The sequence below is a fragment of the Bythopirellula superficialaquae genome, assembly GCF_059632245.1.
Window position 1 is genome coordinate 2,479,352 of sequence record NZ_CP197426.1, and the last position, 57,671, is coordinate 2,537,022.

Below are 57,671 nucleotides of genomic sequence, written 5' to 3' on the forward strand. Positions count from 1 at the left end.
TATTTTCCAGGTACCATGAACATATCCATGCCCGCATTGACGGAGATTTTGATCGCTTCCTTGTAGTCCTTCGAGATTTGATCGATGGCGTTGTAATCCGAAATGAGAAATCCTTCGAAGCCCAATTCGTCTTTCAAGATATCCGTGAGCAGCTCTTTGCTCGCCGAGCATTTCACGCCATTCCAGCTGCTGTAGGAAGGCATGATCGTTCCAACGCCCGCTTCGATGGCAGGTAAATAAGGTGCAAGATGGATTTCTCTTAACGTGATTTCATCGATTTCAACATTACCCTGATCGAGACGTAGTCGCTTTTCATCTCCGAAGCCCTCCCAATCGGCTAGTCTTATTTCGGCCTTTGTTCCTCCATCGGCAACGAAATGCTTGGCGCAGGCAAGTACTCGCGTCGGGTCGCTCAGGTTGTGGCCTTGTAAACCCAATACAGCCGCCTCACCCAACCTGCCAGAAAGTTCGGGATCTTCAGAGAAGCCTTCATAGGTGCGGCCCCAGCGAATATCACGCGGAACGGCGACACAGGGTGCAAAATTCCAATTGATTGTGCTCGCCCGAATTTCGTCGGCAGTGATACGATTTACTTCGCGCACGAGATCAGCACTCCGCGTGCAACCCAAGCCAATGTTATGCGGGAAGATGACTGCATCTAACAAATTACTGTGGCCATGCACGGCATCGATGCCGTAAAGGAGTGGGATCTTGAGTGGCGTTTTGAGTGCGGCGGCCTGACAATCTTCAACGGCCGCTGTCCAAGAGGCGAGGTCGTTGCCCGCCTTGGGGTCGGAACTACCGCCACTTAGGATCGAGCCCAGGAAGAGTTCCGTGATCTCATCGTAACCCTTGAGATGACCTAACTCGGCCTGAGTCATTTGCCCAATCTTCTCGGCGAGCGACATCCTTGCCAGAAACATCCTGGCCTGATCTTGATGAGCAGAAAAGTTTTTTAATTCTGTCCCGGTTTCAGCGAAAACCAAACAAGGTGTTTGTATTAATGTTGTGGCAAGGAGCAAAAACGCAATAAATCGCATATTGGAGATGGGTCAAGGTTGAGAGGGAAATTGGGGATAAGGAGGAGTCACCATTTTGCCTATCTCAACAACAAAAATCCAGGGCAAGCACAGGGCTCAAACCGGTTTTAAGGTTATCCCCCGAAATATCAGCCGAATCTGTTGCCTATCGCTTCTACTTTGAACCGTTACCAATGCACGTTGCCGTCTCATTCCTGCAGACGAACTATTAGAAAAGCATTTTTCCGTACCTTTCCCTAGCTTTGCAGAACGATCGATTCCGCATCCTCGCGCAGTGACGTGAGCGCGTGTTGTCTGCTATTGAAGCGTTGTAAGTCATAATTGGGCTTGTCATTCCAGGCGACCCAGAATCCGTCGGAGTCGATCGTCAAATGCATGTACGATCCCGTTGGCAGAGTAACTATCTCGGTTTGCTCCATCATGTGCCGAGCACTCTTGTAGCCGAGATCGTGAGCCAACTCTTCCTTGGCTGCCGTTGGCAGTGACTCCCGTGCATATTGATCTGCCTCAATTGCTTGCTTGGCAATTTCCGCTGACCGTACCACTTCTACCATGTGCATGGGGTCTTTGGCTGAAATGAATTTATGCTCGTCTGACTCGTGAGGGAGATGATGTTCGGGAGGGAGCATATTGATTCTTCGATTGGAATATGAGTTATTCATAATTCGCCTCTTCGTTCTGTCGAGTAACACTTCCGATTCTGTACTTACTTTTGAATGCATCTGCCGTGCCAAGCAATCATTCCGCTGTAATCTGAACGCAACTAGAAAAATGCTAATTCTTAATGGCATGCGCCTTGCTGATTTACTTTCTAGGAACAAATTCTCTTTTATTAATGCAACATTTCCTTAGCTTAGGCTTCATCACTATGTGTAGAGTCATCTTGTTAACGGTGCTGTTCACACTCCTGCCAATTAGACCGTTTAGCCCCCAATCTATCGCTCAGCCAGCTGCCGAGGAGCCAGCTGCCGAGGAGCAGGATGCCTCTGAAGAGATTGAAGTTCCAAAGATCGAACTGCGTGGCGTAATGATAATGCGGGTTTCCGAGCGTTACCTCGAAGAGCTTTTCGCGCGCGACATCAATAAACGCACTCCTGTAACACGAGTTGTTCTCGGCACCCATGCCACTGGAACCGCCCATACAAAAGGGCGGGCCGACGTTGATACTAAGGCCGATCAAGATAATGCTTCGTTTAACGTGAAAATCTCAGGTTCCACAGATTCTCGGACTGTAGGTCGCAACGGACCAGCGATTATTCATTCCCGATCGATCACGACTTGGACGGCCAAGAAGATTGTCCGATTTGATGGCGAGGAATTTGTCACCACTCCCGGTACGATTGAGAGTACGACCAGAATCATCCCTTTGGGCGCAGACTCGACTTTGCCTGGCTTAAGGGGACGGCTTGTGAGCCGAATTGCCACGCGGCGTGCGATTGAATGCAATGCGACGGCAGAGCGAATCAGCGGCGAGCATACCGACAAACAGGTACTGGCTGACGTTGATCGAATCGTCGATCAACAGATTGCAAAACTCAACAAACGTATCGATAATCGCCCGTTAATGTCGGTGATTTTGCCAAAATTAAACGACGCCGGTGTTCAGTTTTCCACGAGCTCGAATTGCATCAACGTCAGTTTTGCTGGTGGCGATGCATCGCCACTTGCGAAGGTTTGCCCAGTGGAAGGCGTCGACCCGAGTGATACCGAGCTCTGGTTTCAAACTGCACTCATTGCTAGGCCCGAAGGGACAATCCCAGAGGCAATCGATAATGCGGGGGCGTGGCTAGCCGAACAGTTGCCCGATATTGGTATCCCCGGCGTTGATCTAACAGGTAAAGACGGAGTTCTTCCCGTCAATGTTCAGGTCATCGATGGCTGGGTGCTCATTCGCACACAAAACCCTGAAACACAATCAGATGTTCAAGCTGACACAGAGGAACTTCCCGAAGCAAAGAATTGATTTAAAAAGCGGGCATTGATAGCATGCCCCTCTTTAACTGTATTGTCGAAACGAAGTTACATCATTCCTCAGGACCGTGCGAATCGCACGCTTCTCGGTCAGCGGCCTTATAGCGCACGTCGTCAGCTGATCCACAATTTTCACAAGGTGGCAGTTGCTCTTCGGGCCCCAGCAACTGAGCCACATAAGAATGGCATTTGCAGCAGCGATAACAGCCGTTGCCTGGCTGTTCTCCAATAGCAAACTCTGAAGTCGCAAGCATGGATCGTATCCTTTGATAAGATAGTGTTAAGAAACGTTCTCAGAAAAGATAAGTACGCTGTAGGGGGCGATGTTTATGGAACCACTAGCAGGGAGCCCATCGTATGAGATTGCTTCGGCTTGAACATCGCGAGAGTTAAAGTTATCGAATTCTTCACTATAGAACTTCGCATCACTATTGAATCGAAGCTGCCAATGTCCCTCACGCACAAAGCCGATGCGATAGTCTTCCCATGCCTTATTGGAGAAATTGGCGACTATGATTGTGTCGTCGCCCTGCCCTCCGTCTTTCCAGCGTCGGAATGCAATAAGTTTGTCACTATCATTTAGGTGATGGCATTCAATTTTTTGGCCCGTCAGTCCAGAAGTGAAACCCTTTTTATTCAGCCGTAAGCGAATTAGGTCGCGGTACAGGCGAACGATTCCTTCGCAGTCTTTCTCTTCACTCCAGTCGATCCCGCGCGAGTCATCAAACCAACCGCTACGGAGAAATTCTTGGCCTTGAAAGATCATCGGAATTCCCGGGGCCGTGAAGACCATGCAGGCCGCAAGCGTAGACCGTTTCTGTGCGTACCAACCTTTAGGATCTTTGGGATCGATTTCCGATGGGACACGAGCTTTTCCGTTGGCAACTTCGTCGTGCGATTCGCTGTAGATAACTCGCTCGAATGCGGAATAGTTGTAGCGATGGCACAGTGCATCACGGACCGCGAACATTGATCGATATTGGTCTTCCGTTTGTTGCACAACGTTGCGAATCGGATGCACGAAGCCAGCGTCCCATTGACTGGAAAAACCTGCCCCGCCCCAGTCGGCGGGTTTGGTCATCCAGTCGTTGTTTTGCAAGTCCTCAGCGATCGTGATTTTGTGCGGATATTTGAAATGGGTCTCGCGGTTAACCCACTGCGCCAACGACCAACCCTCTGGTAGCTCGCGTGCGCCGTCTACGGATCGCATGAAGAGCGTCATATCATAACGCAAACCGTCCATGTGATAATCTTCGAGCCACATCATGGCGTTATCGTGGATATAGCTACGCACTTCCGCGCGGCCGTAATCGGGGCGCGAATCTCCCCAAGGAGTGCTTGATTTCCAGTCGTTGTAGAAGTAGATACCCCCTTTGCCGTCTTGACTCCAACCATCAAATTGCCAGATATCGAGATCGCTCGGTCCGAAATGGTTGTAAACGACGTCCAAAATGACCGCGATGCCATGTTGATGGGCGCGTTTGACAAGTTCCTTCAAGCCACAGGGACCGCCATAAGCACTCTCGACCGCGTAGATATGGGCAGGATTGTAACCCCAAGAGAGATCCCCAGCAAACTCTGCCGTGGGCATGAGTTGAATGCAATTGACGCCCAAGCGCCGCAAGTAATCCAGCTTATGAGCTACTTGTTCAAAGGTGCCGGGTACATTAGGTCGGGAGCGATTGAATGTTCCGACGTGCATTTCATAGATAATGAGTTCGTTGAAAGCGGCAATCGTAAAATCGTCACTTTCCCAATCGAATTCAGGATCATGCACAACCGAGTTGCCGATCGAATTTGTCACCTCACGGCTGTAGGGGTCAATGCGACTGAGTTTTTGGTCACCATTGATAATGACGTAACGATACTCGTCGCCAATCTTTGCTTCAGGAACATTGATATACCAATGTCCGTTAGCCTCAGCTTCGAGGACATTGGCAGTCTCCTTCCATTCATTGAAAGTGCCAATCACGCTGACGCTCTCAGCGTGTGGAGCCCAAACTCTAAATGCAACACCCTCCTCGTGAAGTATGCATCCCATTCCTTCAACTTTCACGGTCTGAATTTCCTTCGTGGTCTGGCGATTGTTCGGCCCACAAACGGTTGACATTTCGCGTGCCTTTCATTTGGACTTAAGCTAACTGGACGAAGTGGAGAATCTATATACAAATATTGCATTTATTATGCCGACGTTAATATCAACCTGTTTCATGGGATATACCTGGTGATTTACTGAAGTACTGGAACATGATCTCAAAGAAGGTCATCTTTAAACCAATAGTTGGTTTCACGACGACCAGAAACTCTGCAACTTCGAGAAAAAGCCACTGTTTGCTCTCGAATATCTGACGGCATGGCATTTTCATAACAATATGAGTTATGGATAAAAACACACTTGTTATTTGGAATCCGAATGCAGGGTCAATCGAGCAAGCTGTGGCGATTCGCCAAAAATTCATCGATCATCCTGAAGTGACGATTTATGAGCCCACTTCCGCCACCGATGCTCAAGCAAAAGTGAGAATCGCCTGCGAGCAAGGAACCAAGTTGATTATCGCTGCTGGTGGTGATGGCACGGTGAATTCGGTGATCAATGGATTAAGCACAGCGCCGAATGATGTCACTCTCGGCGTCTTACCCCTTGGCACGGCCAACGATTGGTGTGCGTCACTGGCGATTTCGAACGACCCAGAATTAGCCTGGGAAACGCTGCAAAATCGCCGTGTTCAAGCTGTTGACGTGGTTGAACTGGAGACAGAAACGCTGACGACTCGCTTTGCAAACATTGCTACCGGGGGTAATAGCCATCGTGTGACTGAAGCAATCACCGCGGAGATGAAGCAACGCTGGGGAGCACTCTGTTACATCAGGGGGGCAGTGAGTATTCTCAACGATCTGAAGAGCTTTGATACGACGATAAGCATCGACGGTGCCGAGCCGCAGGACTACTCTGTGTGGAATCTCCTTGTCGCCAATGGGAAAACATCCGCTGGTCGCGTGGAAGTCGCTCCCCAGGCGCGGTTAAACGACGGTTTGCTGGACTTGGTAATCATCCAGTCGGGCACAATGATTGACCTTGCAGACTTGTCAGCTCGGTATTTGTTCGACGACTATATTGATTCCAATCAGGTCATTTACCGACAGGCCCGACATATTGCGTTGAAATCACAACCCCCTGTTAAATTCTCTTTGGATGGTGACATTGTCGATGAGCAACCGATTTCATTCCGCTGCTTGCCGGCAGCGTTGAATGTCATCGTGGGCGAGGAATTCCAGAACGGTTAAATTCTCATGCAGAAATTTATTGCTGCCGTCGTGCGCGAACCAGTGATACTGATTCTTTTGATCTTAAGTGCGGGAGGCGTGTGGACCTTTATTGAACTTGCGGATGCCGTGAACGAAGGAGATTCGCGTGAAATCGATGAATGGATCGTTTTGTCATTGCGTGATCCCATCGATAAATCAGACCCGATTGGTCCCCGCTGGTTCGAGGAAGTGATGCGGGATATTACGGCCTTGGGTGGGTATGCAATTCTTACCCCACTCACAATATCCGTCGCGATTTACGAATGGATTCGCAACCGACGTCAAACGGCCATGCTTATCATTGTGGCAACGGTGGGTGGCATTCTGCTAAGCACGGTGTTGAAATCAGCCTTCGACCGCCCACGACCAGATATTGTGCCGCACGGATCGTATGTGTTGACCAAAAGTTTCCCCAGTGGACACGCCATGATGGCCGCAACGACATATCTCACCTTGGGCGCTATCATGGCCCAAGCGGAGAAACTGCGCAGCTTGAAGATGTTTTTTCTAACTCTTGGCGTGTTGCTCACCGTACTCGTTGGCTTAAGCCGTGTGTACTTGGGCGTTCATTGGCCAACCGACGTTTTGGCGGGTTGGGCCGCAGGTGCCACCTGGGCATTACTTTGTTGGTCAGCAGCCCGTGCGATCGATAATTGGGTCGATTACCGCGGACAAAGCATTAGACCAACTGACTAAGTATTAGCCCACCGCATGGACCAATTCGTCATCCCACATCGGTTCTGAGGGATAAGAGTGCGATTCCAGTTCACTCCGCAAAATGCGAATGCCCCGGGGAGCTTCAATCCCAATGGACACAGCTTTGCCACGAATTTTCAGCACGCGGACAACAATGTCCAATTCGGGCAGCAAAATTTCATCACCTTCCTTGCGAGACAAAACTAACATTTTGCAGTTCTCCAAAAAGAGCGGTTTCCCCCTAAGTATGGCTCGGCATTGTGCAAATAGTGCGCCATTGAGATAACTGCCAATTTTTCACCCGCTACTTTTGTCTAATTTGTCTCATTTACCTGTTCCTCCAATAGCTTGTCTTTGTGCCATCCAACTGCATGGTGCCTAAGCTCCCAAAATGCTGTGTCAGAAATCATTATTTCTGATTGGTGTTCCAGTTATGAATTGCTTGTAATAGCAGAGTGCGATCAACAGGTTTTACTAGGTGCAAATCAAAGCCTGCGTCGTGAGCCGCATTTTTGTCCTGTGGCTGTCCGTATCCAGTCACTGCTATCAGAAGGCATCTGCCAAATTTGGCGTCAGAGCGTAGCTGGCGTGCGACTTCGTAACCATCGATCCCGGGCAAGCCAATATCGCAAACCACAACGTCAGGCTGATATTGATGAGCTGTTTGCACTCCACTTGGCCCATCAAAAGCGGTGTGAACGCGATGCCCTTCTTTTTCCAGAAACTTGATGATTGGGTAAGAAGCATCCCGGCGATCATCAATCACCAGCACTGACAATGTGCCAACAGAGGAATCGAAATTTTCATTGGGGCTAGGTGATTTCTGAGCGGGAAGTGTAGCTTCGAGCGGCAACTCAACTTGAAAGGTGCTTCCCTGATTCAGTCCGGCACTTGTGGCTTGGACTCGACCCTCATGAAGTTCAACAAGCCCTTTGACAATCGCTAGACCCAGTCCGAGCCCTCCCCTGCCCCTTTCCAACGAAATGTCAGCTTGAACGAAGGGGTGGAAGATGCTGTTGAGCGTTGTTGGGGACATGCCAATACCGGTATCCACAACTTTTATGACACCGTTGTTTGCGGACTTATCAACGACAACCTCTATTCCGCCCCCCGGCTCGGTGAATTTGCCAGCATTGTGAATTAGATTGGTAAAGACTTGGCGTAAGCGTTCCCGGTCTCCGTTGATTGGTAACGGTTCACTTTCAATCGACAGCGTTATAGTCAGGCCTTTCTCATCCATTTCGCGGCGACAGTCAAAAATCACTTCGCGAATTAACAGCGTGAGATCAAAGGTGCTTTTGTCGAGCGTCACTTTGCCACGAACTATGCGTGAAACGTCGAGCAAATCGTCGATTAAGCGTTGCATAAACCGAGATTGCCGCCCGATGATTCTTTGCGCTTCAATTTGATCTTCTGCATCATGTGTGGGCGACTCAAGGATTTCGATGCCTCCTAAAATGCCAGCGAGCGGATTACGAAGCTCGTGTCCTAGCGTGGCCAGGAATTGATCTTTACGTTGATCAGCCTCGAGCAAAGCATTCTCGAGCTCTCGTAGTTCCGAAATATCCGTGTTGGTTCCAAACCAGCGGACAATTTTGCCGTCCGAGTTGTGAATCGGCCGGGCACGCGAAAGGAACCAGCGATATTGTCCATCTTGGCCACGCAGAGGGAACGTATCCTCCCAGAATTCGCCCGTTACCAGAGCTTGCTTGAATTTTTCGGTGACTCGATCGACATGGTCAGGATGATGGATGGTTTGCCATCCCCAGCCTTTCATGTCCGCGAGTGTCGTTCCCGTATACTCTAACCATTGACGGTTGTACCAGAAGATATAACCTGTCTCATCGGTCATCCAGGCGAGCTGCGAAATATTGTCGGCCAGACTACGGAAGTTTTCCTCGCTCTCACGCACATTGGCTTCGGCCTCTACGCGCGAGGTAATATTTTCATGGGATATAATTGCCCTCGGGCCGTCACCAGACTCGAACCGATTCACCCGCATCAAAAACCAGCGTGAGGCATCCGGACTGTGGCATGGATACTCCATTTCAAAATAAGAGGTTTTCTTTGCAAGGACATCCCGGATGGCTTGTGCGGCGATAGCTCCATCTTGGCAACCTTCGCCATGGCCGTAGCTTTCGCAAGCCTGTAAGTAATTTGTGCCTACACCATAGTCAGCATCAATAGTTTGATTCTGCTTCGCAAACTGTTGCCAGGCATCATTGACCAACAGGATCGTGCCTGCCTTGTCGACCACAGCAATGTGAGCCGGTAACGCATCTAAGGATTCCACAAGAAACTGCCGCGATTCCTGAAGTTCTGTTTCGGCACGCCGACGTTCAGCGACGTCTCGGAAGACCACCACAACTCCCAAGATTTCGCCCTCTACGAGGATCGGAGCGCCGCTATCGTCAATCGGATGTCTCTGGCCATCCTTCGCAACAAGAATAGTGTGGTTCGCAAGACCAACGATGACTCCTTCACGAAGCACCTTGTCAACAGGACTTTCTACAAGTTCGCTGGAAGTCTCGTTAATAATATGGAATACGTGGTTAGCGAGTTGGCCAGCTGCTTCCTCTTGGGTCCACCCGGTCAGTTGTTGCGCAACGCTGTTTAGGAAGGTAACACGCCCTTCGGCATCAGTCGTCATGACTGCATCACCGATACTTGTGAGTGTTACTTCCAGCAACTTGCGATTTTCAGCCAGCAATTGGATCCGTTCAGCGAGTTCGGCTTTCGCCTTCTTTTCCTGAGTTATGTCGCGTAGATAGGCCGTAAATCGAGGCAAGCCCTCGCCTTGAATTCGCGTGATCGCTAGTTCGACGGGAAATTCAGTTCCATCAGCACGTAATGCGGTTAATTCCAATCTTTTGTTGAGAATCGACGATTGGCCTGTTTCAAGATGGCGAATCATACCCTGCTTATGGCGATCGCGCAGGCTGGGCGGGACAATCAGGTCGCCGAGTTCTTTTCCCATGGCGACATCACGTGAATAGCCAAAGATTTGCTCGGCGGCCGGATTGAATTCGATGACGCGGCCTTCATGGTCGCAGGTGATCATGGCGTCCAAAGCCGTATTGAGAATAGCGCTTTTAAGGGCTTCACTTTCTCGCAACGCCTTTTCCGACTGGCGATCTTCGGAAACGTCACGAAAGACCAGCACGGCTCCATGAATTTCTCCGCTTAAACCGCGTATGGGAGAGGCGCTGTCGGCAATCGCGCACCGGCTGCCATCTTTGGCAATCAATTCCGTGTGATTAGCTAAGCCAACGATCGTGCCCTGCTCAAGCGCCCGTAGGGCCGGATTATCAACGACTTCCCCTGTGGTTTCGTTGACGATATTAAAAACGGTGGTCAAATCTTGGCCGGCCGCGTCTTCTTGCGTCCAGCCCGTCAATTCCACGGCAATCGGATTAAGCATCGTCACACGGCCCTGGGGATCGGTAGCAATGACGCCATCGCCAATGCTTGTCAGGGTTATCTCGAGCTGCTCCCGCTCACGGTGAATAATTTCAGCCGCTCGATCACGATCGCTCATACTGCGAGAGACAAAATAAAACAGCATGCCGATGGCAAGAACTCCCAACAGCGAGGAAATAGCACCGCTAGTGACTGCTGTCCGGTAGCTATTGCGACTTTCCTGGGACCGACGGAACAGCAGAGCATGTTCTGCTTCCAGCATCTCGCTAATCTGCATCCGCAGCAGATCCATTTGTTCTTTACCGCGATCTCCCTTGAGATCCTCTTGCGCAGCTTCAAATCCCTCTAAATTGCGCTTGTCGAGCACATCCTTCAGAATTGCGAGACGACCATGGAGCGAAGTGTTGATGTCGGCAACACGCTTTTGTTGCCGCTCATTGTCCGATGTCAGCTTTTCTAGATCCTCCATTCGGTCATGGATCACGGACAAAGCTGAGTGGTAGGGTTCAAGATAGCTTTCCTTGCCAGTAATAATAAATCCGCGTTGGCCGGTTTCAGCATCAACCGCCGAGGCTAGTAGGCTGTCCAAGGCGGCGATTACTTCGTGGGTGTGAGCCACCCACTTAGAATCTTCATGCAGCTGTTTCGTGTTCAAATAACTCACGACGGCACTGACAAGTAACAAAACGACAATCAGTCCAAAGGCCGCAAATAGCCGATTGTCCAAGGGGAGTCGATGCAGCTGCAAGTCACGTAATCCTTCTGCAAAAGAAAAACAGCAGGAATGAACGAATTCAAGCCATTGTGATTTTAGCGAAGTTAATTCTGAGCGATTACAAACCAACCAAATCAATTAGTAACAGTATGTTCACTATGGGTTTGCCGTAGCAAGTGGCTCAGTTTGAGATTTGCCGTAAAACGCACGGCTACTTTTCTCGCCGCCCTATTTTGCTGCTCGCTCGTACGGCGAAATGGTTCGTAAACGTCCAGTAAATTGCCATCCGCTTTTTATTAGGCCCAATCTTTGGTTTAGTTCCTTTAGTGCGTACTAACGACCAATGACCGGCATAGTCTTTGCAACTCAAGATGCTCATCGCTTTCCAGAGAATGTCTGGGAAGAAACACTTCGGACGTTAGTCGCTCTGACGCCGATCTACTCGAATATGGCCTATCAAGGCCGCAATAAAGGAGAAATGAAGATGTCTGTCACGAAACTGTTTGGCGCACTCGCGATTGTGTTCGCCTGCGTCGGGCTTACTCATGCCCAAGAAGTACAAACCATTGACCCAAGTCTACAGAAACCAGCAGACCAGCAGCATTCGGCGAACTATCGTGGCGACGTTAACTCGGCTGCCAGCAAGATTCATCGTGCGAGTGAAGTCCTAGGTCTTAATGTCATGTCTCCGAACAATGAAGACACGATTGGCGAAGTTGATGATCTAGTTCTCGATGCCGAGAACGGAACTATTCGTTATGCGGCAGTCTCTGTCGGCGGCTTCTTGGGCATTGGCGATAAGATGGTTGCCGTTCCCTGGAAGGCTTTTGAATGCCGCAAGGACGAAGATGGCAATTCTTATCTTTCGTTAAACACAACCAAGGAAAAGCTGGAAAAAGCCCCTGGTTTTGATCAAGACCACTGGCCAGATTTTGGCAATGAGAAGTGGTCGACAGACAACGACCGTCATTATGGCGTGAGTGTCAACGTCAATACCAATCGATAATGAGTGAGTAATTGCTCACTCGACGATGCCGTTCCACGGGGCAAGCCGTGGGGCGGCTTTTTTTTATTCAATATCTTATGTGGGAGAATAACAATGAACTGGGATCAAATTCAAGGCAATTGGAAACAGATGAAGGGCAAAGCCAAGCAGCAATGGGGAAAGCTCACCGACGACGATCTGGATCGTGTTGAAGGGAAGCGCGAAGAGCTTGCCGGCCGTATTCAGGAGCGTTATGGCTACGCGAAGGAGAAAGTTGATCAAGAAATGGAACAATTCGCTAAGAGCTGCAATTGCTAATCGAATAATGGTGCACAACGAGCGGCGGTATTGCTCATTGTTCGTGAAACGTATGAGTTTCACAACATCTGTAATACGGCCGCTCTTTTTGTATAATTCGCTTGTTCAATTAATAACATTTCACGTAAGAGTCGATTCGGTATATGCGTACTTTTTCCTGCCAGTGTGGTATCCGCTTATTCTTTGAGAACACTCAATGCTTAGTGTGCGGCCGCAATGTGGGTTGGTGCGAGGCTTGCGGTCAGATTGCTTCTTTTTTGAACGATAACGAGCACTTTGTTTGCGACAACTGCGGCCAAGTCGCACAGAAGTGCCATAACTTTAGCGTTGAGCAAGTTTGCAATCGCTTCGTCGCGGTTGATCCTGAAGTCTCCCAGGATGCACTTTGCACTTCGTGCGTACTCACGGAAACAATTCCTGATCTTGCCATTGAAATCAATCGAGTTAAGTGGCGCCGGTTGGAACAAGCTAAGCGGCGACTTCTCTACCAACTGGATTTGCTCAATCTTCCCTATGGCGGTGTCGTGCCAGCACTGAGTTTTGACTTCAAAGGCAATGTGCTCGCTGACAATTGCGTTTATCGTAAAGGCGAAGAAACAGAGTACGTCTATACAGGACATGCTGACGGAAAAATTACGATCAATATCGACGAGGCCGACGATGTCAAGCGCGAGCAACTTCGTGTTGATATGAACGAAGCCCAGCGAACTTTAATCGGTCATTTTCGTCACGAAGTCGGGCACTACTATTGGCAGCTCCTTGTGCAAGACACGGACGAAGAAGCTTTCACGGCCCTTTTTGGAGACCATAATAATCCCGATTACGGATCGGCACTTACCCAATATTATGCCAACGGTCCACGTCCTGATTGGGCTCTCAATTACGTAAGCGCATATTCGACGGCACATCCTTGGGAAGATTTTGCCGAAACATTCGCACTCTATCTTGATATCCGTTCCGTGCTCGATACTGCGGAACATCTTAAATTGCCCTTGCCAGCTATGAAGATGAACGACGAATGCACCAAGTACATTACTGCTTATCAAAAGCTGGGCATCATCGTGAACGAAATCAATCGATGCCTAGGAATCTTTGATCTTGTGCCCGAGATTATTGCCGATCCGGTCGTCAAGAAACTTACTTACATTCATCAACTGATCCTCAATCCTGCGATTGATGAATCGAGAAAGTTGACCGATACTCCCAAGACAGAACCTCTTTCAGAAGCACTTACGGCGTCACAGGACTCGTAACTGGCGTTTCAGTGGGCGTTGTCGTGACAGGTTCCGTATCTCTGGAGTGGCGTTCTAATTCGGCGGAAGCGGTGCTTGGAGCAACCGGTTGCTCTTGGACTGTATTGTCGTCATTCGAAATGGCACGAGCTCCCGACTTGATCACCTCTTCCGTCTTTTCCAAGGCATCTTCGGTGTCACGCCGGATCTCATCCGTTTCAATAGTGACGCTTGTTTTGCCTGGGGCGCTTCCGAAAGTTAACCAGCCGGCGAATCCCATAAGCAACACAATTAAAGCAAGAACAATGATAGCTCTCATGGTAAAGACCTTAAATCAAGATAAACATTATCGCATAAAAAAACCGCCGCTAGCCTCATGAGTTCTAGCGGCGGAGTTTGCCTGTTCCACTATTTCAGTGTGTGATGTCCGCTATACGGAATTTCGCAACCGTGGAACCACCAAGCTGATCAGAAACAGGACTATAAAGACAAAGAACAATATTTTGGCAATGCCTGTCGCAGCTCCGGCAACACCACCAAAACCGAGAGCAGCTGCGATCAAAGCAACAATCAAAAACGTTAGCGCCCAACTCAACATCTCACACCTCAACTTTCCACAAGTGAATCTAAGATTTCGCCGCTTGACCCAATGTAAGTCGGCTTGAGACGTTCGAGTGAGCTCTTGCGTCTCGACGTCCTAAGTGGATGCAATCACTATGCCAAAACAAAAGCAGGCTTCGTTTTGTAGGCAATTTAATTGTCTCATTAATTTCTGCACTTAAATTTGCCAGAGCAAGGTTGAAGAGTTTGATGAAGTGCTGGTCGTTAAGCGATCACCCTGGACCGGGAGCATGCCGATGCATTTGCTTCATTGCAGTCTAAGAGCCGGCATACAAATTGCGACCGAGTTGGTCAACAAGTTTGCATTTCGATCACTGAGAAAGGGACTGCTATGTTGCAAAATGAAAAAACACAATCTACCAACATGATTGTTGGTGTCTTCTCGACGCTACATGACGCTGAAGCCGCTGTTCGAGGGCTTGAGAATATCGGGCTCACTCAAGAGCAGATTACTGTCATTAGTTCCAGCGACGTGGTTCGACAGCATTTTCCAGAATATCGCCCAGATGTTGATTCTGAAGATTGGAAGGGTGCAGCCGTGCTAGGAGGAACCACAGGTGCTGTACTTGCAAGTTTGACCTCAGTCGCAGCTATAGTGACGGGAGCAGGAGTGCCAATTCTACTTGCAGGTGGTTTAGCAAGCTTTCTGACCGGTGGAGTCGTGGGTGGGCTAGCCGGTGCAATGACCGAGCGTGGCTTCGAAACGGAAGCGGCAGATTACTATGAGCTCGCTGTGGCCGACGGCAAGACTCTGGTAGCTGTTGATTTCTCGAATCTTGAGCACACCGATTCAATGCAAGTTGACGCTGCCGGAGTGCTCGAAGCGTCCGGCGCAGAACCTTTAGAACTCAGCAAGAACCCTGATTTTTCCTCGAAATAGCTGGTCTTGTTGACTCGCCGGTTCGCTAAATGGAAGAATCAATAAATGGGAAAGTTCGATTTTCATCGGAAAAGCGGCCGCACAAATTACGACGTACAATTTCGTTGATTGGCACAACGGTTGCTCCTGTTAATTGCATATGTGCGTCAACCTAATTAAATGATCTTACCTTAATACTCTTACTTAAAGGGAGTCTTACTATGCTTACAAAAGAAGAACTGACCGGCACTTGGAACGATATCAAAGGTCGCGTCAAGCAGGAATGGGGCAACATCAGTGATGATGACCTCAAGCAAGTGGAAGGAAGCATTGACCGTTTGGTCGGTGTCATTCAGAAAAAGACAGGTGTTGCTCGTACAGAAATCGAGAACACTTTGAAATCTCTCTCGGAACAGTCCTCGAGTATGCTCGGCAATGCTTCACAAGCCGTGCAAGGAGCGACCCAGGCTGCACAGGAGTATGCGAATCAAGCATCTGACATGGCCAAGGAACAATATGGTCGTGCTCAGGATATGGTCCGGCAACGCCCTGCGGAATCGGTCATTGTTTCGTTCGGCACGGGTTTGCTTGTGGGGGTTGTCGTCGGTTTGATGTTCCGCTCCAAATAAGGCAATGCCTGCTTTGATATAAGGAGATTAATCATGATTGCTGAAAAATACGAAGATATGGCGAACTGTGCTGACGATTGTTTGTCGTCAGTTAATAATTATGTTCATCGAGGCACGGAGCAAATTTCACAGCTTATACAGGACCGCCCTGCTCGCTCGCTGATGGTGACCTGTCTTGCTGGCTTTGGGGTGGGGCTATTGTTGAGTCGTCTGTTGACCCACGAAGAGCCACGACGTTCGTATGGCGCATTTGATCGCCATACTGCAGAACGATTTGGCCGCAACTTGCTAGAACGGGTCGAACAAGCGATGCCAACCATGTTGCGCGAACGGCTGGGAAAATAAACTAGTTGGTAAAGGTGTTAAGATGCACATTAATGGCCGGCAAAATATCGACGAAGTACTTGCACGGATGGAGGTAGTGCGGGGGCGTCTAGATCGAGATGCGCAGGCTACGAAACAATCTGTCCAAAATATGACAGATTGGCGGTACATTGTCAGAAAGAATCCAATAGCGACTGTAGCAATTGCCGCTGTGGCTGGGTTTCTGCTTGTTCCAAGGAAACGACAACCGTCACCTTCTTTAACTACTGCCGACATCGAGAGGCTTGCAAAGGAACACACGGTTATTGTGACAAAAGAATCGTCGGCTTCGCCCGGTTTAGTAGGTACAGTTGCCGCGATTGCCGGCGCAGCGCTCACTCGGGCCGCCACAAACTTCCTGGCCACTAAGGTGAGTGAGTTTTCTAAGTTTTCAGAGCGGGAGGAGGTTGATCATGCCTAGTCCTGTCTACACAGAGCGTGAAAATGAGACGATCGAATTGCAGGAGCGAGCGCAACATCTCGTGGCAACTTCCGTCGACGCTCTCAAAAAGTCGATCCATAATCACCCGGGAATGGCCCTACTCGTTTCCGCCAGCATAGGAGTGGTCCTAGCATGGTTGACCAAACGCCGATAAACCGTTTTCACGGTTACAGCTGGGAAAAAGTTTCCCACGATAATCAGGATGCAGAGAATCAGCAGATGAGCGGATTTAAACAACTATTGGGTGATGTTGCTGAGTTGGCGGAACTACAAGCTCGCTTGATAGTTAACGATGTACGCAAATCGACAGTGGCAACGATTCAGCCCACAGTGTTTGTGATTGTGTCAACGACTCTGCTATTGGGGGCGATGCCAATTTTGCTCTTTGGCATCTCCTCACTCCTTGTTGAGGAACTGCAGTGGCAGCCACACGTCGCCCAGTTAAGCTGTGCGGGAGGGGCTTTATTGGTTGCCATGGGGCTAGGTGCCCTGGCGATTAAAAAATTTAAGCAATGTACGAATCCCCTGCAGCGATCGCTTAGCGAACTCGAGAAGAACTTTGAAACTTTGCGCGTGATGCTTGGGAAGACCAGCCAACCGTCTGCCGATCACCAGCTCTAGTCCCACACGCTCGAAATACAGAAACCGTCAACCTCAAGGAGTTTTCCATGTCAAACCAAAGTGGCTCTGCCGGAACGGCCTATTCGCAAACAACGACGCCTGCTAACCCATCGAAACTGGGAGCAGATTTGCAGCCCGCCCAGGACGCAATTGATTATCTGAAGGCTTATGCTCGTGAACGGCCCGAAGTCGCGGCCTTGTGGTGTTTTGGCATAGGCTTTGTCCTTGGTTGGAAGCTAAAGCCTTGGTAAACCGACATACTCACTAGTCCGTCGATTGCGCATTAATCGAAAGAGCCGACTCCATGTCGGCTCTTTTCCTTTTGATCCCAAACTCACTAACTACAGTGGCAAAAATCAGCCATACTGATCGTTCTCAGTCCACCCCTATGGGTGGTGTATTTGGGTGGCTATATAAAATGCCTTGTGAACAGAGCTTTTTTTCACGTTGGTTGTTTGGAACGCATGTTGCTTTTGAAGTCTACCACATAGTCTTTCGTTTGACTTGTTCGCGTTTTCGGAATTGAGCAAGCAAATTACGCAACAAAATAACTCACTTTTTGGATATGGCATGAGAAGTATACTAACCATCGATGATGACCGTTCGGTTCACCACATGATCAAGAAGAGCTTGGAATCACTCGATGCCGAAATGATCAGCGCGTTTTCGGCAGAAGAAGGCCTAGCGAAGATCGACGAGTACAAGCCCGATGCCATTTTGCTCGACGTGATGCTGCCTGATATGTCGGGACTCGAAGCATTCGGCATGATCCGCGACAAAGACAGTCGCCTGCCCGTGATTGTTGTTACAGGCTCTGGTTCGAGCGATACAGCGATTCAAGCTATGAAGCTTGGTGCCTTTGATTATGTCAACAAACCCATCGAAGTGGCTCGGCTACAAGAATTAGTCAGTCATGCCTTGGAATCTAGACGGATATCCAATGTTCCCGTAGGTATGCAAGGGATGCTCAAGCCCGACGAAAAGGGTGATGCATTCATCGGCCGTTGCGGGGCAATGGAAGAGGTTTTCAAAGCCATTGGCCGCGTTGCACCGCAGAATGTGACAGTTCTTGTCCGCGGCGAGAGTGGTACAGGCAAGGAATTGGTCGCACGCGCCATCTATCAATACAGCTCTCGAGCAAATGGACCATTTTTGGCCGTGAACTGTGCGGCACTTTCTGAAACATTGTTGGAAAGTGAACTGTTCGGTCACGAAAAAGGAGCTTTCACGGGCGCACACAGTCGACGTATCGGCAAGTTTGAACAGTGTTCCGGCGGTACGATTTTTCTCGACGAAGTGGGCGACATGTCGCCTCTGGTTCAGGGAAAAGTTTTGCGCTTACTACAAGAGCAGAAGTTTGAACGCGTGGGCGGCAACGAAACGATTCAAACGGACGTCAGAATTATTTCGGCGACAAATCGCGACCTTGAGCAAATGGCTGAGGAAGGTACCTTCCGAAGTGATTTATATTACCGACTCAACGGCTACACAATCACACTTCCTCCACTACGCGATCGCGAGGGAGATGTAGTTCTGCTGCTAGAGCATTTTCTGGCACTTCTCAATCGTCAGCTTGGGAAACAAGTCAAGGGAATTGCGCCGGCCGCGCTACAGCGTTTGTTGGATTATGAATGGCCTGGAAACATCCGCGAACTCCAAGGCATTTTACGGCAAGGGATGCTGCAATGTTCGGGCGAAGTTTTGCTTGAATCTTCGCTTCCTACGGAACTAAAGCCATCGTTAGTACAACATGGCCGAGAAAAGACCGTGGAGAGTTCTACCGCAAAATCTGCGGTCGGATTGTCGCAATTTATCAACGAACGACTCGGTTCTCTCTCCAAGGATCTGTATGCTGAGACTTTGGCTCAGATGGAGACTGAATTGCTCACGATGGTCCTGCAACATGCGGGTGGCAATCAGTCCGAGGCATCCAGAATTTTGGGCATTACTCGTGGCAGCTTGCGAAACAAAATTCGTACTCACGGCATTTCTATCGATCAGGTCGTCACCTTGGAAAATTGACCAGATAGCCTAATTGCCAGCTTTTTGGCGATAACGCTCAAGATTTACGGCCAGTTCGCTTGCTGCCGATTTGAGATCATTGATCAAGTTGCTAATGCCATGCAATTCTCTCTGCTTGGCGGCTGTCTCAATTTGCTGCGCAATATCTCGGGCTATGTTTGCATCGAAATTGGCGACCAATCCTTTCATGCTATGTGCAGCACGCTCAAGCGAAGGTGCATCGTTGGCAGTAGCCGACTCTTCCAATTTCACGACGAGAGACGGGTAGTCTTCCAAAAAGAATCCTATGAGATCCACTAGAAGTCCTTCGTCTCCATCGAGCCGACGCAGGGCCCGATCGAGATCCATGATGTCGCTTGAGTCGTTTGGCCGATAGGCCGGCATCGATGCTGATTGGTTATCGTCCATGCTTTGCTCGGATTGAGGTTGATTGTTTTGTCGCTTTTGTCCATGACTTTCCACAATTTCGATGAGCCGACGGATATTGATCGGCTTTGAAATATAGTCATCCATTCCCGCCGCTAGGCAACGATGGCGGTCGCCAACCATGGCGTGCGCTGTCATGGCAATAATCGGAATTCGTTCGCTTAATTCATGCTCTACTTCACATGCTCGAATGGCTTCGGTCGCCTGCAAGCCATCCATACTAGGCATTTGCACGTCCATGAGAATAACGTCATAGGAGTGCTGCCGAAATTGGTCCACGGCTTCCCGTCCATTGACGGCGGAAACGACATTATGACCTCGTTTGTGCAGAACACGTTCGACAACCTTTCGATTGGCGGGCGTGTCTTCGGCCAATAATACATTAAGTGTACGCTCCGGGGGACGACTGTGCTTCAAATCGCCAGGCCGCATGGGATCAATCGTGGCCACTCCCATTGCCGTGACGATAGCGTCAAATAGGTTGGATTGAGAGATCGGTTTTTCGAGTACCCCGTCAAATGACAGTTCTTGACAACGCTCTTTAAATGCGAGCCGATCGGCAGCGGAGAGCATCAGAATCGTTTTTGTGCCAGCTTTGGTTCTCGCCCTTATTTCCTCGACCAACTGAAAACCATCATGCTCTGGCATAATGGCATCTACTACGGCCAAAGGGATTGGCTTGCCGTCTGTAAGTGAGGATTCGATTTTCTCAAGTGCCGTTCGCGCATCAGCCGTTACCACCGGCATCATCTGCCAGTCGGCCAGTAGCCGCGCGATGATTTCGCGATTCGTTTCGTTGTCATCGGCAACCAGCACGGGCAAGTTGCGAAGCTGCGAGATATTAGGGCGTTTTGTTTTTTGCTCGACGACAATTTCGTCAGCTAGAGCGAAGCGAGTTGTGAAGTAAAATCTACTGCCCGAGCCCAATTCACTTTCAACCCAGAATTGACCACGGAAGCAATTGATAAGGTGAGTTGCGATCGCCAAACCGAGTCCCGTTCCCGCGAAACGGCGAGTCGAGGATGCATCGGCTTGGGTGAATGGTGCAAAGATTCGCTGTTGATCTTCCTCGGAGATACCAATGCCGGTATCAGAAACACAAAATCGCAGCACACAGCTCCGCCCCGAGCTGCTATCGACATTAACTTCAACGACGATTTCGCCTTCATCGGTGAACTTAATTGCGTTGCCGACAAGGTTGGTAAGAATTTGGCGTAAGCGTAGCGAGTCACCATGAAGTGCATCAGGAACATCGTTGTTCACGCGGCAGGCAATTTCCAGTCCTTTCCGATAGGCCCTTGAACCGATGCTCCGCAAGGATTCATCAATGAGTTCCCGCAGACTGAAGTTGACCTCCTCAAGAACGAACTTGCCCGATTCAAGTTTTGAAATATCAAGAACGTCGTTAACCAGCGTAAGTAATAAATCGGCCGACTCGCGCGTGGTTTCCAAATAGTCGCGCAGTTCGGGGGAAAGTTCCTCATCCAGGGCCAATTCCGTCATGCCGATAATGGCGTTCATCGGTGTGCGTAGTTCGTGACTCACGTTCGCTAGAAATTCGGACTTGGCTCGGCTTGCGCGTTCCGCTTCCTCCAAGGCATCTCGCAATGCCTCCGCGGCACGCACGCGATCGGAGATATCACGAGCAATTGAAACATAACCCTTCAATTGATCGTTCTTATCACGAATCGGCGACGCAGTAATAGAAACGGAAACGTCTGTACCATCGGCGCGTCTTCGTATCGTGTCGAAGGGAGGAACATCACGGCCCGCTTTCAGCATGGCAATACAGCGGTCGAATTCGAGTTGCCGATCCGGGGGTAAAATCGTGCTGATATGGCTGCCAAGGATACTCGTAGCCTCGTAGCCATAGATATTCTCAGCGCCATGGTTCCAATGCAAAATGATGCCATCAAGAGATAACTCGATGACGGCATCATTGCTGCTATCCAGAAGTCCATTTAGGATTGGGGCACCCTCGCGCTGTTTTTCTTCAAGGTTTCTATAGGAAAGAAAACTCCTTATCGCAGAGACGCTTGCGTCTTGTAATAATTTGGTCAGATTTTGAGTTTCTACGCCAGTCAACTCTCGCGGGAGTTGATCTCGTAGAACATTCATTATGGCATGCAGGAGTAATTGATAGTCGCGGATGACAAGTTCTAGTTCCCATCCTTGCTGCCAACGTTGAATACCGTGTTCTCGCGCGGCGGGTTGTGTCTTTGAGTTTCGACCAGAGCGGCCTGCGATAAGATCCTGCGAAAGCCGAGTTATAAACTGAGGAAGATGATCTCGAAGTTCAACTCGATGAGCTGTGCGACTAGAAGAAGGTAAACGTTGCTCAACTAACCTTTCCCAAAACTCCAGAATCGCCGCAGAATGCGCATTGACAGCCTTCCCCAATTCAGGCAATTGGTCAGGCCATTCGTCAAACGTCATTTCATACATTGCCGATGCATCTCTTAAGTCGGTCGAGCATATGTTCGTTAAGCATCGCTGACTATCAATACGAACGGTAGTTACGAGTTAAAGGGGTAAATTTGAGCTTCCCCCAAAGACTTGGCACATATCGGTTATGGCCAGTTCGTTCGCGACTAACACGAGAAACGAACTTCTAGAATTTGATGGCAATCATCGTGCCACGTTATGATGCGATCGCAATTTGCGTTAAATGGCTCGAAACGAATGCGGATTCGCCAATTTAACGCATCAATTGCCCGATAGATTCGGTTTATCCGAGGCCAGGGTGATTCATTAAAAACCACGCAGTGAACGATTCGTCTATTTCACGCACTCTTCGGATTCAAGACTATGTCTCGCATCTCAAATGACCAATACGCTATTTGGTACAGCCCATGTTGATGTCCCGGAACAAAATCGCTAGTGCCAAACGACTTTGGGCTAAGTTGGCTCTCAACTCCCGCATCTTCTTCTCTGAATCACTCCAGCTTTGGCGGATTTGCTTACACTTTGCCGTCAAACGTGATTCCATGCCGGTTGCTTTTGCTTGTGAAGTCATTTGGTAACTCCTTTCGAATGAAAAATGCTCAATAACGTAACGGCCCTGAAGTTAGCGAATTATATGCCAGAAAGTTTGTTCGCTGACTGGGCTTTCATACGTTAGTATCTTTCCCGAAGTTCATTTCACTTCTTGTCCGCTTCTGGCCGCGAAAAGTTCGAATTGGGCGATTGGTAGCCAGTTGAATCAGGACTCGAACCTTTAACGAGTAGTTTTTGACGATTATTCATTGGCACGTTATTAGCTAAATCGCATTTCGTACTATTTTGAGACTTATCCGGAGGAATGACCGATGAAATGCGAATTTCTAGAAGGCTTGTCGAGTGTGTTGACTTCTTTGCTGTTTTCTCTTGTTTTGATCATGCCGGCGACTTTTGTAGGGTGCGCTGAAAAGGAGAAGGTTCTAGACATCGAAACACCCAACGCGGATATCGAAGTGGAACGAGATGTCGACACAGGTGAAACCGATGTCGAGGTCAATCGTGAAACCCCAGCCCCTTAAAGCGTCAAATTATTTTTCGTGACTTAAGGGCGCAAGGATCTGCCTAGATAGACGCGGCGATTGTTCATCCTAATTTTGAAAGCTTTTAAGAATGACAGAGACTGTTCTTGAGTCTTCAACTTCGGTGGCACCGACCATAGAAGACGTATATGACCATTTCAATTCCAGTCCTTATCCCCATTTAGTAGCTTTTGTAAGCTGTGTAAAAAACTCAGAAGTGATTCTGAGCGGAGTTGCTATTTCCTTCCACTCCAAGCAATTAGCGCAAAACGTTGCTGCGCATTGTCCTGGAAGTACGAAGGTCAATAACTTGATCCGGGTGGATTACGCAAGCAACTATCGGCGAGTCGATACATACTCGAATGCATAAGAAAAGAAGTCGGGCCGACAAGATTTGAACTTGCGACCTTTTGACCCCCAGTCAAACGCGCTACCAGACTGCGCCACGGCCCGATTCGAAGAAAACTCTTTAGAGAGTCGCGAACGATCTGTTCACGACGCGGGGGGAATTGAGAAACAGCCAGTATTTCAGATTCACCCGCCCTTTGCAACGCCTGAATTTTTGGCCCATTGAGCCCTACTTAACCCTGCTATTATCATGCGGCTATGAAATTGGTCGCTATTGTTAGTTCGGGAGTAAGGCGTTGAAGCAATTTGGAGATCTGTTGGCGGAGGCCATTCGGCGTCGGGGCAATCCTGTAGTGGTAGGACTTGATCCGCGGTGGGAACAATTGCCAGCCGGTCTTCGGCAGGTTTCGATTGATAACTCAACGGCCCGCGCTCAAGCTTACGAGCGGTTCTGTTGCGATATTGTCGATACGGTTGCATCGCTTGTTCCCGCGGTCAAACCGCAGGCGGCGTTTTTTGAGGAACTTGGGCCTGCGGGATTGGTTGCGTTGGGGAATATCGTTACGTACGCCCGCCAACAAGGCCTGCTCGTGATCATGGATGGCAAGCGGAACGACATTGGTTCGACAGCCGAAGCCTATGCCCGTGGGTATTTGGGACGCGAATGGAGCGGTTGGGGTTGCGATGCTCTCACGATCAGTCCTTATCTTGGTGCCGATAGTTTGGAACCCTTTATCAATGTTGCCCATGAACGTGGCGCCGGGTTGTTCGTGCTTGTGAAGACCTCTAACCCTGGTAGCGGGATGCTACAGGATCGCCTAATTGACGGCGAACCGCTGTATCGGGTTGTCGCCAAATATGTCGAAGAGCAATCCGCGGCACATGTTGGCGAATCTGGTTATGGCAGTGTTGGTGCGGTGGTTGGTGCGACTTATCCTGAACAACTGGTCGAACTGCGTGCCGCGATGCCGCACACTTGGTTTCTGGTCCCGGGCTACGGCAGTCAAGGCGGCACAGCCAAGGACGTCGCCCCTGCCTTCGATTGCAACGGCCTTGGCGCCTTGATTAACAACTCACGCGGGATCATCTTTGCTCACCAACGGCCTGAGTACAAAGACTGCTTCGGCGAAGCTCGGTGGCAGGAAGCCGTTGCCGCGGCGACGACCGACATGATCGCCCAACTGCATGCTGAGATCCCTGCGATTCGTTGAATCGCGGCTTACTTCAATCGTTGCTGTGTGACTTCAATCGCTTTGAGCATTCCACGGGCCTTGTTCATCGTTTCCTGAAATTCCATTTCGGGCACGCTGTCGGCGACGATCCCCGCGCCGACTTGTAGGTACGCGGTATCGTTATGAATGATAACAGTTCGGAGCGCGATGCAGGTATCCATGTTCCCGGCGAAGTCGATGTAACCCACGGCCCCCGCGTAAGGACCGCGGCGCGTGGGCTCGATTTCGTCGATGATTTCCATCGCCCGCACTTTCGGTGCGCCGGAAACGGTCCCTGCCGGCAGGCAAGCGGCCAGCGCGTCGAACGCATCACAGCCTTCGCGTAGCTGGCCAGTCACATTGGAAGTGATATGCATCACGTGACTGTAACGCTCGATCACCATCACGTCGGCAATCTCCACCGAACCATACTGCGCGACGCGGCCAACGTCGTTGCGGCCCAGGTCAACGAGCATCACATGCTCGGCACATTCTTTGGGATCCGCCAGCAGTTCTTCAGCCAGCCGTTTGTCTTCGGCTTCGTCGCGGCCTCGTTTGCGCGTGCCGGCCAAAGGTCGCACGGTGACTTGGCCATCGACCACGCGGACCAATATCTCCGGCGAGCTACCCACGAGCGTCACTTCCGGCGTGCGGAGATAGAACATGAACGGGCTGGGATTGACCACCCGCAACGTGCGATACAACTCGAATGGCGGAGCGGCGAACTTGGTTTGCAAACGCTGGCTGATGACAACTTGAAAAATGTCGCCTGCGCGGATGTATTCGACGCACTTGCGAACCGAATCCTCGAACTGTGCTTGCGTGAGGTTCGATTCCGTTTTCAACGTCACGTCGCCGTCGGTCCGGATGTCGGCGATTTTCAGCGAATCGCTCGACGTCGCCAGCTGTTCGACCAAATGATCAACTCGCCGACAGGCCGTTTCATAGGATTGCTTCAACGCGGCAGTGCTTTTGTCGCGAACATCCGCGAGTGCCAGCACGATGACAGTCTTCTGCACGTGATCGAACACAACCATGTGGTCGTAGAGTGCAAACCACAAGTCAGGCAGATGCCGGTCGTCCTGGGGGGCGTTCGGCAGGTTTTCCACATAGCGAACCGTGTCATACCCCGCGTAGCCGATGGCACCGCCAATAAACGGAGGCAACTCTTTGAGATGGGCGACGTTCATCGCGTGAACGTGTTTGCGAAGTGTTTCAAACGGGTTGTCGACTTGGCTGGACTGCGTTTCCCACTGCGGCTTCTCGGCGGCGGTCTTGCTGGTTGGCCTGGTCAGTTGCGACACGGTTACGTCGTTACCGTAGGCTTTGATCCACAGGAATGGGTCGCTAGCCAAGAAGCTATAACGGCCAACTTTCTCGCCTCCGATGACGCTTTCAAACAAACAAGCCGCGGTCGTGCTGTCCAAACGCTGGAACGCCTGCACGGGGGTCAGCACGTCGCTGACCAGTTGCCGGAAGATGGGGACAAAGTCGGCGCCGGCGGCCAGTTCCGCGAATCGGTCAAAGTCGGGGGAGTAAATCATAAGAGAAACAGTGTTCCTAAATGGCCGATTGACTTTGCCCCGCGAGATCCCAACAAACAGGGCAGTGCCAGCTTATCACCCGGAATGGCCCCCAACAACAGCGTTCTTACTTCTGGGCGGGTGGTTCCATCTCGTGATGCAGCAAATAGTTAGAGGGATGAGGCTTCGCTTGACACTAGGCCTACCGGGGCTAGAATCCCCCGTACTTAAGAGGTCGAACTTTAGAGCGAGGTTCGGCCTTGCCCTGCGGCTGATTGCGTCAATGATTAATAGATGAATCGATGCCAGGCCAATGGGCGGAAAGTTGCGAGGGATACCATGTTGAAGTGCCAAAAATGCGATAAACAAGCGACCTTTCATATCACCGATCTGATCGATGGTAAGCCGAAGGAATTGCACCTTTGCGAAGAGTGTGCCCAGAAATTCCTGACTCCCAGTGAGGAAGACGCTGCGGAAGTGATGCCCGCCATGGCCGGTTTGTTGGCTCAGCATTTGGCGGTGGGCGAAACGGCCGATCAGCTGGCGCGGCTCGATCAACGCCGCTGCCCGGTTTGCTCGATCACATTTTTGGAGTTTCGCAAGCAGGGTCGGTTGGGTTGCCCGCACGATTACGAGTTCTTTGCCGAGGAGCTTGAACCTCTGCTCATGAACATCCACGACCAGACTCATCATATTGGTAAGGTGCCCAAGCGTTGCCCTCAGGGAGCCGATCAGCAAACGCAGTTGATTCGGCTGCGGCGCGAAATGAAGGAAGCGATCGCTTCGGAGAATTACGAACGGGCGTCGCAGCTGCGCGACGAAATCCGTGCCACCGAAGCCCAGGTTCGTACCAAGGAACCGACGCCTGGGGAAAGTTCCTAACACTTTCTGGCGAGCTATAAGGTAAGGCTTTTCTGCGGCGCTTTTCCCCTCACAATTCTGGAGGGATTTCGTAGAATAGCGGGTGTTGGTCATCAGGGAACGACGAGACGCAAGTGGAACATGGAATTTAACGATCTGACCAGTTCGAGTGGTGAATGGTTGCGCGGTGCCGGCCCCGAGTCGGATATCGTCATTAGCAGTCGCATTCGCCTTGCGCGGAACTTGGCGGATTTCCCATTTCTGTCTCGTGCCACGGACTCGGATCGTGCCGCGATCGAAGCGAGCTTGCGTGCGAGCGTGACGAGTTTGATGTCGTCGCATCGGCTCAACGAAGGGACGTTGTATATCGACGTCGGGAATCTCGAGCATCTGGATCGGCAGTTTCTCGTCGAGCGCCAATTGATCAGTCGCGAACTGGCCGATGCGAGTGGCGCGCGGGCCGTGGTGATCGATCCGGGCGAGAAGTTCAGCTTGATGATCAACGAAGAGGATCATTTGCGGCTACAAGTGATGCAGAGCGGTTTGAATCTGCAAACGGCTTGGGAGCAGATGACGCAGCTTGACGACCTGATTGAAGAGCAAGTGACTTACGCTTTTAGCGAACGCTTGGGTTATCTGACCGCCTGCCCCACGAATGTTGGCACGGGCATTCGCGTGAGCGTGATGCTCCATCTGCCGGGGTTGGTGATCACGCGGCAGATCGAAAAGGTCTTCAAGAGCTTGCAGAAGATCAATCTGGCAGTGCGTGGCCTGTATGGCGAAGGCTCGCAAGCGATGGGCGACTTCTATCAAATCAGCAACCAGATCACGCTCGGTCAAACCGAAGAAGAGTTGATCACCAAAGTTGCCGACATCGTGCCGGTGTTGATTGAGTACGAACGGCAAGCTCGTGATTTCCTGATCCGCGAAAGTCACGAAACGCTGCACGACCGCGTGAGCCGCGCGTTTGGCATTTTGCGGACCGCGCAGACGATCAGCTCCGAAGAGACCATGCATTTGCTTTCGAGCGTGCGCATGGGCGTGAATCTGGGGCTCATCGGTGAATTGCAAATTCCCACGATCAATAAGCTGTTCATTCATACGCAACCTGCTCACTTGCAGAAGATCACGGGCAGCGAGCTCGATTCCAACGATCGGAATATCGAGCGCGCCACTTATCTGCGGCGGCATCTCAACGCCGACGGCGGCAACGGCTCGGGGAAGAACTGAGCCGCAACGCGCTAGCGGCGAGTTCTTCAATTCTGGCACGGTGCTGACTCTCATTTCCGTGATTACCCGAGGCTAGCGCCTTCGGCTCAGTGGTTTGTTTCTCATTTCAAGACTTCCAAGTTGTCCAACTCTTCCAACTTGTCGGGCATCATACGCAAATCATTTTGTGATGAAATTTTTTTTTCGACGACATCGATTTCTTGTTCCAAAACTGTCGGTAGCGACCAAATCCAAAGACCGGTTGAGCCTTTGTGAGTGGTTCCGCCAATTTCACGCAATGCTAGTCGCAACGAGCGTTTGCCAATTCTTGCCACCGTGGCGGCGGCGAGGATGTCTTGGGCGAAGCGTTCGCCTTGGCTCAACTGTTGGCGGAGCCACTCGCGAATCATTTTGCGATGGACTTCGTAGCTGTTGGGCAGCTCAAGCAGTTCGGGTTTGAATTTCGAGCGCTCGACATTGATCTCCAGCGGTTGGTGCGCCCACGCAATGCGCGGCGTCTCGCCCAGCTGTTCCGACACGATGCCAAATTCCAGTCCGAGCCAATCACTCCCCAGATTGTTTTTCATGGGGAGTAGTACACGGAGATCGCGATGATCGCCGTCGCCCAGAATCTTCCAAACCGAGCGTGCGCTGGCCACAAATCGCGAATTGGCCTGCGAACCGTAATGAAACAGCGCGTGGCTGCCGCGGCTGAAGTGGCTGACGACCAAAATGGCGACACCATGCTTCACGGCGATCTCGACCAGTTCTTGCAGCAATGCCGAGAGTTCCCGCCGCGTGTAGTTGGTTTCGACGTAGGCCGAGAGCGGATCAATGATGATCAACCGGCACTTGGGGAGCCGCTTCACGCAGTCGCCAAGCATGTCGAGCTTACCCCCCACGGAGAACGGCAAATTATCGCTGTGCATAAAATCATTGGCACGGATAAACGAACGAACCAACGTGATGCGATCCAAATCGGCCTCCGCGGCCAACAGTCGCGGGCGGATCGTATCGTCGACATCGTCGAATTCCGCCAGCAACAGCACGTCGGCAGGCTCGCGTGGTTCGGCATTAGCGGGTTCATCCGGCCAAGGCCGACCGGTCGAAACCCGCGCCGCAATGTCGAGAGCTACGAGACTCTTGCCGACGCCGGGATCACCGACGAGCATCGTGAGTTTGTCGGCGGCGATGCGGCCGGGCCAGAGCCACTCGATCGCGCACTCCTTAGCTTCGGAGAGTGGTTCGAGCACGATGTGCGATTGATGCCGTTGGAAGTTCCAACGCTCTTCATTCAAAAGCTGGTGAATCCAATTCTGAAGATCGAGCTGCTCCTCGCCCGGGATGTAGAGCTTCTGCACGGCCGCGTCGATGAAGGCCTTCGTTTCGTCGTAGTCTTCGAGGTAGAAGAATCGCTCGATGCGAACACTTCCGCGTCGAAGTTCCACGGAGTGTTGCCCGGCAACGTCGATAAGCTCAGTTTTGATTTTGATCGGAGGAAGCGTGGGGGTGTCGGGCGTCTCTTCGGTAGACTTATTGGTCATAATGTGTTCCTGGTGTTTTTACATTTTGTAGGCCGGACCGAGTAACACGAGTTCCGGCAAAGTTTGTCATTCCCGCGCAGGCGGGAATCCAGTGGCCCATATTTATGCATCCAGGATTAGCACAAGTCGTGGCACAATTTCTACAAAAAAGTTTGGGGAAGGAATGATATTTCACGCAGAGACGCTGAGGCCGCGGGGGGAAGAAAATGGGGGGTGGCCACGAATGAAGGGTTGACGGTGAGAAGGGAAATCCCGGGAGGGCGTGGCCCTCCGGCTAAGGACACCCGCTAGCATGCGAAACGTCTCTTATCTTGTTGCTTTGGATTGAACGGGCTATGATTCGCGCCCGTATATCCCTCGCGCGCTGATTAGGAGAAAGCCGTTATGTTATTAAGAATAGTAATTCTGGGTGTGATGCTGCTTGCCATGCAGACCGCGAGGGCGGAAGAGACGCAAAGCGACGAGCAGCTTCTCAAGCAGAAATCGGCGGAACTGGATAAGTTGCAACGCGAGGTGCAACGCTTACGCGAAGTGACCGGGACCGAGCAACAGATTGTAGTGAAAGTGCAAATGCTGGAAGTCGACTTGTCGAAACTCCGCAATCGAGGTTTGGACACGGATTGGTTTTCTGACGGTTATGTGAAGCCAATCCAATTGCAGCAGTTGTTGGAAGCGACGGGCCAATCTGCTTACACAGCGAATGAATCAACTGATGAAGCTGAATCCAACGAAAATCTGCGATTCGTGGAATGGCTTAAACAAAAAAATATTGCCAAGGTCTTGGCTGATCCCACGATCGTAGCCACGAGTGGAAAGCCGGCTTCCATGTTTGTCGGGGGACAATTCCCGTTGCCGAGCAACGAAGAGTCGGCTACGGCTGTTGCGTTTCGATCCTTCGGAACAGAGCTCAACGTAATGGCCGAGGCTGTGGGAGACAATCGGGTGCGGTTGCACGTGAATGCGAACGTGAGTGCCCTTGATCAGAATCATGCCTTTGAAATTCACGGAGTCAGCATACCGGGATTAAAAGTTCGCCAGTGCGATACAGACTGCGAATTGTCCTTTGGTGAAACAGTGGTCCTCACCGGGCACGTGGAGAAACGCGTGGAGGCCATTCAGGGGCAAAATGGCGAAGTCAAAGAGGTCACGGTCGATGTGGGTTATATGGTTGTGGTGACGCCGGAGATTGCTCAGCCGATTGAGGGAAGCGTGGCGGGGGCAAGCGTATCCGAGAAACACAAAGAAAGTAGTGCACGGCAGCGGGACGCTGCCGGCTAACGACATCTATTCGACGACGATGCCGTCGAGGTTGGTTGCTGGGACTGGAAACTGGGGATTGAGCTTTTCGAGCGTCTCGCGCAGGATTTTGCTCACCACGAGATTGCGATACCATTTGCGGTCGGCGGGGATGATGTGCCAGGGGGCATGGGGCGTGTTGCAATGGGTGAGCGCGTCTTCGTAGGCGTGTTGATATTCGTCCCAGAGTTTGCGCTCGTCGAGATCGCCCATGTTGAATTTCCAACGCTTATTGGGATTGTCCAGGCGTGCTTGTAGTCGTTCGCGCTGTTCGTCTTTGCTGATGTGCAGAAAGCACTTCACGATGGTCACACCGCCATCGACGAGGAGCTCTTCAAATTCGTTGATCCGATCGTAGCGGCTCCGCCATTCTTTTTCGGGAACCAGATTGTGTACGCGGACGATCAGCACGTCTTCGTAGTGGGAACGATTGAAGATGCCGATTTCACCGCGACGGGGGACGGCGTGGTGGATCCGCCAGAGGAAGTCGTGATCGAGCTCCACCGAACTGGGTGTTTTAAATGACGTGATCTGAAAGCTTTGCGGATTGACGCCGCTCATCACCGTACGGATCGTGCCGTCTTTGCCCGCGGTGTCCATCCCTTGCAGGACTAACAAAATCGCGCGGCGATCTTCGGCGTAAAGCTTGTACGCCAAATCGGAGCTTACGGCCGTGTTCTCTCTGATTTGGGCCGAGGCTGATTTTTTGTCCCAGTCGGGGGCAACATAAAGTGGGTCGTAATCAGAGAGCTGGACCGGTGCGCCCACGGGAGGCATAAATGGCTGGGTCATGGGAGTGGTTTACCTGTGGCTGACCTCTGCGAGGTCGGACGTTGCAGTACCGAGGTCATAGACCCCGGCTACAGAAATTGAACCCTATTATTCTAATTCGCTCCAAACTTGGCTGTGTCCAGTTTCGTCGACTTCGATGCGAATCACGTTCGGGCAGCAGCAGACGGGGCAATCTTCAATGTACTCCTGCGAGCTGCCCTGCGAATAATCGAGCGGGATGACGACTTCCTCGCCGCAACTGCCGCAGATATAGCTGATTTCGTCTTCCATGGTTTGTGGCCGCCTGCTTCTTGGGCGTTAAATTGTGCTAGAATTGCTGGTTGTCTGAATTGTAACTGGTAGGGATTGGTTCTGTGCTCGAACTATCGCGACTCTCTGGAACACGCAAATCGCTCGCCGGTGCGATCACCGGCTTGGCTGTGATCGCCTTGGGCGTTGCGTTGTATTTAACTTGGGTGACCTGGCAGCAGTCAACGGTCGTGGGCTGCACGGGTGGGACCACAGTCGATTGCGACGAAGTTCTGAGCAGCTCCGGCTCGAAATGGCTGGGCATTCCCGTGAGCCTGCTGGGGGCACTCACTTATGCCGGTATTCTAGCCCTGGTTTGGCCCGCGGTGTTGCTGGGTGGTTGGGCGATGACGGGATTGTTGACGCTGGCGATGATGGCCGCGGGAGCGGGTGTGTGGTTCATCGGCACGCAAGCGATCGTGGTCGAGCATTTTTGTCTGTATTGTCTTGTCGTCCATGCTTGTGGTTTGGCGATTTGTACGCTGTCGGTTCTGCTCTTACGCGACAGTATGAAGGGCTCGATCCACAATCACATGCACGGGTATTTCGGTGGCGAGCAATCTTACGATGACGATGAAACGCAAGTTTCTGTTTATCAACCGCTGATTGCTGCGGGGGTGGCGAGCGTGGGACTACTTGCTTTGATTGGCGGGCAGCTTTTCTTTTCGCATGACACGATGGAAGTTGTCGACATACCTCTGGAGGTGGTGCAGACTTCGGCGGAAACGAATGCTGTTGAAGAGCCAGTTCAAGAGAGTCCGGACCCCAATGCTGATGAAGGGGCCGCTGACGAAGAAGTCGAGGTTGCGGAAGAACCCCCCGCCGAGAAATTAGAAATTATTAGCGGTGGCGAAGAGACCGCGACCGCACCGAGCAGTGATGCCGCTCCGCGGTATTTTACATTTAAGTATCTGGCGCGCGAGGTCGACGCGGCGGGGAATCCGGTGGTGGGGAATCCTTACGCACCGCATCGCTTCGTGGAGATGATGGACTACACGTGTCCGCATTGCCGCAAACTTCATCCACACATCAAAGCGGCGGTGGAACGGTACGGCGATCAACTGGGCTTTGTGATTTATCACGTGCCGCTGAGCCGGAAGTGCAATCCGCTGGTGAAGCTCGACCAATCAAGCCACCAAAATGCTTGCGAATATGCCAAATTGGCTTATGGCGTGTGGAAACTGGCGCCTGATCGGTTTGCCGAGTTTCACGAATGGCTGCTCGAAGGAAAACGCGCGCCGGCGATTCATGAGGCCAAGAAAAAGGCTCGCGAAATGGCGGGAGACGCGATCTTTTTTGATAAAACGATCGCGACTGAATCAAGTCGGCGAATTGGTGAGGCGGCGAAGGAGTTTGAGAAACTGCAAGTGGGGCTGCCCCTGTTGATTTTCGAGAACGGCGTGATTCGCGGAATGCCCGACACCGATGAGAAGTGGTTTGAGCTTTTGGAAGAGAAGATTGGTGTGACGGCGCCGGAATAAATTTTTCCGGATCGGGACGATCCGGCTATTTAGTCTTCCGCTTGGCTGCCGTCGCCGCACATTTTGACGATCCTTGGGTCGAAGCGGGCAACGGTCTCGACCAAATCTTGTTGGGCGGCCATCACTTCGAGGATGTTCTTGTAAACGCCGGGGACTTCATCCGATCCGGCGGAGAGGATTTCGATGCCGCGCTCTGCGAGTTCTTGCCGCACGTGGCTGAAGCGAAACGTGTTGTTCGCCTGCTTGCGCGACATCCGCCGCCCTGCCCCGTGCGAGGCGGAGTTTAAGCTTGTCGGATTTCCCAAACCGCGCACGATAAATGCGGGATCGGCCATCGAGCCGGGAATCACTCCCAGCACCCCCTGCCCCGCCGGCGTGGCGCCCTTGCGATGAACGACGACTTGCTTGCCGTTGTGCCATTCGAGCCAGGCGAAATTGTGATGATTCTCCACGCCAGCCACGATATGCGCACCGAGCAGCTTGCTCACGAGCTTGTGAATGACTTCATGATTGGCCGCGGCGTAATCGCCCATGAGATTCATGGCGGCCCAATATTCCTGGCCAGCTTCGCTGTCGAGATCGAGCCAAGCCAGACGCCCCAAATGCTTGAGGCGTTGGGGGAGGAACGTCTGCGCGATGCGGCTGTAGGTGTCGCACACAGCGGCGCCTGTGCCGCGGGAACCGCTGTGACTCAGGAGCGCCGTGTATTCACCGGGGTCGAGCGATAACTCCTCGCAGCGAGTGTCGAGTGTGAGCGTGCCGAATTCGACGAAGTGATTGCCCGAGCCCGACGTGCCGAGCTGCTTCCAGGCGGTGTCCTTTTTCTCACGCGTGATGCGGGTGACCGACCAATCCTCGTCGAGCACGGCGTGGGAATGCGGCGGTTGGTGCGTGCAACCGACGCCGAAGCGGGTCCCTTTTTCCAGGGCGGTGCGAAACCGCGAGCGATCCTCGGTGAGTCTAGTAGGACTAATGTCTAAAACGGAGAGCTTCATGCGGCAGGCGATGTCGACACCCACGGCGTAGGGAATCACAGCCCCTTCGCAGGCCAGCACGCCGCCGATGGGGAGGCCATAACCAACGTGGGCGTCGGGCATCAGTGCGGCGGCGACGGCACTCGGCACCTGGCAGGCGACTTCCATCTGGGCGTGCGCGCCGGCGTCGATGTCGGTGCCCCAGGTTTGATAGGTGATCGGTTCTTGCTCGACGAAGTTTCTTTCGCCCAAAAGTTCCGTGGCGAATGCAGCCCAAATCGGATCGGCGAGAAAATCTGCGGGCTTCTCGACGACTTGAGCGACCAACTGCTTGGCGCGATTGCCTTTGAGTCCCATGCCGAGACCTTGTCCGGCGGCGGTGCAGAGCGCGTCGATGGCAGCCTTGGCGCAGGTGGGTGGGACACCGAGTTTTTGAAGTTGGCGGCGGTTCATACAACAAGGCGGAAGGCGGAGGGGGGGAAAGGGGAAAATACTTGCGAACCTTGGGACACATTGTTGCGTCATCGGGTTATCTGCAAAATGACGGCAAATTTGAGTTCAGGAATTGATCTTGCCGGCCAAAATCAATATTTGACTCTCAAAGTTCGTGGTTATAATGCAGCTATGGGTCGTGGGACCGCACCACGACGGGCCCCTTTGGCCGCGCGAGTGACCTCTGGCAGCGTTGCTCCGCCGCCGTGACATTGATTGAAAGGAGGTGGTTTTTTGAACGATTATCATATACGCCAGTGGGGTGGTGCAAACCGTTGACCGCCGGCGGGTTGTCTACGGAGACAGCCACCACCTGCTTGTGAGTGCCCGCTTCATGAAAGGGAACTCGAGTAACTCCTGATTGAAGCCTGTTCTTCAAGCAACATTATCCAGCCCGGTCGTCCTTGTGACGGCCGGGCTGCTTTTTTGCGCGGTTGGTTTTTGGTGGAGTGCTAAGCCGCGAGCGGAAGGCACGAAAAATGCGGATTTTTTTAGCAAGGGCGTAACAATTTTCCCTTATCGGAGGACTTTGCTATGATTCGCAAGCTCGCTTCGGGCGAATATCGTTTGTATTCCAAGAAGAAGAACCCCAAAACCGGTAAACGCCGGAACCTGGGCACTTTCAAAACGCGCGCTGCCGCGGAGAAGCACGAGCAAGATGTGCAGTATTTCAAGCGACAAGGATAGTGATTACGTGTCACTACAGCATGTACCTAAAGCCCGATAGCTAAAATTTCGGAGCGTGCAAAGAAGCACCAACCCCGAAACAGAGAGCACCATTCCTGTTGGCTCGGGTGTGAAGTGAAATTGCGTAATTAATCCCGCACTGTCTCTGTAAGGTACTGGTGAAATGTCCTGAAGAAAAACTCTGCTGGTTGAGTCCGCGGCATTGACGGCGTCGAGCGAAGGAACTGGTATAAAAATGTCAGGTAATCCGAAATCGATGAGGAGGTTGCCTCCAGAATAGTCGAAGGGGACTTGGAAGTCGATTCTGAAGTCGAAAGGGTTTAAGGCCGAAAAAGCTCTAATAGGAGGAATTGTATAAGGACCTGTGCGCACCAATTGTGGATTGGGACCATGATTGCCGCTGAAATTTGTCGTCAAAGAATCAACTGCTAAGGGAGTGGCTGACAGCAACACGTCGAGCGAAGGCAATACGAACCCACCTGGCGTATCGCCATATCTAAGAGGACCATCCGCACGAAATGAAACTCCTGTAATCCTCTTGCCGACCATCGGTACTAAGTCTCCAGCCCCGTAGATTTGCTGGTATCTGGCATGGTAGTACGAAAAAGGAGCAGAGTTATTAATTGGTGCGTCAACAGACTCGTAGCCAGATGGACTGACTAAGTCCCTTGCGTTGACGTGGTTGGTGTAAGTCAAGGCTATGGCTATTAAAATTAGATGAATGGGCTTCATCAATAACTCCTATCGTATGTATAAGCGCCTAGATACAAATAATCTAAAAGTGTTAAGGATTCCCGTAAACTGAGTTCATGATATAGGGTGACGTTTGAAATAGCCATATTTTTTTGTGTTTGACTCAATTGTGGACAAGAAGCAAGCGGCTAGACTTGGAGATATGACACATAAATGGCTGCTGTATGGTGCGAACGGATATACGGGCGAACTGATCGCGCGGGCGGCGGTTAAGCGGGGGTTGCTGCCGATATTGGCGGGGCGGAATCGCGAGAAGATTGAACCGTTGGCTCAGGAGTTGGGGTTGGAGTGGCGGGCGTTTGGGCTCGACAATCCCGCGCAGGTTGCCGAGGGATTAGACGGCGTAGAACTCGTGCTGCATTGTGCGGGGCCGTTTTCGCGGACGAGCGCGCCGATGATTGAAGGGTGTTTGCGCGTGGGGGCGCACTATTTGGATATTACGGGTGAGATTGCGGTGCTGGAGCATACGCACGCAAGTGCGCAAGCGGCTCGGGCGAATGAGAAGGGTGTGGTGCTTTGTTCGGGGGTGGGGTTTGATGTGGTGCCGACGGATTGTGTGGCGCTACGGCTGAAAGAGTTGCTGCCCGATGCCACGCGGTTGTCGTTGGGCTTTGAAACCGATTCGGCCGCTTCGCCGGGAACGCTCAAAACGGCACTTGAAAGTTTGGGCAACGGGATGCTACGCCGGCGCGAGGGGGCGATTGTGAAGACCCCCGCTGAGGAGACTACGCGTGAGATTGATTTTGGCCGTGGCGAAGTACCGGCTATGACGATCTCGTGGGGGGATGTGTCGAGTGCCTATTACACGTCGGGCATTCCGAACATCGACACGTGGATTCCCGTGCCGGGGAAGCGGACCGGCGTGTTGAAAGTGCTCAATGCCGCGCGGCCGGTGTTGGCGACGAGTTTCATGCAGAGCCTGCTCAAAAAGCTGGTGACTAAGTTCGTGAAAGGTCCCACCACCACGCAGCGGCGGAAATCGCACACGTGGGTGTGGGGCGAAGCGGTGAATGCCGCGGGAGAGAGTAAAACCGTGCGGATCGAGATCGGCAACGTCTATGACGTGACGGTCGACGCGGCGCTCACCGTGGTGGAACATCTGTTGGACACGCCGCCCGTGGGGGGAAGTTATACGCCGGCGATGTTGTTGGGGAGTGGTGTGGTGGAACGGCTGGCGGGGGCGGGGAAGACGGAAGTTACCGGCTAGAATGCGAGGAGATAGAAGAAATGGGAGCGTTTTACGGCAATATAACGCTGATTGGTGTATCGCAAGCAGATGTAGTTGCAGTGCTGAATGGCAGAGACGCTGCTGTCTCGTGTGAAATCGGCGACTACGTAGTTGTGTTTGATGGGGCGCTCGATGATCAAGACTCCGCAGGAATTCATGAATTACTTTACGATCTAACAAGTAGTCTCGAATGTTCCGCGTTAATGGTACTTGTTCACGATGACGACGTTCTAGCATACGCGTGTGGCCACTGTGGAGAAGAGGTCGATAGCTACAATTCCTCGCCGAGCTATTTTGATTCTGACTCGAATGAAATATTGCCGCCGCGTGGTGGCGATGTAGAGAGTTTGGGTGCTATATTCCCAGCCATAGACCATGAGCTATTACACACAATTCTTCATAAACGAAAGTGTGATTTCGAAAGTGAGCGGCATAGGGATTTAGTGCAGGTTATTGGGCTTCCTGAATTCACAATCGGTACGTCGCTAGATACTCTCAAGCAAGGTAAGGAGGTTGTCGGTCTGCAAACGGATAAGTTAGTCTGGACTGAGGATTTATCTGTTGATGTTGACGAGCAAACTTGGCTTGATAAGCAGTTTTGCCAGCGACTTGGTCCAGAAGATCCTCTGAAATCATGCAGACGTTCTGGATGTCAGCACGGTGCTATAAAACTTGGAGTGCTTTGTGTTCGCCATCATTTCGAAATGATCAACGGTCGGCCCTATCCGTTTGGGGACTGATGCTAAACTGTATGTCGGTGCGGAACCCGGCGACCACGGCTTTGTTTTTTGTCGCTAAGCCGCGAGCGGCTGGGATTTGTATTTTGCCGAAACGCGATATAATGCAGGTCGTTTTCTGTTCAACTTTAAGGAGTTACCGACATGGGTGCTAAAGACAAAGGTAAGAAAGAAACCAAAAAAGAGCCGCAAAAGTCCACCAAGGAAAAGCGGGCCGAGAAGAACGCCAAGAAGAATTCCAAGTCGTATGAGTGATGCGCGCGAGGCTGCCGAGGGGTTCGATCCCCTCGAAGCCCAGCAGATGTTGTTGGAAAGCAGCTTGGAGCTGGCGTTTGACGCTTATGATGAAGCGTTGCGTGACAAGCTGCGCGATCCGGTCGTGTTTCTGTTGGATTGCGAAGACGAAATCGGCGGTGAGATCGCGCGGAGTTGGCTCGGCGTGGAAACGATCGCCGACGCGATCGCCGACCGCGCCGCGAGCGACGACGAAGCCGAAACGACCGTTTTTGCCCACGCCTTTCCGTTCGCGAAATGCCGAACGGAGGTGCCCGCCGTGTTCCCCTACCTTGAGCCCGCCTTGAAGTCGCCCCCCGCGGATGGGTTTTTGGCGATCTCCGTCACGTGTGGCGGAGCGTCGGCCTTGACCGTGCCGTTTACAGCGCGTCCTTAAAAATTTTTACAGGAGGGAGCGGAGAGAGCAGAGTTTTGCATTGGGAACACTAATAAACACTCATCTTCGCTAATTAAAAGATTAGTGCGGATAAGTGTTTATTAGTGTTCTGTCTGCTTTGTTTTTCTCTGCTGCCTCTGCTCGCTCCTGTAAAATTCCTGGAGAGTGAATCATGAGTTATCGCGTTGTATTGATCCCTGGTGACGGCATCGGTCCCGAGGTATGCGCGGCGGCGCGGGCGATACTCGACGCGAGTGGCGTGGCGATCGAATGGCAAGAGGAGCCAGCGGGGCAGATTGCGCTCGACACGTTGGGCGATCCGATGCCTCAGTCCACACTCGACGCGGTGGGGAACGCTGATGCCACGCTCAAAGGTCCGACGGCCACGCCCAAGAGTGGCGGTTTTCGCAGCGTGAATGTCGCATTGCGGCAAAAGTTAAATCTTTATGCCAACTATCGCCCCGCCCGTTCGCTCCCCGGCGTGAAGACGCGCTTCGAGAACGTCGACCTCATCGTGATTCGCGAAAACACCGAGGGACTTTACAGCGGCTTGGAACATATTGTCGTGCCGGGGGTGGTGGAAAGTTTGCGCGTGATCACCAAAGTGGCTTCCGATCGAATTGCCAAATTCGCGTTTGAGACCGCTCGTCGTCAGGGTCGCAAGCGAGTCACGTGCGTTCACAAGGCGAATATCTTGAAGTTGAGCGACGGGCTCTTCGTGAAATGCTGCCAGGAAGTGGCGGCCCAGTATCCCGATATCGCGTTCGATGATTGGATTGTCGATGCCGCGGCGATGAAATTGGTGAGCGATCCGCAGGCCTTCGATGTGCTGGTGATGGAAAATCTGTTCGGCGATATTCTTTCGGATCTGACCAGCGGTTTGGTGGGTGGGTTGGGAATTACCCCCAGTGCCAACGTGGGCGAGAAACTGGCCGTGTTTGAAGCGGTCCATGGCACGGCCCCCGACATCGCGGGCAAGGGATTGGCCAACCCCACGGCTCTGGTGCTGAGCGGCGTTTTGATGCTGCGGTTTCTAGGGGAAAAGGATGCGGCTGACCGCGTCGAAAACGCCGTGCGGAACGTGCTAGCCGAGGGAAAAGTCCGCACCGGTGACCTGGGGGGGAAATCGTCGACGAGCGAGTACACCCAGGCGGTGTTGGATCGGTTGGGGTAATAGCCGCGATTCGTTCACGGCATCGGGACGATGCCGGCTAACGTTTTGGTAATTCCCACTTTGGGTGGCTATAATCAAGGGTTGGAACTTCTCCCCTTTTTCTGCGGGTTTTCGTGCCATGAGATTTCTCACGAAACGCTGGTTGCCATTGTGTTTGTCAGTGGTGATTGGTTGTTGTTTAGTTGACAGTGGATACTCGCAGCCTCCTGGCTTTGATCCCAGCAAGCTGACGCCGGAGCAGCGCGAGCAATTTCGTCGCATGCGTCGTGAAGGCGGGATGCCACCCGGAGCCATGCCGGGACAGCCTGCGACTCCCCCGGACGACAAAAAGCCGGAAGAGAAAAAAGAAGGCGAAGGCGAGAAGAAGCCGGAGGGTGAAGGGGATTCCAAAACCATCAAGCGACCGACCGACAAGCCGCCGACGGTTGATCCGAATCGGCCGAAGCTCGCGCCCGACAAGAACGGGCTCGTGCAGTTCAATTACATGGGGCAACCTTGGGCCGAGGTGCTGCAAGATTACGCCGATGCGGCGAAGCTGAGCTTCGATTGGCAGGAACTGCCGGCGGACTTTTTGAATCTCACAACACAGCGCAAGTACACGCTGCCTGAAGCCCTCGATTTGTTGAATCGACATTTGATCGCGCGGGGGTTCACGATCATCAAGCAAGGTGAAGTGCTGAGCGTGGTGAAGGTGGCGAATCTCGATTCGAGTTTGGTCCCCGAGGTGAGCGCCGACGATTTAGATTCGTTAATGCCGCATGAGTTTGTGCGGGTGCGTTTCAATTTGCCAGCGGGGCTGGACCCCGCCAAGGCGGCGGAAGATGTGAAGGCCTTGCTGCGGCCCGACGCGAAAGTCACGCCATTGTTGGAAACGAAGCGCTTGCTGGTGATCGATACGGTGGGGAATTTACGGAACGTCCGCGGCTTGATTTATTCCGAGGAAATGGCAGCGAGCCAGTTTCTTAAACCGAAGGTCTATCAAATTCGTCATCGCCGGGCGGATTATATTGCCGATCAGGTGATGATCGTGTTGGGCTTGGACAAAGATAAACGGCAGTCGCCGCAAGAGCAGATGATGGCTCAGCAACAGCAGATGCAACAAATGCAGCAGATGCAGGAAATGATGCAGCGCGGCGGGGGGAATAAACAGGACCTCGCCAAGATGTTCCAAAAGGACGAGCCGAAAGTTTACATCACGGTGGATCGACGGCAGAACACGCTGTTGGTGAATGCCCCACCGGATTTGATTCCGGTAATCGATCGTACGATCGCGGAGTTGGACGTCGAAGAGCAGGAATTTGCGGTGGGTGCCTCAGGGCAAGAGAGTGGCGCACGGTACATGGAAAAGTACAGCACGATCACAGCGAGCCCGGACAAAGTTGTGAGCACGCTGCAAGACATCGGCAATTTGAATCCGCTCACTCAACTGCAAAGCGACGGCCAGGGCAAAACGATTTATGCGTATGCCACGGCTGAGGACCACGCGACGATCAAGCGGATGATATCGACGCTCGACGGTTCGGGGCGGCGGCCGGAAGTGATTTGGCTGCCCAAGCGATTGCCGGCCGATCAAGTGGCGGGTTCGATCATGGAATTGATTTCGGGCGAAGGTGAAAAGAAGGACGATGACAATGGATTTCCGTTCTTCTTTTTCCGCCGCAACAACAATGATGATGACAAGCCGAAGACGGCATTTCGCGTGCTTCCCGACGTCGAGAACAATCGCATTTTGTTATGGGCCACCGACAACGAGATGAACGAGGTGCGCAATCTGATCGCGAAACTCAGCGAAAGTGCCGACGGCACACTCGTGGGGGCGGATCGCGTGCGGGTGCTCGAGCAACGAAGCCCCGAGGCGACGCAGCGGTTACTGGAGCGGCTCAAGGATTCTTGGTCGGGTGAGAACGAGCTGGAGATTGAAATCCCCGAGGGGGGCGTTGCTCCGGCCGAGGAAAAGGAAGAACCGGCCGAGGAAGCCGAAGCGGATAAGATTACTGAGCAGCCCTTGGCGGGGCGGGCGCGGTTTCAGTTGGCACAGTTGAGTGATGAGGCCAAGGTGGAGGAGAGCGCTAAGCCGCAAGCGGCAGTGGCGAAGCCAAAGGTGAAAGTGACTGTTAATGATGATGGGCAGTTGGTGATTATTTCGGATGATCCGTTGGCGGCGGATCGTATGCAGGAGTTGATCGATCAACTTGCTCCACCGCAACCGGAGTTTCGCCATTATCGGCTCGTGCATGTGATGGCCGAGGATATGAAGGACATTCTGGAAACGTACTTTCGTGACACTATTGCCGATGATGCGGAGCCGATTTTGGATTGGTGGGGCCGCGTGCGGCGTGGGGACAATGATGAAAACAAAGCACCGGCCACGCTGGGCAAACCGCGCAAGTTGCGATTCATTGATGATTACTACTCGAACACGCTGATTGTGTCGAACGCCAGCCCAAGCCAGTTGCGGATCATCGAAAAGATGATCGGGCTGTACGACATCGAACCCGAGCCGAAGGGATTTCCCGAACGGCAGACGATCACTGTGAAGGTCAAGTATTCGCGAGCCCAGGATATCGCCAAGTCACTCAAAGAAGTTTATGCCGACTTACTGAGCTCCAAGGACAAGGAATTTCAAAATCGCGAACGGCAGCAAAGCTCCGGACGTTCGACGCGGTATATGTTTGGTGCGCCTGCTGAGGAAGAAGGCGGCAAAGGGGGCGTGTTGATTTCTTTTGAGGGCGCGCTGTCGATTGGGGTCGATGAAGTCTCGAATTCTTTAATCGTGTCGGCTCCGGCGGGTGTGTTGAACAGTATTAAAGATACGATCAACGTGCTTGATCAAGCGGCCGAGCCCAATACGGTGGTGCGCGTGCATGAAATTCGCGGGATGATTGAGCCGGAACGGTTGCAGCGGGCCGTGATGCAGGCGATGGCCGAGCCGTGGGTGGGTGGCAAGCCAGTGAGCCAACTCAACGCGAATCAGCCGAATCAAAACCAAGAGCGCCGCGACGGTTGGCGGGAGCGGGGTCGCGATCGTGGTCGGCGTGGTGGCGGCCGGGGTGGAAATAATTGATCTTAAGACTTCTAGTACTGACCTTTATAGTCGTCGATGACATTTTGATTGTTCAGGCTAGATCCCTCGGTCGCCAAGGCTCTCTCAGGATGACTTGATTTCGGCCAATGCTCGGTCGATGCGGGCGAGGCAGCGCTCGCGGCCTAGGATGGCGAGTGTTTCGAAGAGCCCGAAGCCAACTCCTTTGCCGGTGACTGCCACGCGGACTGCGTGAACGATGTCGCCGATCTTGATGCCCTTTTGTTCGACGAACGATTTGAGCGCGTGTTCCAAGGTTGCTGCGTCGTAAGGTTCAACGGTTGCGAGCACTTCGCGGAACTCGGCCAAAAGTTGCGGTGCGCCAGCGGCGTTTTTCAGACGCTTATCAAGCGTCTTCTCATCGTACGTGAGTTTGTCGTCGGTGGTGTAGAAATCGTCGTAATCGAGAATATCCCCCGCGACTTTGATACGGTCGCCGGCGGCTTCGACGATTTGCGATAAATAAGGCGCAGTCTCGCACGGCGGCGGGCTGGAGACGAAGCCTGCTTGTTGCAAGTAAGGAAGCACGAGCGCGACCTTTTGCTTAAGCGGTAGCTTTTGCATCGCGCGATCTTGAAACGCGAAAAGCTTTTGCGGATCGAAACTCGCGGGGGCTTTGTTCACTCGTTCCAGTGAGAAATGCTCGATCATTGCGGCGCGGGTGAACTCGTCGGTTTTGTCGTCGAGCGACCAGCCGAGCAGTACGAGATAATTGAGAATCGCGTCGGGCAGGAAACCGATTTGCTCGTAGAAATCGACGATCACCGGGTTGAAGGTGTCGCTCTCAACGGTGAGCCCCAGGCGGTCGGCGATGCGTTGGCCGTGGTCTTTGAGTGAGGCGAAATCTTTGTTCTTAAGATACTTATCGAGCTTGCGCTTGCTGAGTTTGTTTTTGCTGCCGGGTTCGGCGACATAGGGCAAGTGGGCATACTCGGGAAGCGAGTAGCCGAGCGATTGGGCGATAAAGATTTGCCGGGGCGTGTTGGAAAGATGCTCTTCGGCGCGGATCACGTGCGAAATCTGCATGTCGTGGTCGTCGACCACCGAAGCGAGGTGATACAGGCAGGTGCCGTCGGCGCGTTGAACGACGTGATCTTGTTCGCCCGCCCAGGGGAAGCGGACCTCGCCGCGGATGAGGTCGTTGATCACAAGCTCGCCCTCACGCGGCATCTTCAAACGCACGACCCCTTGCCGACCTTCGGCGGCAAAGCGCGCCGCATCGGCCTCGGTTTCCGCCATCCAGCGCCGGCTGTAAGTGAATTGTTTGCCGGAAGCTTGGGCCGCTTCGCGTTCGGCTTGAATTTCTTCGGTCGTGGCGAAGTCGCGATAGGCATGGCCACTGGCCAGCAATTGCGCGGCTGCGGCTTGATACTTCTCGCCCCGCTGCGATTGATAATAGGGGGCGTGTGGACCGCCCACTTCGGGGCCTTCATCCCAATCGAGCCCCAGCCACTCGAAGCCGTGTAAAATCGGGGCCAGCGCGGCCTCGACGTTGCGTTGTTGATCGGTATCGTCGACGCGCAGCAGGAATTGGCCGCCATGCTTGCGGGCAAAGAGCCAATTGAACAGGGCCGTGCGGACCCCACCGATATGGAGGTAGCCGGTGGGGCTGGGAGCAAAACGCGTGCGAACAGTCATGGCATTCAATTGAGTTGAGAATTGTGGCTAAGCAACCACTATCTCTCACGAAAGCGAGACTGTCTACCGCGGACTTCCGTCGGCGGCTAGGACAGGATTTCAACCGAATCAAGCGGCACGGAAGCAGCCTTTGCGGAGCCGTTTGCGGTCGGCCTTGCTCAGCGGACGGTCGTCGTCGGAGTAGTCGTCCTCGGGCTCACTGCCGTCGGTCCAAGCGACTTCCTGTTCGTCGTCAGTTGACGAATGGCTGCTGGATGAACTGGAATTCCGCGACGATGACTTAGCATCGCTCGCGGGCTTAGCAACTTCAACTTCGTGCTCGATGAGGCCCTGGACGTCGAGTACCACGTAGCGAGCGGTCAGCAAGGTTCCCGCTAACGCACACATGCAGCCGATGAGCGGCAAGGAACGGGTGAGCGTGTCGGCCCACAGGGTTGAGCTTATTGGCGACCAACCGGCCGCACAGATGGCAGCGATAGTAAAGCTCGCAGCCGACAGGGCGAACATCATGAGTGCCGTGCGACATTCGGCGGCATCGCGAATCAAACGTGCGAAAATCCAACCACCAACAAGTGCCGTCGGCACGAGCCACCAAGCGGCATCGCCCCCGAGCGGATGAAAGCCCGTGACGTGGCCCGCCGCATGAGCGAGCAAGCTGTGGAGCGCGATGACGCAATTCGCGCTCAGCACAATGGCCAGCAAGCTGGCATGATGCCAAACACGATAACGCCCACGCAAATCATCAAGGCGGTGACGTTTGAGAATGTAAATCACGCGAGCGTAAGCTGCCGCGACGACCAGGGCGATTGCGCTGGTCCAGCCGACGAGCCGGTCGGACATCGTGGCGGTGAGTTCTGTTGGTGTCACGCCGAGCATGCTGCTCAAGGCGTCGGCGTTGTGAGCGATAGTTTCGGCTAAGATGCCTAAGCCCGCGCCGCCGGCCAGGACCAAGCCCATAATGCGGAAACGGCGGGGAACATAGTCGGTGACTTGAGGATGATTTTCGATGTTCGCTCCGGCACCATAGCGCGGCGTGTCGCCGGGGGTGCGGTCAACGTCCGTCCCGCCATATATGACGGTCGACGTGGAGAGATCTTCATTCAGGACGCGACGCAGGCGTCCCCACCGTCCGTTATTGCGTGCCATAAGTCCGCTTAGATGTGATTGCCTGGGAATGCCAATTCAGAAGGATTGAGAAGGGAATCAAAAGATCCCAAGAACTAGCTGCCAAACGATTGGCGCAGTTCGAGAGCGATTCCCTTCCGCACAATCGGAATCGGCATTTTGACTGCACCAGCCGCTACGAACGTGCGCGTGTGCCCGTTGTAGCGATTAGGCAAGATAGTTCGGCGTTTGGTAGCTAGCGTCGTGAGTGTGGGACAATCTGCAGTCGGAAGGTGCGGTGTATCCGCTTCACGCGACCCTGGACGGCTTCGTCTGGGGAAAATGCCAGCCTTAGTGGTAAATCCTGAGAATACTGCGGCTAAAAGTAACCTAGTTTTTGAGTGACAACTGCAATGACCCCGAAGCGTGCGTAACCACGCTTTTGCACTTTCCCACCACGCACAATCCATGGCTGATACCACAATCCCCGCCGCTGCTCTCGATCCAGCCGCGCTCGCGCTGCTCAATGACGAGAATGAGAATCGCTCGCCTCGTCTTTCTTCCACGGAGACACGTGTTGCGGAAATCAGTTCGTTGCTTCACGCCCTGGAAGAAGTCGCGGGTGGGAATGGTTTGGCACCGCGGAAGGACGTTCCGCAGCCCCGGCCGTCTTCGAAATATGAAAACAAACTCGTGCAAGTGCGGCTCGGCATGGCGAGCAGCTTGTTCGTGGCTTTGAGACAAAAGCACCCACAATCTGCCGAACATTCGCTGCGAGTGGCGCTGGGTTGTAGTTCCTGGGCTTTGCATGCAGGGCTCGATGATGAATCACGCGATATCGTGGAAGTCGCCGCTCTGCTGCATGACGTGGGGAAAGTCGGCGTGCCCGATGCGATCCTGACGAAGCCGAGCCGGTTGACCTCTGATGAAGAAACACTCGTGCGACAGCAAGGGGAATTGGGGAGCATGATCCTCGCCGAATGCTGCAGCGACGAACGTGTGCTCAACGCCGTGCGATATGCCCATTTGCGTTACGATGGTCAGGGCGCCGAAGGGGTCCTCATCGCCGAAGCCATTCCGCTGGAAGCGCGGATGATTGCGATTGTCGATGCGTTTGATTCGATGACGACCGATCAAGTCTATCGGCCTGCCTGGTCGAGGGACCGTGCTCTGCATGAGCTGTTCGAGTTCGCTGGATCGCAATTCGATCCGCAACTGGTGAAAGAATTTCAAGACGTTTTGGCCCAGCAGCAGGACGTGCTCTCCAGCCGCGTTGCTGCGCGGTGGCTCAATGATTTGCAGGTTCGCCAGGAACAATTGCCTTGGCAGAACGTCGGGAATTCGAATGTTCCGGCGACCGACAAAACCAGCAAGTCGGTTAGCAAAGGCCGGTCGCTGTTCGAGCAAAAGCTGATCGACACGATGCACGACGGCGTCGTGTTCGTTGATACCCAAGCCAAAATCACGCTCTGGAACAAAGGGGCGGAACAACTTACCGGTATCAGCCGGGGTGCAGCGACGGGCCGCACATTTGCCCCCAGCTTGCTGGAGATGTGCAATCACGGCAACCGGCGGATTCACGATGGTTCGTGCCCAGTGACGCGGGCGTTGCGAACGAATTCGCAGATTCGTCAACGACTGTTGATTCTGGGCCGACAAGGGAATTTGGTGCCAATCGATTTGCACGCGATTCCCGTGGTTGGCCCGGACGGGGGCATTCAAGGCGCGACGATTCTGCTGCACGACGCCCAGCCGGAAGCCACACTCGAAGAACGCTGCGAAGCTTTGCATGCCGAAGTGACCCGCGATCCCTTGACCCGAGTGGCCAATCGGGCGGAGTTCGACCGGATGCAGGCGCTCTTTATTGAAGCGCACGAACAAGCCAAGCAACCTTGCAGCTTGATTATGATCGATATCGATCATTTCAAATCAATCAACGACACGTTTGGTCATCAGGCCGGCGACGAAGCGATCATCATGGTCGCCAACTTGCTGGCCACGATGTGTCGGGCGGGTGATCTGGTCGCACGTTACGGCGGTGAAGAATTCTCCGTGCTGTGTGCTGACTGCAACAACGCCGATGCGGCGCGACGGGCGGAAGAAATTCGCAATAAGCTTTCCGAGACGCCGCACTCGTATTTAGGTAATAAACGAATTACGGCGAGCTTCGGTGTGACCGAACTGCAAGCCGGTGACAACTGCGAAACGATGCTTCGACGCGCGGACCGCGCACTTCTCATGGCCAAGGAACAAGGCCGCAACCAAGTCGTGCAATTGGGGAATGGTATGGTAAAGCAAGCCGAGAAAAAACGCTGGTGGTGGTTTGGGAGTCTGACGGCCCAACCGGTGATCGAAACCGAGTTGACCACCGCCGTGCCGATCGACATCGCAATCGCCAAGTTGCGAGGCTTCGTATCGGATCACCAAGCGAAAGTGATTTCCACGCACGAGAATTCGGTGGAGCTGGAGATTTCGAGCGAGAAGGTTTCGTTCGATCGCCGCAAAAGTGATCGCAACGTCGACTTCCGCATCGAGATGGAATTTAGCGAACGCCGCGAAGAACGCAAAAACAACAGTGGGCTGGCCTCGGGCGAATACGCTTCGACGCATATCGAAGTGAAGATTCGCCCTCGCCGGGCCACGAATCGGCGCCGTGGTGAAATTGCCGAACGCGCGCGGTTGATTCTACAGAGCGTGAAGGCTTATCTGATGGCCAAGGAATCGGCCGAACGCGAAGCCGAAGCGGCCGAAGCAACTAAGACATCTTAAACCCCGTAAATTGAGTCCCCTCGACGAGATTGTGTCATGAGAAGTGAAATTTCCGAAATCAAGCGTGCCGTGAAAGTAATTTGCGCGAATGAAATGCGCATGAAGCGGCGACCCTCGATGAATGCACAGAATGCTCCCGCGGAGATGCGTGTGAACACATCTCTGACCACGGCGACGGTTGATGCTGTGTTTGAGGAAGAGATGGTTAGTTTTGTTGGTGAGGGACAGGACGCTAAGCCGCAAGCGGCTCGGGTGGAAAGCTTGGCCGCGCAGTTGGCGGCGCTGGAAAGTCAGTGCCAGAATTTGCGCCAGTTGTTGGCGTTGGCGCCGGCGCAATCTCATAGCTGAGAGCAAATAGTCCAGAGACAAGAGCCAGTTTCTGCGGGTCGCACAAAAAATTTTGATAGTGGCCCCTCTGAATGACTTCTCTCGAGCCAACGTGCGCATTCGTTGGCCGGCTCGCCCATTCTTGGGCCGATTGCCGGTGCAGTCTCAATCCGGTATGCTGCCTTAAGAGCGTGACGCGGCGCTTTGCGCTGTTGCACTCTTGATACGCAACAGAATGCTTTAACAGACAATATAGAAGGAGGTTTGCGATGGCTTATACTCTTCCCGATCTGCCGTATCCGAAGGATGCTTTGGAACCGCACATTGATGCCAAGACTATGGAAATCCACCATGACAAGCATCACAACGCTTACGTGACGAATCTGAACGCGGCACTTGACGGTGCCGGCGTGGCCGAGCAATCGATCGAAGATCTTTGCCGCAACATCGAAAGTGTGCCCGAGAAGATTCGCACGGCAGTGCGCAACAACGGTGGCGGTCACGCGAATCACTCGATGTTCTGGCTGATTATGAGCCCCAAGGGTGGCGGCGAGCCGACCGGTGCGTTGGCCAAGGCCATTGAGAGCGAACTCGGCGGCTTTGCCAAGTTCAAGGAAGATTTCACTAAGGCCGCGACCACGCGATTTGGCAGCGGTTGGGCTTGGCTGAGCGTAACCCCCGCCGGCAAGTTGGTGATCGAAAGCACTCCCAATCAAGACAACCCTTATATGACCGGCAACACGCCGATCTTGGGCCTCGACGTTTGGGAACATGCCTACTATTTGAATTACCAGAATCGCCGTCCCGATTACATCACCGCGTTTTACAACGTGATCGATTGGAATGCCGTGGGTGATCGCTATGCGAAAGCCAAGGGTTGATTGCTAGCATGTTTGGACACTGCTGGGCAAGCCAGCAGTGGCGCCCTTGCTTAGACCAATGATTAAAGCCTGCCACGGAAGTGGCAGGCTTTTTTTCGTAACGGTGGTTCCCAGCAGCTGAGCTGGCAGAGTGAGCAGCGGCTGGAAGCCACTGATACCAAAATGCCGTTGACCCCGGTTGTGGGTTTTCTATAATCCGCCGCGCGCTGTGCTATCGGACTTTGTGCTCAAGAATTGAAATGATTTTCTGTTCGGCGAGGCAGCGACTTGCCGACATAGTCCAATAGTGCGGGTTATAGCACTCGTGTCGGTAGTAATCCCTGGCACGAATAGCGTGACCTGATGCCCCGCGATTGAGCGCCAGGATGGCGCGAAGCAAAAACACAAATCACTTTGAAGGCACGGATGCCATGCGAGTCAGCATTCTTTCGATTGGGCTAGCCTTAGCAATCTGCTGCGGTTCAGTTGGCTGCAAATCAGCTCCTAAGCTGCCCTGGGCGAAAACAGCGAGTACAACCGATGCCGAGAAGGCCAGCACGGTGGCTGGTGCTCCTCAGTTGCCCTCGGAAATCGCGAAACAAGCGGAAGCCTTGGCAGGTGCCGATCCCGTGAAAATCACAACGCCAGTCGTTGCGGCAACGGCTCCGGTGGTGAAATCCGCCAAGGCAGCTGCGACGGCCGCAACCACGGCTCCTGCTTATTCTGCCAGTACGGCTGCTCCGAGTAGTTATCCCACTACCGGTGTGCAAGGATATTCTGCCGCGGCCACTACCGCCCCGGCTGCTACGACGACAGCAACCACAAGCAGTGCCCCGGCCGCTTCGAAGGCAATGCCATACAACCCTTCAGCGGTTCCACCTGCAGCGAGCCTTGCCTCGACACCGGCAACGACCACTCCGGCTGCTCAAACGGATCGTTATGGTATGTCGGCACAAGATCGCTACGCCAGCACTTACCCTACGACAACTGCGCCTACGAGCACGCCAGCCAATTATCCGACGACCACTCCGGCTCCTACACCCAGCAGCTATCCAAACTCCACCAATCTTGCCGCGACTTCACCAGCCGGTTCGAGCACACCGGTGAATGCCACAACACCAGCCAACTCCAGCGTGCCGTTTGCGTCGAATCCGAGTTCACCCGTGTTGGGTGATCGTTACGCGACACAGACGCCAACGACGGCATCGCCCGTCAGCACGTCCATGCCGGCCAGCGCACCCGTGCAGCCAGCTTCAGCGGTAGCGAGTGTGCAGCCCTATCGTCCCGGTGGCACAAGCTCTTATCCGGGAACGTCGGCAAATTATGAAGTCGCCACTCGGCCTGGCACGACGACATCGACAACACCAAGCAGCTATCCCAGCACGGGTGGCGTGCAGTATCGCTAAACGTGGATCGCGTTCTTAGCGTGTGGAAACACTGCTGGGCAAGCCAGCAGTGGCACCCCATGATGCAACGAATTGGTCAGATACTGGCTCTTACCAGCCCATGACCATGTTGGATTCGATCACTTTGCGAGCTTGCTCGAGGTCGGCGCCTGTTTCGTGCATATAAAGACGAATGGCATGCACCTTGTCTCCTTCAGCTTTCGATAAGCAGTCGCGCGCGGTGTGACAAATGTCGAACGAGCCCGACAGGCCTAGCGCGCTCTTGGAGATGACCCACGTATCGCGGGGTCGCTTCGTCATGCGAATGACAGAATCATTGGGATAGGCATCGGTCACGACTGCCGAAGCTTCGTCGTTGTCCTGGGCCCAAGTGATAATGATGTGACTATCCGTTTCAACCTCAAAGAGTGGCATGGCGATCTCCTTTGCATACGGACTTGAGAAGGGAAACAGAACGGCTTAGCTTGTCGGACATCCTAGCGAAGGGCTGACTCAGCGGTCGCGAAGGATGTCTCGCCCATGCTCCAAGTAAGTTTAATTCATTGCCACAATGACCGTCAACTTGCTGGAGAAATTCACGCTATTTCTGACAAGATTGATTGTGGAAAAATAAGTAAGTTGCTGTTGGGCTTGCTTACTGGATGGCGAGATTTGTGATGAGAAAGCCGCGAATTAGTACGTAATTTCAACCGGTTCCTGTAATTCGGCAGGAGCGCCAATAGATAGGTCGGCGGTGTCGATAGCGGGTTTGGTATCATAGGGACGAATCGATTTGCCGGTGTGCTGGTAAAGGCAGCTTTCGCCTTCGCTGCGAGCGCTATACAAGGCCGAATCAGCGCGGTTCAAAAGTTTTTCGGGCGCGTCTTCCTCTTGCGCTTCGACGATCCCGCCGAACACAAGCAGGCCAAGTTCTTGATGGGCTACGTCGAGCAGGCGTTGTGCGAAAATCGTCGCCCCGGCGAGACTCGTTTGTGGCATCAGCACGACGAACTCGTCGGGACTGTAGCGGGCCACGACGTCGGTATCACGGGCTGTATTTTCTAACAATCCGGCCATCGCGCCGATTTGGGCTTTGGTCACTTCGTGAGCGGCATTGCCGACGCAAAAGAGCGCAATCGCAAAGCGGTTAGAATCCACGGAGTGATTTGACAGTAAAACGGAAAGCTGTTCTTCCATCGCGCGGCGATTGCGTAAGCCAGTTTCCTGATCAGTGCGTGAGCCGGTAAACACCATCAGTTGCGATGTTTGCTTGCGGAGATCGTCATAGGCGAGCGATAAATTCGTGGCGAGCTTCATCGTCGGCGTGAGCAGCGTTTCGGCTTCTTGGCTAAGAATTTGCCAGCCGGAATTCGTCGTGCCGTGCTGCACGTCATCAAGCCGCGATTTGAACTGCGCGATATTAGTTTGATGGTTCGCGACGTCATCGAGAATGCGGTTGGCAATTTGTTGCATTTCCCGTGCGATTTGCGAGGCTCGCGAGAGTTCGAGTTGTAGTTGATTATCAATCGGTTGCTCAGCCGTGGCACGGGTGCGATGGCCGAAGAGGTAGCCAATCAGAGCAATCGCGGCGAGCGCGCCGGTGTCGACGAGCCCCCAGTGCAGAGTTTCGAGGAACGCGAAATGGATGGGCGGGACTGTCAACATAGCGTTGTCCTAAAGCGTGCCACGTTGGCTGAAGCCCCGCATACAAAAAAAGCCGAGGACGCAGACAATTCCCAGGACGACCATCCATTCTTGTTGGCTGAGTCCGGAGAACCATTGCCACGTTTCACCTTTGATAGAAACCAGCCAGGCTTGTGCTTCGTAGATGTATTTCATGGAATATTCCTCGTATCAAGGAAACGGACGCGCGCAATGCTCCCCAGGTAAACGATACGTCGCGATCGCGCAGGCTGTGGAGAAGCGGTGCGAAGATGCCCGGCGGCATGGTCGGACTTATCGGCACAATCGGCTGGTGGGAGCGACTAAGGAGTGGTGGGATAGCCGCTCAAGGCGCTGTCGGTGGCGAACGGCGGGGGCAGCACCAATTCCACAGGGGCATCGGGATCGACTGGGGCCGCGGGGTCGGCATCCTGGGCTTTCATCGTATTCTCGACGAACTCCTTGGGGACATTCACACCCACGACTAGCCAATCCTGATCGGCTTGGACGCCCAGGAATTGCAGTGTACTGAGCGAACCGAGTGAACCCCCTTCAGGAATGGAAACGCCGCCCGCATCGAGCACAGGGGCGAAGAAGGCACTCAACTTCTTATGCAAGAATTCGCGTTGGGCCGTCGGTAAGCTGGAATCGAGCTGCACGTCGGCCGTGCGTTCTAAATAGTATTCATCGAATTCATTCTTCACGAGCTCGTAGCGAACCGTGGCAGTAGTGGGTTCGTTGAACTTTTCGCCATCGACTTCGAGCGAAGCAATGTTGAGCGCGAACTGAAATTGATTCGGAGCCGGAATGCTCAATTCGAGCGGACGTGGCTTGGCGGCGATGATCGCCCAACGTGGCGTACGGGCGTGGACCATCAAATCGAGCGGCAACGTCGGTTGCAGGACTTTGGCGTACTGCATGAAGTATTGGTCGGTGAACATTTTCCCCGCCATGATGGTTTCCATCATGTTGTTGAGAAACGACACGTGCATGCGGAAACGAACGTCGCCTTCAGTGAAGTCGAGCGGACATGGCGTGGCCGCGCCGAATTGCTCGCGGCGTTGCGACATGATGTTGGCTGCGATGGCATCGGGTGCGGAAGCCGTGCTATGGAAAAAGGGGCGGGCCCCTTCGCGGACCACGGGGGCAAAAACGTCGCCGAATTCGCTGGCGTTGCCCTGCATGCGGGCGATCTCGGCCTTGATTTCGTCGATGGCCTCGCCGACCTTCTCGTCCATTTCGTTTTCCAGCACCTGGACGGCCTTTTGGCGGGCCCGCTTGCTGATGTGCGTTTTATTCTCGGGATCGTTAATGCGACGTTCGCCCATTCGTTGAATGAGGAAATTATCGGCGTTGATATTCGTGACGCGGGTGCGCACGCGGGGGTGAATGGATGTTTCGCCCATTTCGATTCCCGTGGGTCCGAAGGTGACCGGTTTGCTGGCCTTCATCGGGCCGATCGTGCGGATGTTAAACGTCACTGGCCCCGCATCGGCATGGCAATGGGAATCGACTTCGCCGTTGTAAACGATGCTGAGCTCCGCTTGGAGATCATTGGGGACGAGTTCCAGCGAGATCTCCCCCACGGTGTGGGCCGTGCCGCGGACGTGAACCATGCGAGGTATTTGAAACCGCCGCGTGGGGGGCGCTTCACCACTGTCAGCCACGGGCAAACTCTGTTTGACCTCGGGGCTTTGCGTCGACATGAAATTGAAGACCAAATTTTTGCCGACAAGAATCTGTGCGTTGGGGTGCGAAAGTTGGGCCCGCAAAGCGGCCACTTCGGTCGTGAGTTGTTGTGTCCGTTCTAGCCATCCCAACGTGCGTCCCAAGGCTGCGGCCTCGGCGTCGGTCGGATTGTCCAGCAAGTCGGTAATTTGTTGGCGAGCGGTCGCGACTTGGGCATTGAATTGCTGCTGTAAGTCGGATTGCGACAGGGTATAAGCCGCATCGAGATAGGCGTCGGTTTTTTCGCGCAAATTGGCGTAGAACGGAAGTTCCATCCCTTTGCGATTGGAATACATCCACCGCCGGGCGAGTTCAATTTCTGCGAGATTGATCTCGGCGAGCGGCACTAAGTTCTTTTCTAGCAACGACCAACGGAGATGCTCTTTCCAGGGATCCGCGTAGGCCGAGCCCAGGGCTTCGAGCGCGGCGGCGACGGTTTGCATTTCGTCGCGGAGGGCATCTTGGGTTTCGTAGAACCACGAAACTGGGGGGGCGGCGAACTTTTCTTCCGCACCGTCGAGAATGGCGCGCGGATCGCTGAGTTCTTGAGCCAGAGACTGGCCCCCGAAAATTATTGTGCCAAGAATGAGAAGGAGGGAGCTTCTCATGAGCAGGCGGGCAATGGTGCAATACATATCAATGAGTTCCAAGCGGCGTGCTGGTTAGGTTTCGTTTTTCCTGTCCAGCTAGGTACTGGTGGCCGGCATGAGTCAACTCTGGTTGTCCAGCCACCAATTATGTGATTCCTCCGCTATCAACTGCGATGTTTAGCATTACATCGGCAGTTGGCTCCTTGTGTCCTTGGCATTTGCGACATATGGCACCTAAGTGGTCAATTCCACAAAAACATTCGAATCCAACTTGCGTTTAAGATTCGGCACTTCCCGTGCCGTATGTTTTTCTGTTGCAGATACCCTGATCACAATGACCGCGGTACGTTTTCTTGTGGAAACATAGGTTGCAATTAATCTTCATTGTGATTAGCGGGAACACGTAGTGCTAATAAGGTTGGCCAAAAATGAGTAAGAAATTCCTTCTACGACATGCCATACCGGTTCTGACGATTGTGATGGTTTTCACAATCGCAAGGACGCAGGCGGCTGCCCCCCCCGAACTCACGGGTCGGTGGGGCGACACCCGCGTGCCGGAGCAATTGACCTACAACTACCCCAGCAAGAAGAACCAGGCGCTGGTGGTGGTGACCTTTTCGACGCAGTGCCCACTCGTGCGGCGACTGGTCCCCAACCTGAACGAGCTGCAAAAGCAGTACGACGAGGCGGGGATCCAATTCATCGGGCTGTTCACCAACGGTAACGACGAAATCGCGAAAATCGCCGAGTACGCGCTCGACAACGAGTTGATGTTTCCGGTGTTCAAGGATGACGAAGCGAACCCCTGGCACGAACAGTTAGGGCTAACAAAAACCCCCCAAGTGGTGGTGCTCGATACCCGCGAAGGTTTTGATCCCAACAAAATCTTCTATCGCGGGCAAGTTAACGGTATGTGGTTCGGCGGGGGGAGTTCGCAGAGCAAGCAGAATTATCTTGCCGACGCCCTGGCTGCCTTTGTGAAAAACGAAAAAGCTCCGATCGCTGAAACCGCGGCCTCGGGTTGCGACATCGCCAAGAAGACGGTCCGAGATTTGAGCAAACATGCTGGGGTTACTTATCACAAGGAGATCGCCCGGCTGGTGCAAGACAACTGTGTGAGTTGCCACCGCGCAGGCGAGTCGGGGGCGGAGTTGTTCAGCGCTTTCGATTCTTATGAAACCGTCGCGGGGATGAGCCAGGTCATGCTGAGCCGGATCGAGAATCGGATTATGCCCCCTTGGCATGGCATTACCGATCCCAACAACGGTGGCTTCCAGCACGACGTCCGTTTGACAGACGACCAGATCAACATGTTTCGGGCCTGGGTCGCGGCGGATTGCCCCGCGGGTGATCCGGCCGATGCCCCCGAACCACGTAAGTGGCCGAGCCCCGACGAATGGGCCATCGGGACACCCGACTTCGTGTTTGAGATGGAAGAACCCTATGTCGTGCCGCGATTCCGCTTAGACGAATACCAGTTCTATCGCATCAAAGCCAACTTTGCTGAAGATCGCTACATTCAAGCGATCGAGCTGAAGCCGGGGAATAAAGCCGTCGTGCACCATATCGGCGCGATCGTCGGTCCGCATAGCGACAAGCAGTTAGAAGCCACCAAGGCGATGTTCGAGTTGTATGGACTCACCGGCGACAAGGTAAAGAAGATCGGCGATTACGTTGCCGGCGATCCGTTCAATTCGCGGATCTATCCGGAAGGCTACGCCTTGCGACTGCCGGCGGGGCACGATTTGTTCTTCGAGATGCACTACACCCCCACTGGGCAGGCCGAGGAGTCCGACGTTTCGCGGATGAGCATCAAATGGGCCGAGCAAAAGCCCGAGCACGTGTTGGAGACCAAGGTTTTCAATCGCAAGGACATCCGCCTGCGTCCACACGACATGCACTACGGAAAGGCGAATTATTATCAGTTCCCCACCGACGTGTTGATTCATGCCTTGGCCCCGCACATGCACTTCCGAGGCAAGGACTTCCTGCTTTACAAGGCGACCAACCCGGGTACGCCCGAGGAAAAACGGGAGCTGATTTTGAAGGTCCCCGCGTACGACACCAACTGGCA

51 protein-coding genes and 1 tRNA gene (2 of these 52 running past the window's edge) are annotated in these 57,671 nt (G+C 53.2%); 30 read left to right on the forward strand and 22 right to left on the reverse strand.

Annotated elements, in window-relative coordinates; genetic code table 11:
• Together SH678x_RS10075 and SH678x_RS10080 are read right to left on the reverse strand one after the other, a co-directional pair.
• Positions 1-923, reverse strand: the 5' portion of a protein-coding gene (locus SH678x_RS10075; RefSeq protein ID WP_496922778.1) for a glycoside hydrolase family 3 protein. The gene continues 832 nt to the left of window position 1, outside the view; 923 of the gene's 1,755 nt are visible here — the first part of the coding sequence; it begins with the start codon at positions 921-923; the stop codon falls past the left edge of the window.
• 353 nt (positions 924-1,276) lie between these two features.
• A complete protein-coding gene (locus tag SH678x_RS10080) occupies positions 1,277-1,669 on the reverse strand; it encodes a hypothetical protein (protein ID WP_496922779.1) in 393 nt (130 codons plus the stop codon).
• A 239-nt stretch (positions 1,670-1,908) separates the two neighbouring features.
• Here SH678x_RS10080 and SH678x_RS10085 point away from each other — a divergent pair, with 239 nt between their 5' ends.
• On the forward strand, positions 1,909-3,003 hold the full coding sequence (locus tag SH678x_RS10085) for a hypothetical protein (RefSeq protein WP_496922780.1): 1,095 nt from the start codon (positions 1,909-1,911) through the stop codon (positions 3,001-3,003).
• A 61-nt stretch (positions 3,004-3,064) separates the two neighbouring features.
• Here the strand turns inward: SH678x_RS10085 and SH678x_RS10090 are convergent, their stop codons facing one another.
• Positions 3,065-3,265, reverse strand: a complete 201-nt coding sequence (locus SH678x_RS10090) for a hypothetical protein (RefSeq protein WP_496922781.1) — start codon at positions 3,263-3,265, stop codon at positions 3,065-3,067.
• A gap of 26 nt (positions 3,266-3,291) precedes the next feature.
• Positions 3,292-5,121 carry an alpha-amylase family glycosyl hydrolase gene (locus SH678x_RS10095; protein WP_496922782.1) on the reverse strand — a complete coding sequence of 610 codons (1,830 nt, stop codon included), beginning with the start codon at positions 5,119-5,121 and terminating at the stop codon, positions 3,292-3,294.
• A gap of 269 nt (positions 5,122-5,390) precedes the next feature.
• Between SH678x_RS10095 and SH678x_RS10100 the strand changes: the two genes are divergently transcribed.
• Both SH678x_RS10100 and SH678x_RS10105 read left to right on the forward strand, forming a co-directional pair.
• Positions 5,391-6,296 carry a diacylglycerol/lipid kinase family protein gene (locus SH678x_RS10100; RefSeq protein WP_496922783.1) on the forward strand — a complete coding sequence of 302 codons (906 nt, stop codon included), beginning with the start codon at positions 5,391-5,393 and terminating at the stop codon, positions 6,294-6,296.
• Positions 6,297-6,302: 6 nt separating this feature from the next.
• Positions 6,303-7,013, forward strand: coding sequence for a phosphatase PAP2 family protein (locus SH678x_RS10105; RefSeq protein WP_496922784.1), 711 nt, complete (start codon positions 6,303-6,305; stop codon positions 7,011-7,013).
• A 3-nt stretch (positions 7,014-7,016) separates the two neighbouring features.
• Here the strand turns inward: SH678x_RS10105 and SH678x_RS10110 are convergent, their stop codons facing one another.
• Together SH678x_RS10110 and SH678x_RS10115 are read right to left on the reverse strand one after the other, a co-directional pair.
• A complete protein-coding gene (locus tag SH678x_RS10110; RefSeq protein ID WP_496922785.1) occupies positions 7,017-7,223 on the reverse strand; it encodes a carbon storage regulator in 207 nt (68 codons plus the stop codon).
• A gap of 199 nt (positions 7,224-7,422) precedes the next feature.
• The gene (locus SH678x_RS10115) at positions 7,423-11,181 is read right to left on the reverse strand and encodes a PAS domain S-box protein (protein WP_496922786.1); all 3,759 of its coding nucleotides are present in this window, start codon (positions 11,179-11,181) and stop codon (positions 7,423-7,425) included.
• A 451-nt stretch (positions 11,182-11,632) separates the two neighbouring features.
• Between SH678x_RS10115 and SH678x_RS10120 the strand changes: the two genes are divergently transcribed.
• The 3 genes from SH678x_RS10120 (at position 11,633) to SH678x_RS10130 (ending at position 13,704) form a co-directional block, all read left to right on the forward strand.
• On the forward strand, positions 11,633-12,154 hold the full coding sequence (locus SH678x_RS10120) for a PRC-barrel domain-containing protein (protein ID WP_496922787.1): 522 nt from the start codon (positions 11,633-11,635) through the stop codon (positions 12,152-12,154).
• 93 nt (positions 12,155-12,247) lie between these two features.
• Positions 12,248-12,451, forward strand: a complete 204-nt coding sequence (locus SH678x_RS10125) for a CsbD family protein (protein ID WP_496922788.1) — start codon at positions 12,248-12,250, stop codon at positions 12,449-12,451.
• 143 nt (positions 12,452-12,594) lie between these two features.
• The gene (locus tag SH678x_RS10130) at positions 12,595-13,704 is read left to right on the forward strand and encodes a zinc-binding metallopeptidase family protein (protein WP_496922789.1); all 1,110 of its coding nucleotides are present in this window, start codon (positions 12,595-12,597) and stop codon (positions 13,702-13,704) included.
• Here SH678x_RS10130 and SH678x_RS10135 read toward each other — a convergent pair.
• Together SH678x_RS10135 and SH678x_RS10140 are read right to left on the reverse strand one after the other, a co-directional pair.
• Positions 13,682-14,002, reverse strand: a complete 321-nt coding sequence (locus tag SH678x_RS10135) for a hypothetical protein (protein WP_496922790.1) — start codon at positions 14,000-14,002, stop codon at positions 13,682-13,684. The genes SH678x_RS10130 and SH678x_RS10135 overlap by 23 nt on opposite strands.
• Before the next feature lie 111 nt (positions 14,003-14,113).
• A complete protein-coding gene (locus SH678x_RS10140; RefSeq protein ID WP_496922791.1) occupies positions 14,114-14,281 on the reverse strand; it encodes a DUF1328 domain-containing protein in 168 nt (55 codons plus the stop codon).
• A 354-nt stretch (positions 14,282-14,635) separates the two neighbouring features.
• On the opposite strand from SH678x_RS10140, the gene SH678x_RS10145 reads away from it, so the two are divergent.
• From SH678x_RS10145 to SH678x_RS10175, 7 genes are all read left to right on the forward strand, one after another.
• Positions 14,636-15,184, forward strand: coding sequence for a hypothetical protein (locus tag SH678x_RS10145; protein WP_496922792.1), 549 nt, complete (start codon positions 14,636-14,638; stop codon positions 15,182-15,184).
• A 200-nt stretch (positions 15,185-15,384) separates the two neighbouring features.
• Positions 15,385-15,792, forward strand: a complete 408-nt coding sequence (locus tag SH678x_RS10150; RefSeq protein ID WP_496922793.1) for a CsbD family protein — start codon at positions 15,385-15,387, stop codon at positions 15,790-15,792.
• 33 nt (positions 15,793-15,825) lie between these two features.
• Complete coding sequence (locus SH678x_RS10155; RefSeq protein WP_496922794.1) at positions 15,826-16,137, forward strand: hypothetical protein; 312 nt, start codon at positions 15,826-15,828, stop codon at positions 16,135-16,137.
• Positions 16,138-16,568: 431 nt separating this feature from the next.
• On the forward strand, positions 16,569-16,751 hold the full coding sequence (locus SH678x_RS10160) for a hypothetical protein (protein ID WP_496922795.1): 183 nt from the start codon (positions 16,569-16,571) through the stop codon (positions 16,749-16,751).
• Complete coding sequence (locus tag SH678x_RS10165) at positions 16,730-17,218, forward strand: phage holin family protein (RefSeq protein WP_496922796.1); 489 nt, start codon at positions 16,730-16,732, stop codon at positions 17,216-17,218. Before SH678x_RS10160 ends, SH678x_RS10165 begins: the two co-directional genes overlap by 22 nt.
• A gap of 47 nt (positions 17,219-17,265) precedes the next feature.
• Positions 17,266-17,469, forward strand: coding sequence for a hypothetical protein (locus SH678x_RS10170; RefSeq protein WP_496922797.1), 204 nt, complete (start codon positions 17,266-17,268; stop codon positions 17,467-17,469).
• A gap of 319 nt (positions 17,470-17,788) precedes the next feature.
• Complete coding sequence (locus SH678x_RS10175) at positions 17,789-19,240, forward strand: sigma-54-dependent transcriptional regulator (RefSeq protein ID WP_496922798.1); 1,452 nt, start codon at positions 17,789-17,791, stop codon at positions 19,238-19,240.
• 9 nt (positions 19,241-19,249) lie between these two features.
• Here SH678x_RS10175 and SH678x_RS10180 read toward each other — a convergent pair whose 3' ends face one another.
• Positions 19,250-22,111: a response regulator gene (locus tag SH678x_RS10180; protein ID WP_496922799.1), complete on the reverse strand. Its 2,862-nt coding sequence runs from the start codon at positions 22,109-22,111 to the stop codon at positions 19,250-19,252.
• Positions 22,112-22,974: 863 nt separating this feature from the next.
• Between SH678x_RS10180 and SH678x_RS10185 the strand changes: the two genes are divergently transcribed.
• The gene (locus SH678x_RS10185; protein ID WP_496922800.1) at positions 22,975-23,184 is read left to right on the forward strand and encodes a hypothetical protein; all 210 of its coding nucleotides are present in this window, start codon (positions 22,975-22,977) and stop codon (positions 23,182-23,184) included.
• A gap of 379 nt (positions 23,185-23,563) precedes the next feature.
• Here the strand turns inward: SH678x_RS10185 and SH678x_RS10190 are convergent.
• A tRNA-Pro gene (locus SH678x_RS10190) sits at positions 23,564-23,637 on the reverse strand.
• A gap of 191 nt (positions 23,638-23,828) precedes the next feature.
• On the opposite strand from SH678x_RS10190, the gene pyrF reads away from it, so the two are divergent.
• On the forward strand, positions 23,829-24,743 hold the full coding sequence (gene pyrF, locus SH678x_RS10195) for an orotidine-5'-phosphate decarboxylase (protein ID WP_496922801.1): 915 nt from the start codon (positions 23,829-23,831) through the stop codon (positions 24,741-24,743).
• Between the two features lie 8 nt (positions 24,744-24,751).
• Here pyrF and trpE read toward each other — a convergent pair whose 3' ends face one another.
• Positions 24,752-26,287: an anthranilate synthase component I gene (trpE, locus tag SH678x_RS10200; RefSeq protein ID WP_496922802.1), complete on the reverse strand. Its 1,536-nt coding sequence runs from the start codon at positions 26,285-26,287 to the stop codon at positions 24,752-24,754.
• A gap of 318 nt (positions 26,288-26,605) precedes the next feature.
• Between trpE and SH678x_RS10205 the strand changes: the two genes are divergently transcribed.
• Together SH678x_RS10205 and SH678x_RS10210 are read left to right on the forward strand one after the other, a co-directional pair.
• Positions 26,606-27,148, forward strand: a complete 543-nt coding sequence (locus SH678x_RS10205; protein WP_496922803.1) for a UvrB/UvrC motif-containing protein — start codon at positions 26,606-26,608, stop codon at positions 27,146-27,148.
• 120 nt (positions 27,149-27,268) lie between these two features.
• A complete protein-coding gene (locus SH678x_RS10210) occupies positions 27,269-28,357 on the forward strand; it encodes a protein arginine kinase (RefSeq protein WP_496922804.1) in 1,089 nt (362 codons plus the stop codon).
• Between the two features lie 101 nt (positions 28,358-28,458).
• Here the strand turns inward: SH678x_RS10210 and SH678x_RS10215 are convergent, their stop codons facing one another.
• Positions 28,459-29,880, reverse strand: coding sequence for an AAA family ATPase (locus SH678x_RS10215; RefSeq protein WP_496922805.1), 1,422 nt, complete (start codon positions 29,878-29,880; stop codon positions 28,459-28,461).
• A gap of 384 nt (positions 29,881-30,264) precedes the next feature.
• Here SH678x_RS10215 and SH678x_RS10220 point away from each other — a divergent pair, with 384 nt between their 5' ends.
• Complete coding sequence (locus SH678x_RS10220; RefSeq protein WP_496922806.1) at positions 30,265-31,158, forward strand: secretin GspD/PilQ domain-containing protein; 894 nt, start codon at positions 30,265-30,267, stop codon at positions 31,156-31,158.
• A gap of 6 nt (positions 31,159-31,164) precedes the next feature.
• Here the strand turns inward: SH678x_RS10220 and SH678x_RS10225 are convergent, their stop codons facing one another.
• Together SH678x_RS10225 and SH678x_RS10230 are read right to left on the reverse strand one after the other, a co-directional pair.
• Positions 31,165-31,968, reverse strand: a complete 804-nt coding sequence (locus SH678x_RS10225; protein ID WP_496922807.1) for a polyphosphate kinase 2 family protein — start codon at positions 31,966-31,968, stop codon at positions 31,165-31,167.
• An 87-nt stretch (positions 31,969-32,055) separates the two neighbouring features.
• Positions 32,056-32,238, reverse strand: a complete 183-nt coding sequence (locus SH678x_RS10230; RefSeq protein ID WP_496922808.1) for a zinc ribbon domain-containing protein — start codon at positions 32,236-32,238, stop codon at positions 32,056-32,058.
• Between the two features lie 83 nt (positions 32,239-32,321).
• Between SH678x_RS10230 and SH678x_RS10235 the strand changes: the two genes are divergently transcribed.
• Positions 32,322-33,737 (forward strand): vitamin K epoxide reductase family protein, encoded by a 1,416-nt coding sequence (locus SH678x_RS10235; protein ID WP_496922809.1) that lies wholly within the window; start codon positions 32,322-32,324, stop codon positions 33,735-33,737.
• 29 nt (positions 33,738-33,766) lie between these two features.
• On the opposite strand, the gene SH678x_RS10240 is transcribed toward SH678x_RS10235, so the two are convergent.
• Positions 33,767-35,164: an RtcB family protein gene (locus SH678x_RS10240; protein WP_496922810.1), complete on the reverse strand. Its 1,398-nt coding sequence runs from the start codon at positions 35,162-35,164 to the stop codon at positions 33,767-33,769.
• A gap of 573 nt (positions 35,165-35,737) precedes the next feature.
• Here SH678x_RS10240 and SH678x_RS10245 point away from each other — a divergent pair.
• A complete protein-coding gene (locus SH678x_RS10245; protein WP_496922811.1) occupies positions 35,738-35,890 on the forward strand; it encodes a hypothetical protein in 153 nt (50 codons plus the stop codon).
• 3 nt (positions 35,891-35,893) lie between these two features.
• On the opposite strand, the gene SH678x_RS10250 is transcribed toward SH678x_RS10245, so the two are convergent.
• On the reverse strand, positions 35,894-36,622 hold the full coding sequence (locus SH678x_RS10250; RefSeq protein ID WP_496922812.1) for a hypothetical protein: 729 nt from the start codon (positions 36,620-36,622) through the stop codon (positions 35,894-35,896).
• Positions 36,623-36,785: 163 nt separating this feature from the next.
• Between SH678x_RS10250 and SH678x_RS10255 the strand changes: the two genes are divergently transcribed.
• From SH678x_RS10255 to SH678x_RS10275, 5 genes are all read left to right on the forward strand, one after another.
• Entirely contained in the window at positions 36,786-37,850 is a 1,065-nt protein-coding gene (locus SH678x_RS10255; RefSeq protein ID WP_496922813.1) for a saccharopine dehydrogenase family protein, read from the forward strand.
• A 20-nt stretch (positions 37,851-37,870) separates the two neighbouring features.
• A complete protein-coding gene (locus tag SH678x_RS10260) occupies positions 37,871-38,611 on the forward strand; it encodes a hypothetical protein (protein ID WP_496922814.1) in 741 nt (246 codons plus the stop codon).
• Between the two features lie 244 nt (positions 38,612-38,855).
• Entirely contained in the window at positions 38,856-39,278 is a 423-nt protein-coding gene (locus SH678x_RS10265; RefSeq protein WP_496922815.1) for a hypothetical protein, read from the forward strand.
• 172 nt (positions 39,279-39,450) lie between these two features.
• Positions 39,451-40,452 (forward strand): isocitrate/isopropylmalate dehydrogenase family protein, encoded by a 1,002-nt coding sequence (locus tag SH678x_RS10270; RefSeq protein ID WP_496922816.1) that lies wholly within the window; start codon positions 39,451-39,453, stop codon positions 40,450-40,452.
• Positions 40,453-40,570: 118 nt separating this feature from the next.
• Positions 40,571-43,516 (forward strand): secretin N-terminal domain-containing protein, encoded by a 2,946-nt coding sequence (locus tag SH678x_RS10275; protein WP_496922817.1) that lies wholly within the window; start codon positions 40,571-40,573, stop codon positions 43,514-43,516.
• An 84-nt stretch (positions 43,517-43,600) separates the two neighbouring features.
• Here SH678x_RS10275 and gltX read toward each other — a convergent pair whose 3' ends face one another.
• Both gltX and SH678x_RS10285 read right to left on the reverse strand, forming a co-directional pair.
• The gene (gene gltX / locus SH678x_RS10280) at positions 43,601-45,172 is read right to left on the reverse strand and encodes a glutamate--tRNA ligase (protein ID WP_496922818.1); all 1,572 of its coding nucleotides are present in this window, start codon (positions 45,170-45,172) and stop codon (positions 43,601-43,603) included.
• Positions 45,173-45,280: 108 nt separating this feature from the next.
• The gene (locus SH678x_RS10285) at positions 45,281-46,318 is read right to left on the reverse strand and encodes a hypothetical protein (RefSeq protein WP_496922819.1); all 1,038 of its coding nucleotides are present in this window, start codon (positions 46,316-46,318) and stop codon (positions 45,281-45,283) included.
• Positions 46,319-46,744: 426 nt separating this feature from the next.
• On the opposite strand from SH678x_RS10285, the gene SH678x_RS10290 reads away from it, so the two are divergent.
• The 4 genes from SH678x_RS10290 to SH678x_RS10305 all read left to right on the forward strand — a co-directional run bounded on the left by SH678x_RS10290 (position 46,745) and on the right by SH678x_RS10305 (position 51,638).
• Positions 46,745-49,045, forward strand: a complete 2,301-nt coding sequence (locus SH678x_RS10290) for a diguanylate cyclase (RefSeq protein WP_496922820.1) — start codon at positions 46,745-46,747, stop codon at positions 49,043-49,045.
• A 36-nt stretch (positions 49,046-49,081) separates the two neighbouring features.
• On the forward strand, positions 49,082-49,393 hold the full coding sequence (locus SH678x_RS10295) for a hypothetical protein (protein WP_496922821.1): 312 nt from the start codon (positions 49,082-49,084) through the stop codon (positions 49,391-49,393).
• Between the two features lie 248 nt (positions 49,394-49,641).
• On the forward strand, positions 49,642-50,253 hold the full coding sequence (locus SH678x_RS10300) for a superoxide dismutase (RefSeq protein ID WP_496922822.1): 612 nt from the start codon (positions 49,642-49,644) through the stop codon (positions 50,251-50,253).
• 365 nt (positions 50,254-50,618) lie between these two features.
• Positions 50,619-51,638 carry a hypothetical protein gene (locus tag SH678x_RS10305; protein ID WP_496922823.1) on the forward strand — a complete coding sequence of 340 codons (1,020 nt, stop codon included), beginning with the start codon at positions 50,619-50,621 and terminating at the stop codon, positions 51,636-51,638.
• Between the two features lie 90 nt (positions 51,639-51,728).
• On the opposite strand, the gene SH678x_RS10310 is transcribed toward SH678x_RS10305, so the two are convergent.
• From SH678x_RS10310 to SH678x_RS10325, 4 genes are all read right to left on the reverse strand, one after another.
• A complete protein-coding gene (locus SH678x_RS10310) occupies positions 51,729-52,052 on the reverse strand; it encodes a DUF6793 family protein (protein WP_496922824.1) in 324 nt (107 codons plus the stop codon).
• A gap of 258 nt (positions 52,053-52,310) precedes the next feature.
• Positions 52,311-53,282: a GGDEF domain-containing protein gene (locus SH678x_RS10315; protein WP_496922825.1), complete on the reverse strand. Its 972-nt coding sequence runs from the start codon at positions 53,280-53,282 to the stop codon at positions 52,311-52,313.
• Positions 53,283-53,291: 9 nt separating this feature from the next.
• Positions 53,292-53,456, reverse strand: coding sequence for a hypothetical protein (locus tag SH678x_RS10320; RefSeq protein WP_496922826.1), 165 nt, complete (start codon positions 53,454-53,456; stop codon positions 53,292-53,294).
• 146 nt (positions 53,457-53,602) lie between these two features.
• Positions 53,603-55,615 (reverse strand): hypothetical protein, encoded by a 2,013-nt coding sequence (locus SH678x_RS10325; RefSeq protein WP_496922827.1) that lies wholly within the window; start codon positions 55,613-55,615, stop codon positions 53,603-53,605.
• Between the two features lie 410 nt (positions 55,616-56,025).
• Between SH678x_RS10325 and SH678x_RS10330 the strand changes: the two genes are divergently transcribed.
• On the forward strand, positions 56,026-57,671 hold the 5' portion of the coding sequence (locus SH678x_RS10330) for a redoxin domain-containing protein (RefSeq protein ID WP_496922828.1). Its footprint extends 199 nt past the window's final position; the window shows 1,646 of its 1,845 coding nt (coding positions 1-1,646); its start codon is at positions 56,026-56,028; its stop codon lies beyond the right edge, outside the window.

Bases quoted from the DNA above. Each gene is read 5' to 3' on its own strand.
- SH678x_RS10250 (WP_496922812.1), bottom strand. From the start codon at position 36,622: ATGAAGCCCATTCATCTAATTTTAATAGCCATAGCCTTGACTTACACC.
- SH678x_RS10210 (WP_496922804.1), top strand. From the start codon at position 27,269: ATGGAATTTAACGATCTGACCAGTTCGAGTGGTGAATGGTTGCGCGGT.
- SH678x_RS10290 (WP_496922820.1), top strand. From the start codon at position 46,745: ATGGCTGATACCACAATCCCCGCCGCTGCTCTCGATCCAGCCGCGCTC.
- SH678x_RS10105 (WP_496922784.1), top strand. From the start codon at position 6,303: ATGCAGAAATTTATTGCTGCCGTCGTGCGCGAACCAGTGATACTGATT.
- SH678x_RS10230 (WP_496922808.1), bottom strand. From the start codon at position 32,238: ATGGAAGACGAAATCAGCTATATCTGCGGCAGTTGCGGCGAGGAAGTC.
- SH678x_RS10225 (WP_496922807.1), bottom strand. From the start codon at position 31,968: ATGACCCAGCCATTTATGCCTCCCGTGGGCGCACCGGTCCAGCTCTCT.
- SH678x_RS10300 (WP_496922822.1), top strand. From the start codon at position 49,642: ATGGCTTATACTCTTCCCGATCTGCCGTATCCGAAGGATGCTTTGGAA.
- SH678x_RS10135 (WP_496922790.1), bottom strand. From the start codon at position 14,002: ATGAGAGCTATCATTGTTCTTGCTTTAATTGTGTTGCTTATGGGATTC.
- SH678x_RS10245 (WP_496922811.1), top strand. From the start codon at position 35,738: ATGATTCGCAAGCTCGCTTCGGGCGAATATCGTTTGTATTCCAAGAAG.
- SH678x_RS10175 (WP_496922798.1), top strand. From the start codon at position 17,789: ATGAGAAGTATACTAACCATCGATGATGACCGTTCGGTTCACCACATG.
- SH678x_RS10305 (WP_496922823.1), top strand. From the start codon at position 50,619: ATGGCGCGAAGCAAAAACACAAATCACTTTGAAGGCACGGATGCCATG.
- SH678x_RS10270 (WP_496922816.1), top strand. From the start codon at position 39,451: ATGAGTTATCGCGTTGTATTGATCCCTGGTGACGGCATCGGTCCCGAG.
- SH678x_RS10085 (WP_496922780.1), top strand. From the start codon at position 1,909: ATGTGTAGAGTCATCTTGTTAACGGTGCTGTTCACACTCCTGCCAATT.
- SH678x_RS10140 (WP_496922791.1), bottom strand. From the start codon at position 14,281: ATGTTGAGTTGGGCGCTAACGTTTTTGATTGTTGCTTTGATCGCAGCT.
- SH678x_RS10240 (WP_496922810.1), bottom strand. From the start codon at position 35,164: ATGAACCGCCGCCAACTTCAAAAACTCGGTGTCCCACCCACCTGCGCC.
- SH678x_RS10120 (WP_496922787.1), top strand. From the start codon at position 11,633: ATGTCTGTCACGAAACTGTTTGGCGCACTCGCGATTGTGTTCGCCTGC.
- SH678x_RS10110 (WP_496922785.1), bottom strand. From the start codon at position 7,223: ATGTTAGTTTTGTCTCGCAAGGAAGGTGATGAAATTTTGCTGCCCGAA.
- SH678x_RS10095 (WP_496922782.1), bottom strand. From the start codon at position 5,121: ATGTCAACCGTTTGTGGGCCGAACAATCGCCAGACCACGAAGGAAATT.
- SH678x_RS10180 (WP_496922799.1), bottom strand. From the start codon at position 22,111: ATGTATGAAATGACGTTTGACGAATGGCCTGACCAATTGCCTGAATTG.
- gltX (WP_496922818.1), bottom strand. From the start codon at position 45,172: ATGACTGTTCGCACGCGTTTTGCTCCCAGCCCCACCGGCTACCTCCAT.
- SH678x_RS10255 (WP_496922813.1), top strand. From the start codon at position 36,786: ATGACACATAAATGGCTGCTGTATGGTGCGAACGGATATACGGGCGAA.
- SH678x_RS10315 (WP_496922825.1), bottom strand. From the start codon at position 53,282: ATGTTGACAGTCCCGCCCATCCATTTCGCGTTCCTCGAAACTCTGCAC.
- SH678x_RS10145 (WP_496922792.1), top strand. From the start codon at position 14,636: ATGTTGCAAAATGAAAAAACACAATCTACCAACATGATTGTTGGTGTC.
- SH678x_RS10285 (WP_496922819.1), bottom strand. From the start codon at position 46,318: ATGGCACGCAATAACGGACGGTGGGGACGCCTGCGTCGCGTCCTGAAT.
- SH678x_RS10265 (WP_496922815.1), top strand. From the start codon at position 38,856: ATGAGTGATGCGCGCGAGGCTGCCGAGGGGTTCGATCCCCTCGAAGCC.
- SH678x_RS10205 (WP_496922803.1), top strand. From the start codon at position 26,606: ATGTTGAAGTGCCAAAAATGCGATAAACAAGCGACCTTTCATATCACC.
- SH678x_RS10295 (WP_496922821.1), top strand. From the start codon at position 49,082: ATGAGAAGTGAAATTTCCGAAATCAAGCGTGCCGTGAAAGTAATTTGC.
- SH678x_RS10150 (WP_496922793.1), top strand. From the start codon at position 15,385: ATGCTTACAAAAGAAGAACTGACCGGCACTTGGAACGATATCAAAGGT.
- SH678x_RS10170 (WP_496922797.1), top strand. From the start codon at position 17,266: ATGTCAAACCAAAGTGGCTCTGCCGGAACGGCCTATTCGCAAACAACG.
- SH678x_RS10220 (WP_496922806.1), top strand. From the start codon at position 30,265: ATGTTATTAAGAATAGTAATTCTGGGTGTGATGCTGCTTGCCATGCAG.
- SH678x_RS10125 (WP_496922788.1), top strand. From the start codon at position 12,248: ATGAACTGGGATCAAATTCAAGGCAATTGGAAACAGATGAAGGGCAAA.
- SH678x_RS10310 (WP_496922824.1), bottom strand. From the start codon at position 52,052: ATGCCACTCTTTGAGGTTGAAACGGATAGTCACATCATTATCACTTGG.
- SH678x_RS10275 (WP_496922817.1), top strand. From the start codon at position 40,571: ATGAGATTTCTCACGAAACGCTGGTTGCCATTGTGTTTGTCAGTGGTG.
- SH678x_RS10325 (WP_496922827.1), bottom strand. From the start codon at position 55,615: ATGAGAAGCTCCCTCCTTCTCATTCTTGGCACAATAATTTTCGGGGGC.
- SH678x_RS10165 (WP_496922796.1), top strand. From the start codon at position 16,730: ATGGTTGACCAAACGCCGATAAACCGTTTTCACGGTTACAGCTGGGAA.
- SH678x_RS10185 (WP_496922800.1), top strand. From the start codon at position 22,975: ATGAAATGCGAATTTCTAGAAGGCTTGTCGAGTGTGTTGACTTCTTTG.
- SH678x_RS10130 (WP_496922789.1), top strand. From the start codon at position 12,595: ATGCGTACTTTTTCCTGCCAGTGTGGTATCCGCTTATTCTTTGAGAAC.
- SH678x_RS10090 (WP_496922781.1), bottom strand. From the start codon at position 3,265: ATGCTTGCGACTTCAGAGTTTGCTATTGGAGAACAGCCAGGCAACGGC.
- SH678x_RS10215 (WP_496922805.1), bottom strand. From the start codon at position 29,880: ATGACCAATAAGTCTACCGAAGAGACGCCCGACACCCCCACGCTTCCT.
- SH678x_RS10100 (WP_496922783.1), top strand. From the start codon at position 5,391: ATGGATAAAAACACACTTGTTATTTGGAATCCGAATGCAGGGTCAATC.
- SH678x_RS10320 (WP_496922826.1), bottom strand. From the start codon at position 53,456: ATGAAATACATCTACGAAGCACAAGCCTGGCTGGTTTCTATCAAAGGT.
- SH678x_RS10155 (WP_496922794.1), top strand. From the start codon at position 15,826: ATGATTGCTGAAAAATACGAAGATATGGCGAACTGTGCTGACGATTGT.
- SH678x_RS10080 (WP_496922779.1), bottom strand. From the start codon at position 1,669: ATGCTCCCTCCCGAACATCATCTCCCTCACGAGTCAGACGAGCATAAA.
- trpE (WP_496922802.1), bottom strand. From the start codon at position 26,287: ATGATTTACTCCCCCGACTTTGACCGATTCGCGGAACTGGCCGCCGGC.
- SH678x_RS10260 (WP_496922814.1), top strand. From the start codon at position 37,871: ATGGGAGCGTTTTACGGCAATATAACGCTGATTGGTGTATCGCAAGCA.
- SH678x_RS10160 (WP_496922795.1), top strand. From the start codon at position 16,569: ATGCCTAGTCCTGTCTACACAGAGCGTGAAAATGAGACGATCGAATTG.